Origin of the sequence: Azospirillum endophyticum, from assembly GCF_016595245.1 — a bacterium.
Classification (GTDB): domain Bacteria; phylum Pseudomonadota; class Alphaproteobacteria; order Azospirillales; family Azospirillaceae; genus Azospirillum; species Azospirillum endophyticum.
The window spans coordinates 1-50783 of the sequence record NZ_JAENHM010000020.1 but is presented as its reverse complement, the minus strand read 5'-3'; the positions used below and the strand labels follow the sequence as shown (position 1 = coordinate 50783).

The 50783-nt window shown below is 67.2% G+C and carries 46 protein-coding genes and 1 pseudogene; 29 read left to right on the top strand and 18 right to left on the bottom strand.

What is annotated here, in order from left to right:
- Positions 1-345 precede the first annotated feature (345 nt).
- The gene (locus JHL17_RS05790) at positions 346-1803 is read left to right on the top strand and encodes a P-loop ATPase, Sll1717 family (RefSeq protein ID WP_200191108.1); all 1458 of its coding nucleotides are present in this window, start codon (positions 346-348) and stop codon (positions 1801-1803) included.
- Positions 1804-1945: 142 nt separating this feature from the next.
- Here JHL17_RS05790 and JHL17_RS37575 read toward each other — a convergent pair whose 3' ends face one another.
- Positions 1946-3406, bottom strand: a complete 1461-nt coding sequence (locus JHL17_RS37575; RefSeq protein WP_200191107.1) for an ATP-binding protein — start codon at positions 3404-3406, stop codon at positions 1946-1948.
- Entirely contained in the window at positions 3396-4157 is a 762-nt protein-coding gene (locus JHL17_RS05780; protein WP_200191106.1) for a response regulator, read from the bottom strand. The genes JHL17_RS37575 and JHL17_RS05780 overlap by 11 nt, the downstream gene beginning before the upstream one ends.
- Positions 4158-4397: 240 nt before the next feature.
- Between JHL17_RS05780 and JHL17_RS05775 the strand changes: the two genes are divergently transcribed.
- From JHL17_RS05775 to JHL17_RS05765, 3 genes are all read left to right on the top strand, one after another.
- Positions 4398-5690: an ABC transporter substrate-binding protein gene (locus JHL17_RS05775; RefSeq protein WP_247893343.1), complete on the top strand. Its 1293-nt coding sequence runs from the start codon at positions 4398-4400 to the stop codon at positions 5688-5690.
- 621 nt (positions 5691-6311) lie between these two features.
- A complete protein-coding gene (locus tag JHL17_RS05770; RefSeq protein ID WP_200191105.1) occupies positions 6312-7757 on the top strand; it encodes an MptA/MptB family glycosyltransferase in 1446 nt (481 codons plus the stop codon).
- An 86-nt stretch (positions 7758-7843) separates the two neighbouring features.
- Positions 7844-8956 (top strand): hypothetical protein, encoded by a 1113-nt coding sequence (locus JHL17_RS05765; protein ID WP_200191104.1) that lies wholly within the window; start codon positions 7844-7846, stop codon positions 8954-8956.
- A 45-nt stretch (positions 8957-9001) separates the two neighbouring features.
- On the opposite strand, the gene JHL17_RS05760 is transcribed toward JHL17_RS05765, so the two are convergent.
- A complete protein-coding gene (locus JHL17_RS05760; RefSeq protein ID WP_200191103.1) occupies positions 9002-10078 on the bottom strand; it encodes an NAD(P)-dependent alcohol dehydrogenase in 1077 nt (358 codons plus the stop codon).
- A 277-nt stretch (positions 10079-10355) separates the two neighbouring features.
- Here JHL17_RS05760 and JHL17_RS05755 point away from each other — a divergent pair, with 277 nt between their 5' ends.
- The 4 genes from JHL17_RS05755 (at position 10356) to JHL17_RS05740 (ending at position 13434) form a co-directional block, all read left to right on the top strand.
- A complete protein-coding gene (locus JHL17_RS05755; RefSeq protein ID WP_200191102.1) occupies positions 10356-11762 on the top strand; it encodes an aminotransferase-like domain-containing protein in 1407 nt (468 codons plus the stop codon).
- 108 nt (positions 11763-11870) lie between these two features.
- On the top strand, positions 11871-12305 hold the full coding sequence (locus tag JHL17_RS05750) for a DUF983 domain-containing protein (RefSeq protein ID WP_200191101.1): 435 nt from the start codon (positions 11871-11873) through the stop codon (positions 12303-12305).
- A gap of 54 nt (positions 12306-12359) precedes the next feature.
- Positions 12360-12500, top strand: coding sequence for a hypothetical protein (locus JHL17_RS05745; RefSeq protein WP_200191100.1), 141 nt, complete (start codon positions 12360-12362; stop codon positions 12498-12500).
- 406 nt (positions 12501-12906) lie between these two features.
- Positions 12907-13434: a hypothetical protein gene (locus JHL17_RS05740; RefSeq protein ID WP_200191099.1), complete on the top strand. Its 528-nt coding sequence runs from the start codon at positions 12907-12909 to the stop codon at positions 13432-13434.
- Between the two features lie 143 nt (positions 13435-13577).
- Here JHL17_RS05740 and JHL17_RS05735 read toward each other — a convergent pair whose 3' ends face one another.
- Positions 13578-14630, bottom strand: coding sequence for a sensor histidine kinase (locus JHL17_RS05735; protein WP_200191098.1), 1053 nt, complete (start codon positions 14628-14630; stop codon positions 13578-13580).
- A 219-nt stretch (positions 14631-14849) separates the two neighbouring features.
- Between JHL17_RS05735 and JHL17_RS05730 the strand changes: the two genes are divergently transcribed.
- Together JHL17_RS05730 and JHL17_RS05725 are read left to right on the top strand one after the other, a co-directional pair.
- The gene (locus JHL17_RS05730; RefSeq protein ID WP_200191097.1) at positions 14850-16028 is read left to right on the top strand and encodes a PQQ-dependent sugar dehydrogenase; all 1179 of its coding nucleotides are present in this window, start codon (positions 14850-14852) and stop codon (positions 16026-16028) included.
- A gap of 19 nt (positions 16029-16047) precedes the next feature.
- Positions 16048-16524: a GNAT family N-acetyltransferase gene (locus tag JHL17_RS05725; protein ID WP_200191096.1), complete on the top strand. Its 477-nt coding sequence runs from the start codon at positions 16048-16050 to the stop codon at positions 16522-16524.
- Between the two features lie 16 nt (positions 16525-16540).
- Here the strand turns inward: JHL17_RS05725 and JHL17_RS05720 are convergent, their stop codons facing one another.
- Entirely contained in the window at positions 16541-17518 is a 978-nt protein-coding gene (locus JHL17_RS05720) for a quinone oxidoreductase family protein (RefSeq protein ID WP_200191095.1), read from the bottom strand.
- 126 nt (positions 17519-17644) lie between these two features.
- Here JHL17_RS05720 and JHL17_RS05715 point away from each other — a divergent pair, with 126 nt between their 5' ends.
- Entirely contained in the window at positions 17645-18523 is an 879-nt protein-coding gene (locus JHL17_RS05715) for a LysR family transcriptional regulator (RefSeq protein ID WP_200191094.1), read from the top strand.
- 390 nt (positions 18524-18913) lie between these two features.
- Here JHL17_RS05715 and JHL17_RS05710 read toward each other — a convergent pair whose 3' ends face one another.
- Together JHL17_RS05710 and pyp are read right to left on the bottom strand one after the other, a co-directional pair.
- A complete protein-coding gene (locus tag JHL17_RS05710; protein WP_200191093.1) occupies positions 18914-20146 on the bottom strand; it encodes an AMP-binding enzyme in 1233 nt (410 codons plus the stop codon).
- A gap of 10 nt (positions 20147-20156) precedes the next feature.
- Positions 20157-20546, bottom strand: a complete 390-nt coding sequence (gene pyp, locus JHL17_RS05705) for a photoactive yellow protein (protein WP_247893342.1) — start codon at positions 20544-20546, stop codon at positions 20157-20159.
- A gap of 455 nt (positions 20547-21001) precedes the next feature.
- Here pyp and JHL17_RS05700 point away from each other — a divergent pair, with 455 nt between their 5' ends.
- The 3 genes from JHL17_RS05700 (at position 21002) to JHL17_RS05690 (ending at position 24518) form a co-directional block, all read left to right on the top strand.
- Positions 21002-21202, top strand: a complete 201-nt coding sequence (locus JHL17_RS05700; RefSeq protein ID WP_200191092.1) for a hypothetical protein — start codon at positions 21002-21004, stop codon at positions 21200-21202.
- 270 nt (positions 21203-21472) lie between these two features.
- Positions 21473-24244 carry a bifunctional acetaldehyde-CoA/alcohol dehydrogenase gene (adhE, locus tag JHL17_RS05695; protein WP_425599584.1) on the top strand — a complete coding sequence of 924 codons (2772 nt, stop codon included), beginning with the start codon at positions 21473-21475 and terminating at the stop codon, positions 24242-24244.
- 28 nt (positions 24245-24272) lie between these two features.
- Entirely contained in the window at positions 24273-24518 is a 246-nt protein-coding gene (locus JHL17_RS05690) for a hypothetical protein (RefSeq protein WP_200191090.1), read from the top strand.
- 226 nt (positions 24519-24744) lie between these two features.
- Here the strand turns inward: JHL17_RS05690 and JHL17_RS05685 are convergent, their stop codons facing one another.
- On the bottom strand, positions 24745-26337 hold the full coding sequence (locus JHL17_RS05685) for a DHA2 family efflux MFS transporter permease subunit (RefSeq protein WP_200191089.1): 1593 nt from the start codon (positions 26335-26337) through the stop codon (positions 24745-24747).
- A complete protein-coding gene (locus JHL17_RS05680) occupies positions 26334-27479 on the bottom strand; it encodes an HlyD family secretion protein (RefSeq protein WP_200191088.1) in 1146 nt (381 codons plus the stop codon). The genes JHL17_RS05685 and JHL17_RS05680 overlap by 4 nt, the downstream gene beginning before the upstream one ends.
- 429 nt (positions 27480-27908) lie before the next feature.
- Between JHL17_RS05680 and JHL17_RS05675 the strand changes: the two genes are divergently transcribed.
- Together JHL17_RS05675 and JHL17_RS05670 are read left to right on the top strand one after the other, a co-directional pair.
- A complete protein-coding gene (locus JHL17_RS05675; protein WP_200191087.1) occupies positions 27909-28463 on the top strand; it encodes a GAF domain-containing protein in 555 nt (184 codons plus the stop codon).
- 81 nt (positions 28464-28544) lie between these two features.
- Complete coding sequence (locus JHL17_RS05670; RefSeq protein WP_247893340.1) at positions 28545-30434, top strand: putative bifunctional diguanylate cyclase/phosphodiesterase; 1890 nt, start codon at positions 28545-28547, stop codon at positions 30432-30434.
- Between the two features lies 1 nt (position 30435).
- Here the strand turns inward: JHL17_RS05670 and hglS are convergent, their stop codons facing one another.
- Both hglS and JHL17_RS05660 read right to left on the bottom strand, forming a co-directional pair.
- Positions 30436-31860: a 2-oxoadipate dioxygenase/decarboxylase HglS gene (gene hglS / locus JHL17_RS05665; protein ID WP_200191086.1), complete on the bottom strand. Its 1425-nt coding sequence runs from the start codon at positions 31858-31860 to the stop codon at positions 30436-30438.
- Positions 31861-31976: 116 nt separating this feature from the next.
- The gene (locus tag JHL17_RS05660) at positions 31977-32888 is read right to left on the bottom strand and encodes a LysR family transcriptional regulator (RefSeq protein WP_200191085.1); all 912 of its coding nucleotides are present in this window, start codon (positions 32886-32888) and stop codon (positions 31977-31979) included.
- 190 nt (positions 32889-33078) lie between these two features.
- Between JHL17_RS05660 and JHL17_RS05655 the strand changes: the two genes are divergently transcribed.
- The gene (locus JHL17_RS05655) at positions 33079-34374 is read left to right on the top strand and encodes an NAD(P)/FAD-dependent oxidoreductase (protein WP_200191084.1); all 1296 of its coding nucleotides are present in this window, start codon (positions 33079-33081) and stop codon (positions 34372-34374) included.
- A 256-nt stretch (positions 34375-34630) separates the two neighbouring features.
- On the opposite strand, the gene JHL17_RS05650 is transcribed toward JHL17_RS05655, so the two are convergent.
- The 6 genes from JHL17_RS05650 to JHL17_RS05625 all read right to left on the bottom strand — a co-directional run bounded on the left by JHL17_RS05650 (position 34631) and on the right by JHL17_RS05625 (position 39423).
- Positions 34631-35332, bottom strand: a complete 702-nt coding sequence (locus JHL17_RS05650; protein WP_200191083.1) for a CBS domain-containing protein — start codon at positions 35330-35332, stop codon at positions 34631-34633.
- A 275-nt stretch (positions 35333-35607) separates the two neighbouring features.
- On the bottom strand, positions 35608-36447 hold the full coding sequence (locus JHL17_RS05645; protein ID WP_200191082.1) for a cell wall hydrolase: 840 nt from the start codon (positions 36445-36447) through the stop codon (positions 35608-35610).
- A 242-nt stretch (positions 36448-36689) separates the two neighbouring features.
- Positions 36690-36884: a hypothetical protein gene (locus tag JHL17_RS05640; protein ID WP_200191081.1), complete on the bottom strand. Its 195-nt coding sequence runs from the start codon at positions 36882-36884 to the stop codon at positions 36690-36692.
- A gap of 59 nt (positions 36885-36943) precedes the next feature.
- Positions 36944-37945, bottom strand: coding sequence for an AAA family ATPase (locus tag JHL17_RS05635; RefSeq protein ID WP_200191080.1), 1002 nt, complete (start codon positions 37943-37945; stop codon positions 36944-36946).
- Between the two features lie 167 nt (positions 37946-38112).
- On the bottom strand, positions 38113-38319 hold the full coding sequence (locus tag JHL17_RS05630; RefSeq protein WP_200191079.1) for a hypothetical protein: 207 nt from the start codon (positions 38317-38319) through the stop codon (positions 38113-38115).
- Between the two features lie 303 nt (positions 38320-38622).
- A complete protein-coding gene (locus JHL17_RS05625) occupies positions 38623-39423 on the bottom strand; it encodes an IclR family transcriptional regulator (protein WP_200191078.1) in 801 nt (266 codons plus the stop codon).
- Between the two features lie 142 nt (positions 39424-39565).
- Between JHL17_RS05625 and JHL17_RS05620 the strand changes: the two genes are divergently transcribed.
- From JHL17_RS05620 to JHL17_RS05585, 8 genes are all read left to right on the top strand, one after another.
- A complete protein-coding gene (locus JHL17_RS05620; RefSeq protein WP_200191077.1) occupies positions 39566-41149 on the top strand; it encodes an ABC transporter substrate-binding protein in 1584 nt (527 codons plus the stop codon).
- Positions 41150-41359: 210 nt separating this feature from the next.
- Positions 41360-42301 carry an ABC transporter permease gene (locus JHL17_RS05615; protein ID WP_200191076.1) on the top strand — a complete coding sequence of 314 codons (942 nt, stop codon included), beginning with the start codon at positions 41360-41362 and terminating at the stop codon, positions 42299-42301.
- Between the two features lie 14 nt (positions 42302-42315).
- Positions 42316-43224, top strand: a complete 909-nt coding sequence (locus JHL17_RS05610) for an ABC transporter permease (protein WP_200191075.1) — start codon at positions 42316-42318, stop codon at positions 43222-43224.
- Position 43225: 1 nt separating this feature from the next.
- Positions 43226-44830 carry an N-acyl-D-amino-acid deacylase family protein gene (locus JHL17_RS05605; protein ID WP_200191074.1) on the top strand — a complete coding sequence of 535 codons (1605 nt, stop codon included), beginning with the start codon at positions 43226-43228 and terminating at the stop codon, positions 44828-44830.
- A gap of 40 nt (positions 44831-44870) precedes the next feature.
- Complete coding sequence (locus JHL17_RS05600; RefSeq protein ID WP_094304977.1) at positions 44871-45254, top strand: RidA family protein; 384 nt, start codon at positions 44871-44873, stop codon at positions 45252-45254.
- Positions 45255-45332: 78 nt separating this feature from the next.
- Positions 45333-46391, top strand: coding sequence for an alanine racemase (locus tag JHL17_RS05595; protein WP_200191073.1), 1059 nt, complete (start codon positions 45333-45335; stop codon positions 46389-46391).
- 233 nt (positions 46392-46624) lie between these two features.
- Positions 46625-47629 (top strand): ABC transporter ATP-binding protein, encoded by a 1005-nt coding sequence (locus tag JHL17_RS05590; RefSeq protein ID WP_200191072.1) that lies wholly within the window; start codon positions 46625-46627, stop codon positions 47627-47629.
- Positions 47626-48642 carry an ABC transporter ATP-binding protein gene (locus tag JHL17_RS05585; protein WP_200191071.1) on the top strand — a complete coding sequence of 339 codons (1017 nt, stop codon included), beginning with the start codon at positions 47626-47628 and terminating at the stop codon, positions 48640-48642. The genes JHL17_RS05590 and JHL17_RS05585 overlap by 4 nt, the downstream gene beginning before the upstream one ends.
- Before the next feature lie 67 nt (positions 48643-48709).
- Here the strand turns inward: JHL17_RS05585 and JHL17_RS05580 are convergent, their stop codons facing one another.
- Entirely contained in the window at positions 48710-49444 is a 735-nt protein-coding gene (locus tag JHL17_RS05580) for an SDR family NAD(P)-dependent oxidoreductase (RefSeq protein ID WP_200191070.1), read from the bottom strand.
- Between the two features lie 101 nt (positions 49445-49545).
- Between JHL17_RS05580 and JHL17_RS05575 the strand changes: the two genes are divergently transcribed.
- The 4 genes and pseudogenes from JHL17_RS05575 to JHL17_RS36800 all read left to right on the top strand — a co-directional run.
- Complete coding sequence (locus JHL17_RS05575; RefSeq protein ID WP_200191069.1) at positions 49546-49977, top strand: winged helix-turn-helix transcriptional regulator; 432 nt, start codon at positions 49546-49548, stop codon at positions 49975-49977.
- A gap of 13 nt (positions 49978-49990) precedes the next feature.
- Positions 49991-50230 carry an ABC transporter ATP-binding protein gene (locus tag JHL17_RS37965; protein WP_425599583.1) on the top strand — a complete coding sequence of 80 codons (240 nt, stop codon included), beginning with the start codon at positions 49991-49993 and terminating at the stop codon, positions 50228-50230.
- A 15-nt stretch (positions 50231-50245) separates the two neighbouring features.
- Positions 50246-50440, top strand: a pseudogene (locus tag JHL17_RS37960) (oligopeptide/dipeptide ABC transporter ATP-binding protein); the annotation flags it as partial.
- Between the two features lie 150 nt (positions 50441-50590).
- Positions 50591-50783, top strand: a 193-nt coding sequence (locus tag JHL17_RS36800) for a hypothetical protein (RefSeq protein WP_211113323.1), incomplete at its 3' end; no start/stop codon positions are given.

Genomic DNA, 50783 nt, shown 5'->3' with positions numbered 1-50783 from the left:
TTCGCCTGCCTCATGCTCGGAAAAGCTGTCGCCATCCTACAAGTCCCTAACAGCCTCTAGAGAAACAAAAAATATCTTTTATGCATAAAACTCAAGATATAACAAAAAATATATAATATATGTTATAATTTATTTACCACTATGCCGAATACAGTGGAAGTTATTTAAACTATAACATATTGCAATCGAAATGTATTTAGCTCAGCACACACCTAATCCGCCCCAAATAGGTTGAACTCGCTTTGAGTGCGCTCATTTTTAGCTTGCATTCTCCGCTCAGTTTCTCGTATAAGTCATTGATTTGGATGCTATAGAGCGCCAGAACAATTGACGCAGGGATTTCTAATGAGCATAGATGACACTGAGCATTCACTAGCCAACCTCGATTCATTTGGGGACGTCGCTGCCGAAGACGACGCAGTACTTGACTATTTTCTGTCCACTCGCGCCGTAGATGTTGTTGAAAACGGGCGATCTTTTCTGGTTCTTGGAAGGAAAGGAACTGGAAAAACCGCCATCGTACGGTATTTCACGGAAGGAAGAAGCACGACTATTTCAAAATCATTGAGCCTCCGTGGCTATCCTTGGAACATCCATGCTCAAAGGATCGATAGAGGCGCATCGGATATAGAAGCTTATGTGTCTTCTTGGCGTTTTTTGATAGCAGTTCAGCTTGCGTCCCTAGTTATCTCGGGAAACGTTTCAGGTCGCTGCGCTGGATTTCTGAAAAAATTCCTGGAAGACAATTACGGAGGAACTGAGCCTCAGCTCTCGGATGTGCTACGCCCGAGCCGCCTGACGCTAAGCAAGTTTTCCCTTCAACCTTCTGTAATGGGGAACCAGCTTGGAGGTGTAGACCTCGAAAGAAGCACTAAGGATCATCAACTAGGGTTGGAGCTTAATGCTCTATCCACATCGATTATTGATGCAGTTCTTGAACTAGCCGCTGATAATAACCTTGGTTCGTTAAACCTTCATTTTGATGAACTCGATCAAGGCCTTTCGAGGATTGACGATAAAAGAAGAAAGATGCTGATTGGACTAATTATAGCTTCCAGGGAGATTAGGAGAGAAAGCGGAAAGATCGGCGGGAAGATCAACCCTGTAGTCTATCTGAGAAGTGATATTTGGGATGAATTGCAGTTTTCCGATAAAAATAAAGTCAGCCAAACAGCGGCGTTCCATCTTGGTTGGGACAAAGTTAGCTTGATAGATCTAGTTAATGAACGCATTAAGGCAAAGCTTGGGGATAGTGCTGGATGGGAATCAATTGCTACGCCGGATTTAATGCGTGGATCGCAATCTAAATGGAATCATATATTAGCCCGCACTTTCTTGAGACCGAGAGATGTTATTCAATTCCTGAATATCGCGCTCTCCAAATCGAAAGCAAGAGACGAGCATCCAATTCGCTTTACAAACCAGGATATAGTCGACTCTCGAGACGAGTACTCAGCATACCTAAAACAGGAACTTGATGACGAGATTCGTCAACACTGGCCTCATTGGGATGAAGCTTTACAGGCATGCTCTGCGTTGAGCACTCTTACTTTTGATAAGGAAGATTTTAGAAGGGAGTACGATAAAAGAAAATCTACTAGCAATGCCGTTCCTACCGACGAAGCACTGCGATTACTTCATCGCTTTTCTGTGATTGGATATGAGCGACGTAGTGGTTATGGAGGATCTTCTTGGGCATTTCAATATACTGACCCTGAAGCTGGATGGGACAACACGGCAACAAAATTTAAGGTTCATCTAGGACTTAAAGAATACGCAAAACTTAGAGAAACTAGGCAGTAGAAGAAATTCTTTTTGGCAGCGCCTCCGAAAGCGGAAACATTTCCTTCGGAGGCGTTCTGCATTTTTCATAACATTTATATTATTTTCTTTGGGGTTATATTTTTAGATCTGCCCGCGAAATCATTTTTCATTATGGAGAGTCCTATAACATCCGCGGCAACGTCACCCTGACCCGCAGCCCACCGCCGGCACGGTTGCTCAGTTCGATCCGCCCCTGGTGGGCCTCGACGATCGACTTCACGATCGACAGGCCGAGCCCGCTGCCGCCGGTCTTGCGGTTGCGAGAACCCTCCAGCCGGACGAAGGGCTTGAAGACGGTGGCGATCTCCGCCTCCGGAATGCCCGGCCCCTCGTCGCAGACATCGACGACGATCTCGGCGGCATCGGCATCGACGGAGACGGTGGCGCGCTCGCCGTATTTGATGGCGTTGTCGATCAGGTTGGCGAAGGCACGGCGCAGGCTGGACGGCCGGCCGGCGAGGCGGAGCTGGCGCGGCTGGTCGAAGCGGTCGCTGCGCTCCACCCCGCCGCCGAAGATGGTGCGGACGGCGGCGAACTGGAGCGGCGGCGGCTCGTGGTAGGTCACAGGCGAGCCGGTGTCGGCATAGTCGTCGCACAGGCTCTGCAACAGGCTGGCGAAGGCGACCACCTCCACCGCCTCGCGCAGCACGTCGTCGCCGAGGAACTCCAGCGTCGCGGTGACCATCGCCGCCATCTCGTCGATGTCGGCCATCATCTTGGCGCGCAGCGCGTCGTCGTCGACATATTCGGCGCGCAGCCGCAGCCGCGTCGCCGGGGTGCGCAAATCGTGGCTGATCGCCGCCAGCAGATGGGTGCGCCCCTCCATCAGGTCGCGCAGGGCGTTGCGCGCCTGGTTGAAGGCGCGGGCCAGCGAAGCGACCTCCTCCGGCCCATCCTCCGGCAGGGGACGGGGGTGCAGGCGGTCGTGCGGGCGGGTCGCCTGCTCCGCCAGCGCTTCCAGCGGACGGACCAGCCGGCCGGGCAGCCAGAGCAGCAGGGCCAGCGCCAAGCCGAAGGCCGCCAGACCGGCCAGCACCATCTCGAACGGCGTGGTCCGCGGCCGCCAGAAGCGCGGGCTGGCGAATTCCAGCCAGCCGCCGCCGGCGAGCTGGACATAGACCCGCGCCTCGCGCAGCTGGGCCGCGGTGTCCTCCGCCACCAGGGACAGCGATTCGGCGAGCGTCTGGGCACGGGCGGAATGGAGCGACGACAGGGCGCGCGGGGCGGCGACGAAGACCGGGCGCTGCGTGTCGGCGACGCCGTCCAGCACCCAGCCGGCGGGCACGGCCGGCGTGCCGGGGCCCTGCCAGGACACCGACAGGTCGGGCAACCCGCCCAGCGCCAGCGCCGGGCCGGCGGCGATCCCGTCGAGAACCGCGTGGTCGGCCGCCTCCACCGCCGCGGCCATGGACGGTCCCAGCCGGTGGGCGGTCAGCAGTTCCCGTGCGCGGTCGTCGACAAGGCGCATGCCGACCAGCGCCCCGCCATGGGTCAGCGCCAGCAGCGCCACCATCGCCGCCAGGATGCGGTGGCGCAGGCGGGCAGCGCGCAGCCGGGCCGGCAGCAGACGCTCAAGGGCCACGGCCAGTCCCGGCGCCGGTCCCGGAAGCCACCGATTCGCCCTGGTCGGCGACCGCCGCGGTGAACTGATAGCCGATGCCGCGCACCGTCTTGATCAGCCCCGAACCGCCCGGCCCCTCCTCCAGCTTGCGGCGCAGGCGGCTGATCTGGATGTCGATGCTACGGTCGAAGGGGATGGAGGTGTCGCCGCGGTGCTTCTCCAGCAGTTCGGTGCGCTCCACCACCTGGGTGGCGCGTTCGAGCAGCGTGCCGAGCAGCGCATACTCGCCCTGGCTGAGATGCACCACCACCCGGTCGGGCGTGCGCAGCTCCCGCCGGCCCTGGTCGAGCGACCAGCCGGCGAAGCCCAGCACGCGCGGCCGTTCGCGCACCGGCTCGGGCCCGCCGCAGCGGCGCAGGATGGCGCGGATGCGGGCCAGCAACTCGCGCGCGCTGAACGGCTTCACCAGGTAATCGTCGGCTCCGACCTCCAGCCCGACGATGCGGTCGACCTCGCTGCCCATGGCGGTCAGCATGATGACCGGGGTTTCCGACTTGGCGCGCAGCGAGCGGCACAGGCTGGTGCCGTCCTCCCCCGGCAGCATGACGTCGAGCACGATGAGATCGACCGGCCATTGCGCCAGGACCCGCGCCATCTCGCAGCCGTCGCCGGCGGTGGAGACGCGGAAGCCGCTCCTCACCAAGAAATCATGCAGCATGTCCCGGATCTCGGGATCGTCGTCCACGACCAGGAGATGGCGCGCGCGCTCCATGGCTTCCCTTCCCTCTTCCGTTCCAGGCTTTCTTCTTGCTTGATGCCGAGTGTAGCCTCCCCGGCCGGTCCGGGTACAGTCCGCCGCCAAAGCCCGTTTGTAACGGTTGCGTAACAGCGGCATGGCCGTGAAAAGGCGTTGTTACCAAATAATCCGGGCGCCGAATTGCACGCGGGATAGAGTTCCTCCAGCGGTCTAAACCCATCAGGACCATCGAACGAAGCAAGGGAACAGGGGGAAATGTCCAAGATGCCGACGCTCAAGATGCCGTCTCTGCGCAATTCGATCCTCAGCATGACGGCGATGGCCACGGTGGTCGCCGGTACCCTGGTGACCGCGCCGGCCCGGGCCGAGCCGACGGTCGAGGTGCTGCATTACTGGACCTCCGGCGGCGAATCGAAGGCCGCGGGCGCGCTGCGCCAGGATTTCGAGGCGGCGGGCGGCAAGTGGATCGACGCGCCGGTGGCCGGCGGCGGCGGCGACGCGGCCAGCACCGTCCTGCGCTCCCGCGTGCTGGCCGGCGACCCGCCGAACGCCGTGCAGCTGAAGGGTCCGAACATCAAGGACTGGGCGGCGCAGGGCAAGCTGGCGACGCTGGACGAGGTCGCCAAGGCGGAGAACTGGGACGCCATCCTGCCGCCGCAGATCCGCGACGTGGTGACCTACAAGGGCCATTACTACGCGGTTCCGGTGAACATCCACCGCGTCAACTGGATGTGGGTCAATCCGAAGGTCATGGAGAAGGCCGGCGTCGCCATCCCGAAGACCTGGGACGAGTTCAACGCCGCCGCCGACAAGCTGAAGGCCGCCGGCATCATCCCGCTGGCCCATGGCGGCCAGCCCTGGCAGGAAGGCGCGCTGTTCGAGGACGTCACCCTCGGACTCGGCGGTCCCGACTTCTACCGCAAGGCGCTGGTCGAGCTGGACGCCAAGGCGCTGACCAGCGACACCATGGTCAAGGTCTTCGACCAGATGCGCAAGCTGCGCGGCTATGTCGACGACGGCTTCCCCGGCCGCGAATGGAACCTCGCCGCCGGCCTGCTGATGAATGGCCAGGCCGCCATGCAGATCATGGGCGACTGGGAGAAGGGCGAGCTGACCGCCGCCGGCAAGGTGCCGGGCAAGGATTTCGTCTGCGCCCATGTGCCGGGCCAGTTCGGCTACATCGTCAATTCCGACAGCTTCGTCATGTTCAGCTCGGCCAACGCCGACCGCGCCGCCGGCCAGAAGCTGCTGGCCAAGCTGATCCTGGGCAAGAAGTTCCAGGAGACCTTCAACGTGCTGAAGGGCTCCATCCCCGCCCGCCAGGACATGGCGCGCGACAGCTTCGACGAATGCGCCGTGAAGTCGATGGACGACCTGAAGACCGCCATCGACACCAACAGCGCCGTTCCCTCGATGGCGCACGAGATGGCGGTGCCCGGCGCCGTCCGCGGCGCCTTCCTGGACGTCGTCACCGCCCATTTCAACTCCACCATGACCTCGCAGGAGGCGGTGAAGCGTCTGGCCGAAGCCGTCGATCTGGCGAAGTAGCCGCCGGTTTCCGCTGGGCGTCGTCTCTCCTTCCCTGGTGTTGCGCGTGACCTCGAAGCCCCCCTCCCGGTCCGGGTGGGGGGCTTTCTTCTGTCGGTCCGCGAGATCGGGGAGCCCTGCGGACCTGCCGGCCGAGGAGCATGGGTGCGGACACCCATCCGGTCGCCATGGCGTCCCGGCAGGCGCCCCGCCCACCCCCGCCGGGACCCGGATGGGTCCGGCCGATCGCCATTCGCCGGTTTCGCAAGGCCGGCCTCTCCAACCGCGCGGCATCGGGGAAGGCCGACGCGCGGAACCGGGCGGATGGCGGCTGCCGGATGGAGGAGTCGCGGCATTAGTACCGAAGCAAAAGCCCGGGGAACTCTTTGGAAGTTTATCGGTTCCGCATGATTTCCCTAAAGTCTATCCGGAGTTTTTGTCGGAAAAACCTCGGTGGACGGCATGTCGATGCGGGTCGAGCCCAAATCCCTCTTCACCGTCGCCTCACCGCGCGACCGCCTGGGTGCCGAAGCGATCAAGATCATCGATCGGTTCGGATTGGCAACGACCCTATGTTTATTATCATATTCCATACTGAGTTATTTCCTCGCCGCTTCGAATGCGCATTACGGGGAAGTCGGGTTGCCCAACCAGGCCGCCTTCTTCGACCGTCTCGCCGCTTCCATCGCCGACTTCTCTGCCCCGCTGGCCCACGCGCTGACGGCCGGCAACGTCTTCACCCATGACGGCCTGTATTTCCTGGGCTATTGCCTGCCGCTGGCCCTTCCGGTCGCCATGGCGGCATGGCTGTTCCGCCGGCTGTCCGATTTCGGCGGCCCGATCACCAAAGCGATGACGGACCGGCTCTTCCTGTGGCCTGTCCTCTTCACCGCCGCCTGCCTGCCGTCCGTTCCGGTGATGACGCAGGACATCTGGTTTTCCGCCCTGTGGGGCGAGGAGATCGTCCGGGGGCTCAATCCCTATTATGTGCCCTTCACCCCGGAGCAGGCCGCCGCCTTTCCCTTCGACGAGGTGCCGGCGATGATGACCTACGGCCCGCTGTGGGCGGTCGTCTCGGCCGGGCTGATGGCGCTCAGCGGCGGGACTGTCTGGCTGACCGGACTTCTGTTCAAGCTGCTCCTGGCGGGCGCCTGGATCGGCGGGCTCGCCATCATTCGCCGGATCGGCCGGACCCATGACGAGGCGACCGCCGCCGCCGGGCTGGTCGCCTTCGGCTGGCTGCCCATCGGCCACATCTATTCGGCCGGCGAAGCCCACAACGACATGGCGATGGTCGTCTTCATGCTGCTGTGGCTGATGCGCCTTCCCGCCGGCGACCGCGCCGGCCCGCTGGCGCTGGCGGCCTCGGCCGCCTGCAAATACACCAGCGCCGCCCTGGTCGTGGTCGATTTCCTGTACAGGTTCCGCAAATCCGGCCGCGCGGATCGCCACCCGCATCTCAAGGGCAGGATCATCGCCTATGTCCTGCGCGGGGTTCCGGCCGCCCTGTTCTTCCTCGCCGTCCTGTTCCTCTTCTTCCGCTCTCCCACCTTTTTCGACGGAGTCCGCGGCATGTCCGGCTGGCAGTGGCTTCAGCCGGCCGACGTCGTCCGGGTGGCGGAGCGGATGACGGGGATGGATTTGGCGCCCCTGCGCTGGCTGGTCCGCGGTGCTTTCGCCGCCTTCGCCCTGTGGACCCTGACGATGCTGTACCGGCGCCCCACCCTGGAGAATGTCTGGAAGGCCGCCACCGCGGTGATGGCGGCGGTGGTGTTCGGCCTGTCGACCCACCTGTGGCCCTGGTTCATGCTGTGGCCGCTGGCGCTGGCCGCCCTCGTTCCCTCCTGGTGGTTCTCGCGCTGGATCTTCGGAGTCGCGGCGCTGGCCCCCTTCGCGGTCGTCCCCTTCTGGCGCTACGAGGACGGTTACGACCCCTTCTACACCAAGACGCTCATGGCCCTGCCCCTCTATCTGGGGGCGACCGTCCTGATGGTCTGGATGCTCGACCGCAAGGACCGCGCGGCGGTCGCCGCCTGGACGGCGGCGCTGGCCGGACGCCTGCGCATCGCCCGTCCGCACCGGTCGTGAAGGAGCGCCGGATGGCCGCCAGCCCCGCCGAAACCCTCTCCGTGACAGGCAGGATCACGGCGCCGCCTCTCCTCGGGAGTGACCATATGCTGATGCCGACACCGCGGCCGGCCAGGGACAGAAGCCTGGACGTCATCCGCGTCACCGCCCTGGTGTTCATGGTGGCGGCCCATTGGGGCCGGACGATGCCGGACACCTATCGCCTCGTCAACATCCTGCAATTCGTCTTCGAATTGGCGCCGGTGATGTTCTTCTTCGCCTTCGGGATGACGCTCGACAACTTCCTGAGAAAGCCGCTGGCCCGGCGGATCGAAGGCCACCTGAAGCTGTTCATCCTGGCGGCCATCCACGGCCTGTATCAGGAGAAAAACCCGTTCACCAGCGACTTCTTCATGTTCCTCTTCGCCGCCCGGCTGCTGTTCGACATCCATGCCCGGGTCGGCACCGCCAACCGGGTGCTGATCGCCCTCTTCCTCGTCGCGCTGTGCGGCGCCTGGGTCGTCCTGCCGCTCCCCTATGTCTACGGCCTGTTCGTCTCGCCCTTCCCGGGCTGGTTCCCCGTCTTTCCCTGGATCCTCTTCGTCGCGGCCGGGCGGATGTTCGCCCACCACCGGCAGGCTCCCCGCACCGCCGTCATCGTCCTGCTGGGGCTGGCGGTGGCGCTGGCCGACATCCTGATCCTCGGGCGCACGCTGTCGAAATGGCCGCTGTCGCCCGATTACGCCCTGCTGTTCGGCAGCGCAACCGCCCTGGCGTTCCTCGCCCTCGACCGCATCCGCTGGCCGGCCTTCCTGTCCTGGCGGACGGTGGAACTGCTGTCCGGCAATCTGCTGCTGGCGACGGCCCTGCACTACATCGCCGTCGCCGCGGTGAAGGCGGCGCATGGCACGCTGTCGCCGGCCTTGGCCGGATCGGTTCCCGCCGTCTACCTGCCGGCGGCCTTCACCCTGGAATATGTCGCGATGGCCGGCATCGCCCTCCTCATCCTGATCGTGCTGGTCCGCGCGACTTTGGCTGCCGGTGACTGGCTGGACGGCCGCGGCATCCTCGGCATCGCCGACGCCCTGCTGCCGACGATCGCGGTGACCGGAATCGGCCTCTATGCCGCCATGCTCCACCTCAACAACGACCTGCGCGACGCCGGACTGCCCTTCCTCTGCGCGGTGGCCTTCCTGATGGTCTACAAGCGGGCCTCATAGAAGGGCGGGCATCGCCAGACCCCGGCGCTGCGGCCGTCGTCCCCGTCACTGCGGCGTGATCGCCACCTTCAGCACGCCGTCACGCTGCTGGCCGAACAGCTCATAGGCCTCCTCGATCCGCTCCAGCGGGAAGCGGTGGGTGACCAGCGGCTTCAGGTCGACGCGATGCGAGGCGACGACCGCCATCAGCCGGCGCATCCGCTCCTTGCCGCCGGGGCAGAGCGAGGTGACGATGGTGTGGTCGCCCAGCCCCGCGGCGAACGGCCCCAGCGGCAGGCGCAGGTCGCCGGAATAGACGCCCAGGCTGGACAGCGTGCCGCCGGGCCGCAGGACGCGCAGCGCCGCCTCGAAGGTCGCCTGGGTGCCCAGCGCCTCGATGGCGACATCGACGCCGCGGCCTCCGGTCAGCCGCATGATCTCCTCCACCGGATCGACGCGACGGAAATCCACCGCATGGTCGGCGCCCATCCGCCGCGCCATCTCCAGCCGGGCCGGCACGGTGTCGACGCCGATGATGGTGGTGGCGCCCTTCAGCTTGGCGCCGGCGGTGGCGCAGAGGCCGATCGGGCCTTGCGCGAACACCGCCACCGTATCGCCGATGCGGATGCCGCCGCGCTCCGCCCCGGCGAAGCCGGTGGACATGATGTCGGGGCACATCAGCACCTCCTCGTCCGTCAACCCGTCGGGGACGGGGGCGAGGTTGGTCATCGCGTCGGGCACCAGCAGATAATCGGCCTGGGCGCCGTCGATGCTGTTGCCGAAGCGCCAGCCGCCCAACGGCTTCCAGCCATGGAGCGTGCCGGCACCGTCCTGCGAATGGCAGCCGCACAGGCAGGCGTTGCTGTGGCCGCTGGGGGTGATGGCGCCGGCGATCACCCGCTGGCCCTCGCGGTAGCCGGCGACGGCCGAGCCCAGCTTCTCGATGACGCCGACCGGCTCGTGACCGATGGTCAGGCCGCGCTCGACCGGATATTCGCCCTTCAGGATGTGGATGTCGGTGCCGCAGATCGTCGTCGTGGTGATCCGGATCAGCGCGTCGAGCGGCCCGACGTCGGGGACCGGCTTGTCGTCCAGCACGATGCGGCCCGGTTCGACGAACACCGCCGCTTTCATCATGACCATGGCGTCCTCCCGTGATGGTGGTCGCCGGTCGCGGAGCTGTTCGGCGCCGCCGCAGATGGCCCCCGGCCGGCGCTTGGCTTCACACCGGCCAGCTTGGCGCGGCGGCGGGAAGGCCGCGTTGATGCAGATTAAGCGGCGGTTTCCAGACTGCGGCGGGTCGATTGGCGACGATGAAGACGACGAACGCCGCGAACCGTCGGGTGAGCGCGTATATTTCCTTTGATCGCATACAATTCAGACCATACAATACCGCATTGTATGCATGTGAGGTTGAAGGATGTCGCGCTCCGCTGACGATCTGGTTTGGCTGCCGACGATCGATCGCTCGGCAGGCCCGTTGTACCGCTCCATCGCCGATACCCTGGAAGCGGACATTCGGGCAGGGCGCGTCATACAGGGCACTCGCCTACCGCCGCAGCGTCTCCTTGCCGGGAAGCTGGGCATCGATTTCACGACCGTTACGCGCGCCTATGCCGAGGCGGCCAGGCGCGGTCTGGTGGAAGGGCGCGTCGGCCAGGGCACTTTCGTGTGCGCAAACCGCGCCGCGCCGCCGATGTCGCCCATCCCCCGGCAGGCGGCGCGTCCCGCCGATCTCCAGATGAACGCGCCGCCTCTGCCCATGGGGCCGGGCCTGCAGGACGACCTGCGGCGCGACATGGGCGCCTTCGCAGCGGAGTTGGACCTGGATCTGCTGCTCCGCTACCAGCAGGTCGGCGGCGGCCAGGCCGACCGTCAGGCCGGCGCACGTTGGCTCGAAGGCCGCCTGGACGTGCCCCCGGAGCGGGTGCTGGTCTGCGCGGGCGCACAAGGCGCCTTGCTGGCCTTGCTCGGCGTCCTGTGCGAGCCCGGCGACGTGGTGTGCTGCGAGTCCCTGACCTATCCGGGCTTCCGCAGCTTGGCGGCGCATCTGCGGCTGCGGCTCGCGCCACTGGCCATGGACGGCGAAGGCCTGCTGCCCGAGGCCTTCGAGGAGGCCTGCCGGACCCATCGCCCCAAGGCGCTCTATTGCACCCCGACCTTGCACAATCCCACCACGGCGACGCTGCCGCTGGAACGGCGCAAGGCGGTGGTGGCCATCGCGCGCCGGTATGACGTGCGCATCATCGAGGATGACGCCTACGGCGCCCTGGCACCCGATGCGCCGCCTGCTCTGGCGGCGCTGGCGCCCGAGTCCGTCTTCCACGTCTCCGGCCTGGCCAAATCCGTCTCGCCGGCACTCCGCATCGCCTATCTCGCCGTGGCCGAGCCCCGCCAGATGTCCCGGCTGGCCGCGGCCATGCGGGCCACGACGGGCATGGCCTCGCCGCTGACCACGGCGCTGGCGACACGCTGGATCGACAATGGCACGGCGGCGGGCATCGTCGCGGGCATCCGGCAGGAGACGGCGGCGCGGCACGCGATCGCGAGCGAAACGCTGCCGCCAGGGGACATCTTGGCCAGCCCTTGCGCATTCCACCTCTGGCTGAGGCTTCCCGGCGAGTGGACCCGCGGCGACTTCGTCATGCGCCTGCGTGGGACGGGGATCGGCGTCGTCGGCAGCGACGCCTTTGCCGTGTCGACGCCGCCGGAGGCGGTCCGCGTCGCGCTCGGCGCTCCGACGGACCGCCAGGATCTGCGCGAGGCGTTGCGGCAATTGGCCGACCTTCTGTCCGAGGCACCGGCCATGTCTTCCATGGTTGTATGAATCGCAACGGCGTATTGCATGCATTGAGGTTGACATTGTAGGTCTTTCTGGAGCATACGATTAGGCAATGCATGCATTGCCTGCCATTGCCTCCCGAAGGAACATGCGATGTCATCCGAACAGGAGTGGCCGCCTCTTCCCCCTCTCAGCACCGGCCCGCGTGGCCGTTGCCCACGCTGCGGCCGGGGTCATCAGTTCAGCGGCTTCCTGAAGCTGCGTTCCCAGTGCGAGGTCTGCGGTCTGGATTACTCCTACGCCGATCCGGCCGACGGCCCCGCCTTCTTCGTCATCTGCTTTGCCTGCATCCCCACCGTCATCCTGGCGCTCTGGATCGAGGTGAAGTTCGAGCCCCCTTATTGGGTGCACCTCGTCACGACCCTGCCGTTCCTGTTGCTGACCTGTATTCCGCCCTTGCGGCCGTTGAAGGGGTGGCTGGTAGCCAGCCAGTACTTCTACAAGGCCGAGGAAGCCCGTTTCGATACGGCCGCGCCAATCCCGCCGCTTGCGGCCTTGCCCGAAGACAAAGACCCGCGCTCGGCCTGACCGGCATCAGGTTCCGCTGACGATAGGCCGTGTCGTATCTTGGAGATGTTCGAAATGTACGATTGGTTCCCTCTGGTCTTCTTTCCTTTCAAGATCATCGTGCTGGGCACGGGCATGTTCTTCGCCGTCAAGTGGCATCACGATCAAGCGAAGAAGGAGCGGGCGAAGAAGAGCAACGAAACCAGCAGACCGTAAGCGCCCGCCGCCCCCGCTTGAGCCGCTCCGCAACCGTCGGTCCCATGTCCGCCTCTCCGTGCCGAAGGCACGGAAAACCGACGGCAGATCAGCGGCTGTCCGGAGGACGGTCATTGAACGAGGGTTCTGAAAAACCGTTTCCACCGGGTAGGCGGATCAGGCGCCGCATCGGACCCGATCCGGTGGCACCGAGTCGGCCCGCGCCCACGCCACGCAGGGACGGCGCGGACTACATTGGAATGACATCAGGGAACGACGACGTTCGCACTCCTAATGGTTGTTGTGATCACGCATAATTTCTTCGTTGCGGATGTATTATTATAAGAAATTCTATTTTTATGAGGTGACTCGATGTCGGGAAGACCCTAAACGGGATTCGTCCGCATCTTGAAAATGAGGCCATTCAATGAAGTCGTTCGCACGCGTCGCCGTATTTCCGGTCGTCACCCTGCTGTCCATCGGCGTGGCCAATGCGCAGCCGAAGCCCGCGGTCCTGTCGGCCCTGCCGCCGCAGAATTTCGCCTTCTGCCTGAACACCGACGCCACCGTCGTCATTTCCGACACGGTCGCCACCGAAGTCGGCGTCGTGATCACCAATGTCGGCAACGGCCTGACCAACACGTCCGGCTCGGTGGTCGTCGCGGCCAACAATTTCTACGGCAAGGGCGCCGGCAGCGAGTGGCGGTCGGCGATGGGGCAGTTCAGCCTCGCCGGCGGCAACTGTTATAATATCGCGTCGATGAACAAGACCACCTCGCCCAGCGGCACCGCCTGGACCTGCGCCCTGACCAGCGGCGCCGCCTCCGGCGCCGGAGCCACGATCACCGGCGTGATCTCGACGCAGACGCAGGTGACGCCGATCGCGTCAGGCTACGTGATGGCGGGCGTCAGTGCGACGCTCAACAACGCGCCCAGCGTGAACTGCCCGTACTGATCGGCACCGCCGCGGTACGGCGCCCGCCGGATGTCACGGCCGTCCGCCATCCCCGGTGGGCGGCCGTCTCCGTCAGTCGGCATTTTGCCACCGGGCCGGCTATCGCTTGGCGCGTCACCTGAGAAACGCGCGGCGCCATGGCCTCATGTCCGGCGATCGGATTCACGCTCCGAACCGTGTCCGATCCCATGCGATCCGCTCTTGGCCGCCTCCCTGCAGCAGGGAAAGCGCAGGGTGGCCTTCACCCCATGCTGCGGCCGTGGCTCGATGTCGAGGCTTCCGCGCAACTGCAGGGCAAGCTGACGCATGATCCTGCCGCCCAGGCCGGTTCCCTGCGGCCGGTCCGACAGGATGCCCGTCCCGTCGTCGCAGACGCGCAGAACGCACTCCGTCTCCTCCTTGCGGAAACTGAGGTCGATGCGGCCCGGGCGGCCATCGGGAAAGGCGTATTTCAGCGCGTTGGTGACCAGTTCGTTGGCGATGGTGCCGACCGCCACGGCGACGCCCATGTCGAGGTCGGCGTCGTCCACCTCGGCGCCGACCGCGACCGGCCGCCCTCCGACGACGCCGAGCCGGATGTCCTCCACCAGGCTCTCCAGGAAATCCCTGGCATTGACGATGTTGACGCCTTCGACCCGGCGCAGGCGGACATAGACGCGGGCCAGCACGCCGATCCGCTCGATGGTGCCGTTGACGATATCCTGCCCGCTCTCCGAATTGCGGGCGGCGAGCGTCAACTGGGCGCAGATTTGCTGAAGGTCGTTGCGGATCCGGTGATGGATCTCGTGCAGCATCAGATCCTTTTCCACATTGGCGGCGGCAAGCTGTTCGGAGGACAGGCGCAGCCGCTCGTTCGCCCGGCGCAGGGCATGGGCGCCGGCGGCGATGCCGAAGCCGAGGCCCATATAGATGAGGAAGGCCAGCCGGTCGCCCGGCTCTTCGATCCACAGCATCCCTTCCGGCTTCATGAAGAACCAGGCCGAACACAGCCCTGACAAGGCCACCGCCAGATAGCCCGACCCGCGGTCGAGCAGCAGCGAGATGACGGAGATGGTCGGGATGAAGACGAGGAACGGGTATCTGAACAGCAGCGGGTCGAGCGCGTAGCGCAGCAGCGCCGTCAGCCCGACCAGCAGCAGCGTGATCCCATACCGTGCCCAGGCGGAGCGCGGCAGATCGGACGACAAGCGGCGCAAGACCCTATCCATACCCCGTGCCCTGCTCCGAACGACGCAATGGAACGGTAACAGCCAGAAGCCGGATTCGGACTACCGGGGTATGCGCACGATGATGTGACGAAATTCGGCGATGCCCCTTTCCAGCCCGGCGGCATCGGAGTCTTTCGAAGGGGCCGGCCTTGGCCGCCGGCCCGGCACCCCCACCTAGAAGGCCAGCTCTTCAACCGGAGGATCGTGATGCGCAGCACCCTGACCCTGTCGACCGCCGCTCCTGTCGCCGCCCTGCTCGCCGCTGTCGCCACCGCGCCCGCCCCTGCCCTGGCGCAGTCGCAGCCGGGGGGCGGCCAAGCGGCGAAGACCGTCCGGACCAGCATTGGGCCGGTGGCGGTCAGCCGCGTCGCCGAGGGTCTGGAGCGGCCGTGGGGCATCGATTTCCTCCCCGACGGCCGGGCGCTGGTGACGGAAAAGCCGGGTCGGCTGCGCATCCTGGCGCGCGACGGGTCGCTCTCCTCCCCGCTGGCCGGAACGCCGAAGGTCTTCAACCAGGGCCAGGGCGGGCTGATGGACGTGGCGGCCGATCCGGATTTCGCCCGCAACCGCACCATTTACCTTGCCTATGCCGAGCCGGGAGACGGCAGCGGGGGTGGCGGCACCGCCGGGACGGCATTGGGGCGCGGGAGGCTGACCGACCGCGGCATCGAGGATTTCAAGGTCATCTTCCGCCAGTCGCCCAAGGTGGACGGCGGCAACCATTTCGGCACCCGCATCGCCTTCGCCCCCGACGGCCACATCTTCCTGACGCTGGGCGAGCGCTACAAGTTCGATCCGGCGCAGAAGCGCGACAACACCCTTGGCAAGGTGGTCCGGCTGAACCGCGACGGCTCGGTACCGAAGGACAATCCCTTCGCCGGAGAGGGGGCGACCGCCGGCGCCCTCTGGTCCTACGGCCACCGCAACATCGAGGCGGCGGCCATCGACCCGCGCACGGGCTCGCTGTGGATCGCCGAGATGGGGCCGATGGGCGGCGACGAGCTGAACCGGCCGGAGGCCGGCAGGAATTACGGCTGGCCGCTGGTCAGCTGGGGCAAGCATTACGACGGCCGCGACATCCCCGACCCGCCGACCCGCAAGGAGTTCACCGACGCGGTGATCCACTGGACGCCGGTGATCTCGCCCTCCGGCATGGTCTTCTACACCGGCGGGCTGTTCCGCGAATGGCAGGGCAGCGCCCTGATCGGCGGCCTGAGCGCCAAGGGGCTGGTGCGCGTCGCCATCGACGGGACCGCAGCGAAGGAGGTGGAGCGCATTCCGCTCGACGCGCGCATCCGCGATGTGGCACAGGGGCCGGACGACGCCCTCTACGTCATCACCGATGCCGGCGACGGCGCGGTCCTGCGGCTGGCGCCGGCGCAATGACCGCCGAAAGATGGGATGGATGAGGATCAGGGACTACCGGTCGTCGGACGCGCCGCTGCTGGCGGAACTCTACGCCCGCTCCGTCCGCGGCATCGGGCCGCGCTTCTACGGCCCGGAGCAGGTGGAGGCCTGGGCCGCCCAGGCGCCGACGGTGGAACGGGTGCGGGAGGCCTATGGCGACGGGCGCGTCGCCCTGGTCGCGGTGGACGACGCCGACACGCCGATGGCCTTCAGCGACGTCGAATCGGACGGCCACATCAACTTCCTCTATTGCGCGCCGGAAGCCGCCGGCCAGGGGGTGATGTCGGCGCTGGTCGACGTGCTGGAGGCGCGCGCCCGCGCGCTCGGCCATCCCCGCCTGCATGTGGAGGCGAGCGAAGCCGCCCGCCCCTTCCTCCTGCGCCGCGGCTTCACCCTGCTCGAACGGCGGGACCTGCGGATCGGCGACGTGCCGATCCACAACTATGCGATGGAGAAGTGGCTGGCGCCGCGATAGGCGGCCCCGGCGAGCGTCACGCCGGCGTCAGCACCAGGGCACCGCTGGTGCCGCGGCCCTCCAGCGCGCGATGGGCCTCCGCCGCTTCCTCCAACGGCAGGCAGGTCACCGGACCGGCGCTCAGTCCGCCGGCGGCGCGGGCCAGCACCTCCCCGGCCGCCTTGCGGTAGGTGGCGGGATCGGCCATGTAGCCGAACACGCTGGGCCGGGCGAGGCAGAGCGAGCGGCGCGGCCCAAGTTCGGACAGGTCGATCGGCGAGACCGGGCCGCCGGCCTGCCCGACGCTGGCGAGCATGCCGAAGGGCCGCACCGCGTCGAAGCTCCGCCGCAGGGTGTCGCCGCCGATGCCGTCCACCGCGACATCGACGCCGCGCCCGCCGGTCAGGTCGCGCACCGCCGCGACGAAATCCTCCTCCCGGTAGAGGATGGCGTGGTCGAGCCCGTGGACGCGGGCGGTCTCCGCCTTGGCGGCGCTGCCGACGGTGCCGATGACGGTGGCGCCCAGGCTCTTCGCCCATTGGGTCAGCAGCAGGCCCAGCCCGCCGGCGGCGGCATGCACCAGGATCGTTCCGCCCGGCCCGAGCGGACAGACCCGGTTGAGCAGCATATGGACGGTGATGCCGCGCAGCAGCAGCGATGCGGCGGTCACCGCCTCCACGCCGTCGGGCAGGCGCACCGCGCGCTCGGCGGCCAGCAGCCGCGCCTCGGCATAGCCGCCGGCCGGCAACCCGGCCCAGGCGACGCGGTCGCCGACGGCGAGGCCGTCGACATCCGGCCCGACCGCCTCCACCACCCCCGCCCCCTCGACGCCGAGCGTCGCGGGATAGGCCGGCAGCGGATAGAGGCCGCTGCGGTGATAGATGTCGACGAAATTGACCCCGGCGGCATCATGGCGCAGGCGGATCTCTCCCGCCCCCGGAGCCGGCAGGTCGAGGCGGGCGGGCCGCAGAACCTCGATGCCACCGGGTCCGGTCATCTGGATGGAGCGGATCATATCGGCTGTCCTCGTCGATCGTTGTGATGGACGGAGGCTAATCCGTGGCCCAGCGCACGGACATTCGGCAAGATCGCCCAGGATATGGGTGTTTCTGCGCAGAATGCCGTGACGGGGGAAACCGGGATGAATTGGGACGACCTGCGCGTTTTCCTGGCGCTGGCGGACAGCGGCAGCCTGTCGGCGACGGCGAGGATGCTGGGGGTGGATCACTCCACCGTCGCCCGCCGGGTGGCGGCATTGGAAGCCGACCTTGGGGTGCGCCTGTTCGACCGGCTGCCGCGGGGCTACGCCCCGACCGCGGAGGGGGAGGAGTTCGCGGCGCTGGCCCGCCGGGTGGAGGACGGGGTGCTGGCGGTGGAGCGCCATGCCCGCGGCCAGCCGGGCGAGCCGGCCGGCACCGTTCGCCTGTCGGCGCCGCCGGCCTTCGCCAGCCATTTCCTGGCTCCGCGGCTGGCGGGCCTGCGGCGGATTCTGCCGAAGCTGGTGGTGGAACTGGTGGGCGACGCCCGCGCGGTCAGCCTGACCCGGCGGGAAGCCGACCTCGCCCTGCGCCTGCGGCGGCCGGAGGACGACGGGCTGATCGCGCGCCGCATCGGCGCCATGGGCTATGGCCTGTATGCGACACCGGGCTATCTCGCCGGCCGCGACGAAGCCGGTTGGGAGTTCATCGGCTATGATGACAGCCTCGACCATGTGCCGCAGCAGCGCTGGCTGCGGCAGCTGGCCGGCCGCCGCCCCTTCGTCTTCCGCGCCAACGACCTGATGAGCCTGCGCGGTGCGGCGACGGCCGGCATCGGCATCGCCGCGATCCCGCATTTTCTCGGCCGGTCGCCGGACTCCGGCCTGATCCCCGTCAGGCCGGCGGCGCTTCTTCAGCCGCCCGAGCCGCGCGAGTTGTGGCTGCTGGTGCATGGCGATCTCAGGCGGTCGGCCCGGGTGCGGGCGGTGATGGACGCCCTGGTGTCGATCATCGCCGCCGAGCGGTCGCTGCTGGAGGATTGAGCCCCCCTGCGGCGGTGCCGCAAATTCTTCCCAAATGTCTTCCCCGCGAAATTTTTCCGCGAAGCGTGGCCGCGGCGGAAAAATCGATGGAACAGATCCGCAGGTTGTTTCGTTTATTAGGCAGCAACGGAGAGCAGTGCTCTTACAACTTGTCCCTCGGAATATGGAGGTCTCGCATGCCTATCCTGCTTTGGCTTCTGGGTGTCCCCGGAATTATCGTGATCCTGCTCTGGATGACCGGCATCATCGGCTTCTGAGCTTCCGCATCCGATCCCCCGTATCCGTCCCGAGACCGCCGACGAAGAGGCGGCCTCGGATCGGATGCTTTTGCCGGACCGGCGCTCCAGCTTGGACCACCGGCAGCGGAGATCGCCCAGTCTATTGCCACGTCTATCGCCCCTGCGATGCCAACGGCCAGTCGCAGGGCTTTCCCATCGCGTTCACCGGCAAGGCCGGCCCGATGGCCAGGGCACGCGGGCGTTGCGGAGCGGGAAGCGTCGCATCGATCCAAACGGTCAGCCGCCGGCACAATTCCTCCCAGGGCAGCGCATCGCGCGCGGGGACGACGAAGGCCTTGAGGCGCGTCCCCTCCTCCGGCCGCATCAGCCTTACGGCGGCGGTTTCGACATCGGGGTGGCCGGCCAGATGCGCCTGCACCGCCGCCAGCGACACATTCACCCCACCGACCTGCACCACGGTGTCGAGGCGACCGCTCGGGCGGAAGCCTTCCTCGTCGTGACTCAAGCGATCCTGGAGCGTGGCGGACAGAGTGGTCCCATCGGCCAGACGCCGGCTCACCCGGCCTCCGTCGCCGAAACGCCACCAGGAAAAAGGCCGGAAGGCTGCATCGGGACTCTCGCGCCAGCCGAGCCCGGCGGTTTCCGACGACCCGAACACCTCCACCAGCCGTGCCAATCCGATCCTGCGCATGCCGCGCGCCGTGTCGGGCGGACAGGGCGCGGTGGAACTGGTGCCCGTCACCCCGTCCGCCAGGGTGGCGCCGGACCGCAGCAAGGCTCCCCACCAATCGGGATGCGCGACGACGATGTCGCCGGGCCCCAACCCCGCCGCAAGTCCGCCGGGCGAGGTGCCGCGTCCATCCACCACCGGCACGCCCAGACGGTCCGGCAGCAGCACCGTGAACAGGAAACCATAGATATGGTGGGCGGGGACGACGCTGACGACACGCCGCGGTGCATGCGCCGCGCCGGACAGCAGGGCGGCCAGCGCGTCGGCCTCCTCCTCCAAAGCGGGCAAGGGATGCTCGCAGCGCTTCCCCTCGCCGGTGCTGCCCGAGGTTCTGAAGCTCAGGGCACCGTCGAAGCGGCCGAGCGCCGCTTCACAGATGTCGAGCCATTCCCCGACCGTCCGCCGCGCCAGCAGGTAATCCTCGATGCCGCTGCGATGGAGGTGCAGGGCTTCGTTGAGGACCGAGGCGAGGTGCAGGACGTCGAGGGAGTCGGCACCCACCCCCTCGGGTCCGAGCGGCAGCGTCTCCGGCCAGCGATGCTGTCCGGCCGGCACCGGACCGCCCGGCCGGAGCCGGGCGAATTCGCCCGCCAGCAGATCGCAGACGACGCGGCTCAGAGCATCGCGATTTCGCCACCACCGATGGATCGTCATGGCGATCCGCTCACAGGCGCTTGACGAAGACCCAGTAGCTGTCGCCGATCAACGCCTTCTTCATGTGCACCTTCACCTTGGTCGGCTTCATCTGATAGTTGAAGGTGTATTCGATCATCGTGTTCAGGTCCTTGGACCGGACTCCCTTGTCGAACACGCCCTTGAAGGCCGGCGTGTTGGTGCAGGGGGCGATCTCGGTGAAAAAATTCTTGCCGACGACGGCTTTCGGATCACGGCCGGTGATGGCGCCTTCGGCGGAATTGTACTGGAGGATACGGCCGGTGGCATCGAGCTGCACGGCGCCGAACGCCAGACGGTCGATCTCGGACGCGCTCATCCTGCCGAGCGTGTTTTCGATGTCGGAGGTGCCGAACTCGACGAGTTGCATGGTTCCGGTCATGGTGGGGAAGTCTCCGTATCCAGGACGACACGCGCCGCGCCGGGGGCGCAGCGGGTGAAAGACGATGCCATTCAGTGGCGATCGCTTATTAATGGAAGGTGAATTCGAAGAAGGTATTTCCGCCACCCAAGCCTCCCGGGTGGCGCCGTTATCAATAGAGGTAGTTATCGAAACCTTCGATGTCTAGAAGAACTCAAAATCATAGAAGGAAAATCATTGTGCTGTATGACGGCATATACGCTAGATTTTATGGAATATTCGGCCAACCCTGATTGACATTCGTGGTGTTTTCGGAAAGCACAGGAAGCGCGGTCCGAATTTCATTGCCCTCGGGCGCCTGCCCATCCGATCCGACGGCCCGATCCGCGGCTGTCCAGCCACCGGACACGGCGCAAATCCTGCCATCTGCGGGAGCGACTGCACATTTGGCGAGATGGGGCCGAAGGCGCCTGATCATGGTGTTCGCCGTCATCGCCTTCAGCCACATGGTCATTCAACGTCTTCGAACCGTCGGCAGCCACCGCCGTCAGGCAGCCACCGCCATCGGCCTGTTCGGGCTCGGCTCCGATACCGCACTCGCCGAAGTGGTCGGCATGCTGGTCGAAGTGCGCGTGATGCGGTCGATATTCCACATTATCAAGGCAGCCAAGCCGTAATATGAAGAGCGGCATGGAGCATAAACTTTACCCGCTCATGGGCATTTCACGCATAATCTGCCACAACTTCTCAAGACAAACCACAATGTAGCTAAACTACATTGATCTGATTTGAATTTACATTGCGGCCTCCGGGGAGGCTGAACGGAATGGCAGCAAGACATGCCCCTCGCTCCCGACGTTTCGTCTGATCCAGATCAAATCTGAGGGCAGGTGGTATGACCACTCTTGCGAGGCGTCCAGGGTGGATGTAGGTTTCCTACATACCGCATGAAACCGCAAGATCCGGGTGACCCGGGCCGGGAAACCGGCCGCATGGCGACACCCGGCGGGAGACGCCCGATCATGGCCACGCCCATCAAGACCCTGTCCGACCTGAACGCCCTGATCGCCCGGGTGAAGGCGGCGCAGGCGCGCTTCGCCGACTATCCGCAGGAGAAGGTCGACCTGATCTTCCGCAGCGCGGCGCTCGCCGCCGCCAACGCCCGCATTCCGCTCGCCAAGATGGCGGTCGCGGAAACCGGCATGGGCGTCATGGAAGACAAGGTCATCAAGAACCACTTCGCCGCCGAATACATCTACAACAAGTACAAGGACGAGAAGACCTGCGGCGTGCTGTCGGAAGACCATGACGCCGGCATCCTCACCATCGCCGAGCCGGTCGGGCTGATCTGCGGCATCGTCCCCACCACCAACCCGACCTCCACCGCCATCTTCAAGGCGCTGATCGCGCTGAAGACCCGCAACGGGCTGGTCATCTCCCCCCATCCCCGCGCCCGCAAGTCCACCTGCGAGGCCGCCCGCCTGGTGCTGGCCGCCGCGGTCGAGGCCGGTGCGCCCGACGACATCATCGGCTGGATCGACGAGCCCTCGCTGGAGCTGTCCAACGCCGTCATGCACCACCCTGACATCAACCTGATCCTCGCCACCGGCGGGCCGGGCATGGTCAAGGCCGCCTATTCGTCGGGCAAGCCGGCCATCGGCGTCGGCGCCGGCAACACCCCGGCGGTCATCGACGAGTTCGCCGACATCAAGCGCGCCGTCGCCTCCATCCTGATGTCCAAGACCTTCGACAACGGCGTGGTCTGCGCGTCCGAACAGTCGGCGGTGGTGGTCGATGCCGTCTATGACGCCGTGCGCGACCGCTTCGCCAATCACGGCGGCTACATCCTGTCGCCGCGCGAGGCGGATGCCGTGCGCAAGGTACTGTTGACCGACGGCCACCTGAACGCCGACATCGTCGGCCAGCCGGCCCACGCCATCGCCGCCATGGCCGGTCTCAACGTCCCGCTCGCCACCAAGGTGCTGATCGCCGAGGTCACCGATGTCGACGAGGCCGAACCCTTCGCCCACGAGAAGCTGTCGCCGACCCTGGCGCTGTATCGCGCGAAGGACTTCCTCGATGCCTGCGACAAGGCGGCCGCGCTGGTGGCGCTCGGCGGCATCGGCCACACCTCCGCCCTCTACACCGACCAGGACCAGCAGGGCGACCGCATCCGCCATTTCGGCGACAAGATGAAGACCGCCCGCATCCTGATCAACACGCCGTCCTCCCATGGCGGCATCGGCGACCTCTACAACTTCCGCCTCGCCCCCTCGCTGACGCTGGGCTGCGGATCGTGGGGCGGCAACTCGATCTCCGAAAATGTCGGGCCGCAGCACCTGATCAACAAGAAGACGGTGGCCAAAAGGGCCGAGAACATGCTGTGGCACAAGCTGCCCAAGTCGATCTACTTCCGCCGCGGCTGCCTGCCCTTCGCGCTGGAGGAACTGCGCGGCAAGAAGCGCTGCCTGATCGTCACCGACCGCTTCCTGTTCGAGAACGGCCATGTCAACGACAGCGTCCGCGTGCTGAAGTCGCTGGGGCTGGAGGTGGAGACCTTCTTCGAGGTCAGCGCCGACCCGACGCTGGCGGTGGTGCGCAAGGGGGTGGCGCTGGCCAACGCCTTCCAGCCCGACGTGATCCTGGCGCTGGGCGGCGGCTCGCCGATGGATGCCGCCAAGATCATCTGGGTGATGTACGAGGCGCCGGAGGTGGCGTTCGAGGATCTGGCGCTGCGCTTCATGGACATCCGCAAGCGCATCTACACCTTCCCCAAGCTGGGCGTGAAGGCGCAGCTGGTGGCGGTGCCGACCACGTCCGGCACCGGGTCGGAGGTGACGCCCTTCGCAGTGGTGACCGACGAGCGCACCGGCACGAAATACCCGATCGCCGACTATGAACTGACGCCGACGCTGGCGATCATCGACGCCAATCTCGTCATGGACATGCCGAAGGGCCTGACCGCGGCGGGCGGCATCGACGCGGTGACCCATGCGCTGGAGGCCTATGTCTCGGTGGTGGCGAGCGAGTATTCGGACGGCCAGGCCCTGCAGGCGCTGAAGCTGCTGAAGGAGCATCTGCCCTCGGCCTACCGCAACGGGGCGCAGGATCCGAAGGCGCGGGAGCTGGTGCACAACGCCGCGACGCTGGCCGGCATCGCCTTCGCCAACGCCTTCCTCGGGGTGTGCCATTCGATGGCGCACAAGCTGGGGGCGGAGTTCCATATTCCGCACGGCATCGCCAACGCCCTGCTGATCGCCAACGTGATCCGCTACAACGCGGCCGACATCCCGACCAAGCAGACGGCGTTCAGCCAATACGACCGGCCGAAGGGCGTGGCGCGCTATGCGCAGATCGCCCGGCACCTGGAACTGGGCGGCAGCCGCGACCATGAGCGGGTCGAAAAGCTGATCGGCTGGGTCGAGGAGATGAAGCGGGCACTGGACATCCCGGCCTCGATCCAGGCGGCGGGCGTGCCGGAGGCGGCGTTCCTCGCCAGGGTGGACGCGCTGGCCGAGGCCGCCTTCGACGACCAGTGCACCGGCGCCAACCCGCGCTATCCGCTGGTCGCCGAGATCAGGCAGCTCCTGCTCGACAGCTATTACGGCCGCGCCTATGTCGAACCGTCGGCCCAGGATGCCGTGCCGGTCGAGGCCAAGCCCTCCGCCAAATCATCGGACAAGTCGGCCGCCCGCAAGGATGCGGCGCTCGCCAAGTGACGAAACCCTCCATGCCGGGAGAAAAACCATGAGCAAAGCGATCATGTGGGCCGAGAGCGACGCCCGCGGCTTCGAAACCGAATGCCTGTTCAACGAGGACAGCCGCAGCTACGAGGTTCTGGTCAGTGCCAAGGGCCTCGGCATCGACCGGGCGGAGAGCTTCCCGGTGGTCGAGGACCCCGGGCTGGGCATGAGCCCCGCCGACCTGGACCGCTCGATCCGCATGGCCGACCGGCTGGTGTCGGAGATGGACCGGTCGCTGGGCGATTATTGAGCGATACCGTCACGCCGAACCGCCGCCCGCAGCGTCCCCATGCTGCGGGCGGTTCCGTCTGTTCTCATACCAGAGCCGAAAAGTTTCGACTTTTCGGCTCTGGTACGGCCGCGACGGCGGCCGCGCGGGCACATGCCCGCGAAGCCAAGGCCCGCGGAAGCGGGCCGCCCGGCGTCTGAGGGGCTGGAAAGTGCCGACCAGAGGTCGGAACTTTCCGGCATGGGTATCAATGCTTCACCCGCCGCAGGATCAGGGCCAGCGGCACCGCCGAGGCCGAGATCAGCATCAGCGCGAAGAACACGTCGATATAGGCCCAATAGGCGGTCTGGAGCTGCACCTGCTGGCCGATGAAGGCGATCGCCCGCTCCCGCGCCGCCGCCTCGCCGCCGACCGTCGAGAAATAGCCCGTCGCCTGTTCTAGCGTTCGCTGATAGGCCGGGTTCGACGGGACGACATGCTCGATCAGCCGGGTGTGATGGAACTGTTCGCGGAAGGCCAGCACGTTCTGGGCGATCGACACGCCGATCGACCCGCCGACATTGCGTGCGACGTTGATCAGGGCGGATGCCTGGTCGGTCTTGTCGCGCGGGATGCCGTCATAGGAGGCCGTGGTGATCGGGATGAAGATCAGCGGCAGGCCGATGCCGATGTAGATGCGCGACCAGGCGAAGAACCAGAAGGTGGACTCCGGGTTCAGCCGCGTCAGGTCCCACATCGCCAGCGCCACGATGGAGGCGCCGGTGGCGATCAGGTATTTCGGCTGGATCACGCCCGACAGCCGGCCGACCACCAGCATCATCACCATGGTCACCATGCCGCCCGGCGACAGGGCGAGGCCGGCCCAGGTGGCGGTGAAGCCGTAATATTGCTGCAGCAGCTCCGGCAGGAACTGGGTGGTCGCGATCAGGATGGCGCCGGTCGCCAGCATCACCAGGAAGCAGGAGCCGAACTGCCGCGTCGCCACCATCCGCAGGTCGAGGATCGGGTTCGCCCGCGTCATCTCCCACGGAATCATCAGGCAGAAGGCGGCGACGCAGATGATCATGAAGGTGATGATGAAGCCCGACGCGAACCAGTCGTCGGTCTGGCCGCGGTCCAGCACCACCTCGAGCGAGCCGAGGAAGGTCGCCACCAGCAGGAAGCCGATCCCGTCCATGCGGATGCCCCGGCGCTTCAGCTTCTCCCGCTCCTCGATGGCGGATTTCGGCTCCTGCACCAGGACGCTGACCAGCGCGAAGGCGATCAGCCCGACCGGACCGTTGATCAGGAAGCACCAGTGCCAGGACAGATTGTCCGACAGCCAGCCGCCCAGCGTCGGCCCGACCACCGGCGCCACCACCACGGCGATGCCGAAGATGGCGAAGGCCTGTCCGCGCTTGGCCGGCGGAAAGCTGTCGGCCAGGATCGACTGCGAGATCGGCACCATGCCGCCGCCGGCGAAGCCCTGGAGCACGCGGAAGAGCAGCAGCGATTCGAGGTTCCAGGCGAAGCCGCAGGCCAGCGAGCTGGCGGTGAACAGCCCCAGGCAGGCCAGATAGAAGCGCTTGCGGCCATAGCGCTTGGCGATGAAGCTGCTGGCCGTCAGCACGATGGCGTTCGCCACGAGATACGAGGTGACGACCCAGGACGCCTCGTCGGCGCTGACCGCCAGCGTGCCGGAGATGTAGCGCAAGGCGACGTTGGCGATGGTGGTGTCGAGCACCTCCATGAAGGTGGCGATCGAGACCACCACGGCGATCACCCACGGATTGCGGCCGCCGGCGGCACTCTGCGACGCGTCGAAGCGGCCGGCATCCGCGCCCTCCGCGGCGGCACTCATCGCACCGTCACCCGCGGCACCACCGACATGCCGGGACCGATGGACAGGCCGTCGGGCCATTGGTCGACGACGATCTTCACCGGAATGCGCTGCACCACCTTCACATAGTTGCCGGTGGCGTTCTCCGCCGGCAGCAGGGAAAAGGCGGTGCCGGATCCCGGCTGCACGCTGTCGACATGGCCGGTGATCTTGCGTCCGGGATAGGCGTCGATTTGGATGTCCACCGGCTGGCCCGGCCGCATGTCGGTGATCTGGGTCTCCTTGAAGTTGGCGGTGACCCAGATGTCGTCGGGCACGAAGATGGCAAGGCCCTGGCCGGCCTGGGCGAACTGGCCGACCGCCCCGCTGAGCTGAACCACGCGGCCCGGCTGCGCCGCGGTGATGGTGGTGTAGGACAGGTTCAACTGGGCCTGGGCCAGCTGCGCCTTGGCCCGCGCCAGATCGGCGACCGCGCTGGTCCGCTGGGCCTGGAGCGCCCCGACCTGCCGTTCGGCGGCGATCACCGCGGCGTTGGCGCTGGTCAGCTTGCCCTGCTGTTCCTGCAGGTTGGCGGTGGACTGCTGCGCCTGCTGCACCGTCCCGGCGCCGCGGCTCTGCAGGTCGCGGTAACGCGCCGCATCCTCCTTGGCGAAGCCGACGGCAGCCTCGGCCTGCGAGACCTCCGCCTTGGCCTGGTCGATCTGGGCGCGCTGGGCGTCGATCTGGGCGTCGTAGCCGGTGATCGCCGCCTGGGCGGAGTCGATCTGCGCCTGCGCCTGCTCCAGCGAAGTCTGGTAGTCACGGGGATCGATGCGGAACAGCAGGTCGCCGGCATTCACATGCCGGTTGTCGCCGACTGCAACCTCCGTCACATAGCCGGGCACCTTCGGCGCCACCGGGAACTGGCGGGTGTCGATGAAGGCGTCGTCGGTCGATTCATAGGGATGGATGTTGCGCTGCCAGTAGATGTAGCCGGCGACCGCCAGCAGGGCGACCACCGCCAGCCCGGCGAGGATCGCCAGCGGATGACGCCGGATGAAACCGGGCTTCTTGTCGTCCGCCTCCGCAGTCCGCCGCTCTTCGCGTTCGCTGCGGCCGGCCTGTGTGTCGGTATCCTGGCCGGTGAGATCGACGACGTCCCTGCGCTGCTGGCCGTCCGGCATGGTGTGACGCTCCTGACCGAAATGCCGGGCGATCAGCAAAGGCCCGGTCGTTGTCGCGCGGGAGCGGCCCCGCTCCCCAGCGCGAAACACCGCAAACCCCTGTTGCGTTGCACCGGAGCGGCAGAAAGCTGCCCCATGCGTCCGCAGAACAGCCATGCCACAGGTCGATGGAGGCTTGGCAGGCGCGGGAAACGATGGGGGACCAAAGAAACGGTTGCGCAGAATTCAATAGAAATTACTAATATATCTGTGTCCACCGAAATAATATTCGATCCGACAGATCCATATTCGGGACCGTGCGTAAAAGGATTATGCTCACTCACAAGTCACGGCAAACATGATTTCAATGGATCCGGCAGATTATTTCTTAATGAAAGATTCATCTCGTCGCCGGGCCGCCGGCCTCCACCCGACCTCGGAGTTTGGATCATGACGCTTGTGAACGAGACCATCACGGGCGGGACAGCTCCGCAGGCCGCCCCCGTCTTCATCCGCAAGGCTGCGGTCCCGCTCGACGACGAGGCGGCAAGGCTGGAGGCGCTGCGGCGCACCGGGCTGCTCGACAGCGTGCCCGAACCCGCCTTCGACGATCTGGTGTCCTGGGCCTGCGACCATTTCCGGGTCCCCATCGCGCTGGTGTCGCTGATGGACGCCGAACGCCAATGGTTCAAGGCGCACCGCGGCCTGCCGGTACAGGAAACCCCGCGCGACATCGCGTTCTGCCGCTTCACCATCCGCCAGAGCCTGCCGATGGTGGTGGAGGATGCCGCCAGCGACCCGCGCTTCCAGGACAATCCGCTGGTGCTCGGCGATCCCAACATCCGCTTCTATGCCGGGGCGCCGATCATCAACCGGCAGGGGCTGGCGCTTGGCTCGGTCTGCCTGATCGACACGGTGCCGCGCGGCTTCGGCACGGTCGACCGCATCGTGCTGGCCCAACTCACCGTCACGGCGCTTGTGGCGATCGAGCAGAGACAAAGATAGGGACTGCCGGTTGTTTCCATGCTGCGATGCACCATTCTCATTGGCTCTCGCGTGGAATTGCCGGCAGGATCGGCGCTGGAAATGCTTGAAGACGATCGTGCCTGGAACAGGATGAAGCCCTACATGACGCCTGCGTCGGCCCTGCCGCCGATCCCGGACCGCGAGGAAGACCGGCTCGCGGCGCTCCGGCGCTACGAGCTGCTCGACACCCCGGCGGAGCCCGCCTTCGACCAGATCACCCGCCTGGCCGCCAAGCTGCTGAAGGTTCCGGTCGCGCTGATCTCGCTGGTCGATCGCGACCGCCAGTGGTTCAAGTCGCGGATCGGGCTGCCGGTGCAGGAGACGCCGCGCGCGCATGCCTTCTGCGCCCACGCGCTGGAGTCCGACGCCATCCTGGTGGTCGGCGACGCCCGGCGGGACGAACGCTTCGCCGGCAACCCGCTGGTCACCGGCGATCCCAACATCCGCTTCTATGCCGGGGCGCCGCTGCGCACGGCCGACGGGCTGGCGCTCGGCACCATCTGCGTGATCGACGACCAGCCGCGCGCCGCCCTGACGCCGGAGGAGGAGGAGGCGCTGCGCGATCTGTCGGCGATGACGATGGCGCATATCGAGGCGCGGCGCGCCGTCGGTTACCTGCATCCGGTCACGTCGCTGTCGAACCGCTTCCGCTTCCTGGCCGATCTCGACGCCATGATCGCCAATCGGGAAGGCAATGCGGCGGCCGGGGATGATGCGCCGACGGTGGCGGTGGTGATCGACACCGCCGCATCCGAACAATATGCCCAGCTGACCCGGGTGCTGGGCCAGGTCTGCGCCGATGCGTTCGAGGTCGATTGCGCCCGCCGCCTCGCCGGCTGCCTGCCGGAGCGCGCGCGGCTCTACCACCTGTCGCCGGCCCGCTTCGCCTGCATCCTGTTCGGCCGGCCCGATCGCGAAGAGAGGGATGACGATCTGGAGGCCACGCTCGACCGCATCAGCGCGGCGATCCGCAGCCCGTTCCAGTATCAGGGCGTGCCGATCGCGTCCTCCACCGGCATCGGCTTCGTCCGCCTGCCCGACAGCGCCGCGGGAAGCGTCGAGCTGCTGCGCGCGGCCAGCAGCGCCGCCCACCAGTCGCTGGAGGAGCAGAAGCCCTGGTGCACCTATGACGAGGAGCAGGACCGCGCCGCCCACCGCGCCTTCCTGCTGCTGCGCAGTCTGACCGAGGCGATGGCCGCGCAGGACCAGCTGCACATCGCCTATCAGCCCAAGGTCGATCTGCGCACCGACCGCTGCATCGGAGCGGAAGCGCTTCTGCGCTGGACCCATCCGGAGCTGGGGCCGGTCTCGCCGGCGGAATTCGTGCCGCTGGCGGAGCGGACGGCCCTGGTGCGCCCCTTGACCGAATGGGTGATCGGGGCGGTGCTGCGGCAGGTGGCGCAGTGGCACCGGCAGGGAATCGCGCTGCCGGTGTCGATCAACATCTCGATGCTGGATCTGGGAACCGGCGATTTCGCCGACCGGGTGGAGTCCATGCTCGACCGCCATGGGGTGCGGGCGGACTGGATCGATTTCGAGGTGACCGAAAGCGCCCTGATGACCGACCGGGCGGAGGTCGACCGCCAGCTCCACCGGCTGCGCCGCCTGGGCATCGCCGTCGAGATCGACGATTTCGGCACCGGGCAGAGCGCCCTGTCCTACCTGAAGGACATCCCGGCGACGGCGGTCAAGATCGACCAGCGCTTCATCCGCTCGATCGCCACGGAGCGCAGCGACCAGATCATGGTCCGTTCGACCATCGACCTCGCCCATGACCTCGGCTACCTCGTCATCGCCGAGGGGGTGGAAACCCAGGAGGCCTATGACTGGCTGCGCCTGCATGGCTGCGACATCGGCCAGGGCTATCTGATGTCCCGGCCGTTGCCGCCCGCGGCCTTCGAGGCGTGGCTGGCGGCGGGCGCCTTCCGGCCCGCCGCCCTGCCGGCGTGAGTTACCTTGCCGCGCCGCAGCCGGCGATGGAGGCCCGTTCGACCTCCGCATAGAGGTCGAACGGGTTCAGCACCGGGGCGCCGAGATCGGCTTCGAAGCGCTGCTGGTTCGGGCTGGCGGTGAAGTCCTGCTGCGAATCGTCGCCCAGGTTGGACTGGAAGATGCCGGCGGCGCTGACCGGCAGGAAATCCTCGTAGACGACGGGATCGAAGCGGACGAGGCCGCTCTCGACCAGCGTTTCCAGATCCGTGCCCGGCGCCGGGGGAGTGCCGCGGCCGGCCTCGGTCAGGGAGTAGGCGAAGTAGCCCAGTCCCTGGCGGCGGATGTCGTCCCAACTGTCGGGGAAGGGGGCGAAGACCTCCTGGAGGGCCGCCATGTACTGCGCGGCGTTGGAGCCATCGGCGGCCGGGGCGACGAGGCGGCGGGAGTCCTGCAACAGCGTGTCGTAGAGCGCCCGCCCCTTCGGCGTCAGGGCGATGCCGCGCTGTTCGATCTCGCCGAAACGGGCGGTGTGGACGCCGGAGCGCCAGCCGCCGCCAGCGCCATCGACATCGCCGTCGCGGAAATCGACCGGCTCGCTCAGCGCCTTGAAGGAGGTCTGGCGCAGCAGGATCGGACAGCGGCGGGTCGGCGGGCCTTCGACCACCGCCTTGGGCGAAATGCCCTTTTCCGGCATCAGCCGCTGCACCGCGTCGATGTCGAGGGTGCGCGGCGTCAGGTGGTTGATGTGCGGCCCCTTGAAGGACACCACGTCGGCGATCAGCCGGTGGGCGTCGTGCAGACGGTGGTAAAGGTCCAGCGGCACGTTGGCCCGGCTGTGCCAGCGGAAGGTTTCCAGCGCCTCGGCGACGAAGTGCCCGGCATCCCCCTCATCCAGCCCGCCTTCGGCTTCGGCCTTCCCGATCAGGGCGAGGCAGCCGGGGGTGAAGATGCTGCGGGCGGCCAGCACCTGCTCCGCCTCCCGCCGCAAGGCGGCATCGGCGATCAGGTCGAGCCGCAGCAACGAGGTGAAGACCCGGAAGGGGTTGCGGCCCAGCGCCTCGTCCGTCACCGGCCGGAAGGCGGTGGAGTGGACGGGGACGCCGGCCTCCGACAGGTCGTAATAGCCGACCGGCTGCATGCCCATCACCGCGAACAGGCGGCGCATGGTCGACAGCTCATTCGCGGTGCCGAGGCGGATGGCGCCGTGGCGCTCCTCGGTGATGCGGTCGAGGCCGCCGGCGGATTCCAGGCGGCGGCGCTCCGCCGGGTCGGCCGCCAGCACCGCTTCGTTGACCTCCGATACCAGCTCCATGAGCGTCTGATAGGCCGGCACCTCCGTCCGATACATCTCCGACATGGCGGTGGAGAACAGGGTGCGGATCGCATCGGGGCTGATGACATCCGGGCTGGTGGCATCGGCACTGAGGATCGTCAGGACGCTCATTCCAAATCTCGCTCGCATTGGCTTGCCGGACCTGCACGGTCCCTTCCAAGCCTCAGCTATAGCAACGATCTCCGGCGCTGGATTGCGATTGTTTTTCCCGACTTCATGACGAAAGCTCATGACCCCGTCGACGAACGGGTGTCCGCCGTCTCCGCCAGGATCCAGTCGCGGAAGGCGGCGAGCGGCGGGTAGCCCGCCCGTTCCGCCGGCCAGACGAGATAATAGGCGTTCTCGCTCTCCATCGGCAGATCGAGCGCCGGCACCAGATCCCCCGAGCGCAATTCCTCCTCGATCAGGAACAGCGGCAGCAGGGCGACGCCCAGCCCGGCGGCGGCCGCCCGGGATGCCGTGGCGAACTGGTCGAACAGCATGCCGTGCACGCCGTCGGCGGGCGTGTCGTGCAGGGTCAGCCAGCGTTCCCACGCATCGGGACGGCTGGTCAGATGCAGCAGCGGGGCGAGGCGCAGGTCGGCGGGCCGCTGGAAATCGAAGCGGTCGCGCAAGTCGCGGCTGCAGGCCGGGATGACGGTTTCCCGGCGCAGCAGGGCCATCTCCCCGCCCGGCCAGTCCGGCCGGCCGAAATGGATCGCCGCGTCGACCGGGTCCAGCCGGAAATCGAAGGGCGCCGTGCGCGTCACCAGATTGATGGTGATGCCGGGATTGCCGGCCAGGAAACCGGGCAGCCGCGGCGCCAGCCAGCGGGCGCCGAAGGTCGGCAGCACGGCGATGCTGAGCGTGCCGCCGAAGGGATTGGCACGCAGGTTCAGCGACGCGGTGCTGATCCGGCGCAGGGCGTCGCGGACCTCGCGCACGTAATACTCCCCGCCCGCGGTCAGGCGGATGGTCTGGCGTTCGCGGTGGAACAGCTCGACCTCCAGCAGGTCCTCCAGCGCCTTGATCTGGCGGCTGACCGCGCTCTGGGTCAGCGACAGTTCCCTGGCCGCCGCGGTGATGCTGCCGGTACGCGCCGCCGCCTCGAACGCCGAGAGCAGGGCCAGGGAAGGCAGGAAGCGGCGCGGGCTCTGCATCTCATTCTCATGCGGAATGACTGGTTGAGCAAACATCACTTGGCCGAAGGGGGTAGGAAAGTCAATCATTCCAGGTGTTCGTGGGCTTGGCGGTCCCGTTTGCCCATGGGTGCGGCGGAGACGGTGTTTCCTGCTGGGAATGACGGGCACGCGAAAGCAAGAGCAACCGACGCGAAAAGGACCCTGGGGAATGCTGAACGATCCGCGCTCGCATGGGCTTTGGGAACGCAGCGCGCCGCCGGCACCGCCGACCGCCGCGCTGGCCGGCGCGGTCGGGGCCGACGTGGTGATCGTCGGCGCCGGCTATACCGGCCTGTCGGCGGCCCTGCATCTGGCCGAAAGCGGCGTCGACGCCGTGGTGGTCGAGGCGGTGGAGATCGGCTTCGGCGGGGCCGGGCGCAATGTCGGGCTGGTCAATGCCGGCATGTGGGTGATGCCGGACGAACTGGTCAGCACGCTGGGGCCGGTCTACGGCGAGCGGTTGATCGAGTTGCTGGGCAACGCGCCGCGCGCCGTCTTCGACCTGATCACCAAGCATGGCATCGCCTGCGAGGACGAGCGCAGCGGCACGCTCCATTGCGGCGTCGGCCCGGCGGGCCTGCGCGAACTGGAACAGCGGGCGGCGATCTGGCAGAAGCGCGGCGCGCCGGTAAGGCTGCTGGACGCAAGGGAAACCGCGGAGAAGGTCGGGACCCGGGCCTATACCGGCTCGCTGCTCGATCTCCGCGCCGGCACCATCCAGCCGCTGGCCTATGCCCGCGGGCTGGCAACGGCGGCGATCGCGGCGGGTGCCCGTATCTTCACCGGCAGCCCGGTACGGTCGGCGAGCCGGACCGGGGACAAGTGGGAGGTGAAGACGCCGGAGGGTTCGGTCACCGCCGACTGGGTGGTGGTCGCCACCGACGCCTACAGCATCGGCCCCTGGGTGCAGCTGCGCACCGAGCAGGTCCATCTACCCTACTTCAATCTGGCGACGGAGCCGCTGTCCGACGCCCTGCGCGAGGCCATCCTGCCGGAGCGTCAGGGGGTGTGGGACACCAAGTCGGTGCTGAGTTCCTACCGCTTCGACCGGCAGGGCCGGCTGGTGTTCGGCAGCGTCGGCGCGCTGCGCGGCACCGGCACCGCGGTGCACCGGGCCTGGGCGCAGCGGTCGCTCGCCGCGCTGTTCCCGCAGCTGGGCGCGGTGCGGTTCGAGGCGGAATGGTACGGCCAGATCGGCATGACCAAGGACAACCTGCCGCGCTTCCACCGGCTGGACCGCAACGTCGTCGGCTTCAGCGGCTACAACGGCCGCGGCATCGCCCCCGGCACCGTGCTCGGCCGCTGCCTGGCCGAGCACGTCACCGGCAAGCTGCCGGAGGCGGAGATGCCGCTTCCCGCCACCGCGCCGGAAACGGTGACCGGCCGGGCAGTGCGGGAGGCCGCCTATGAATACGGCGCGCAGGCGACCCACCTGGTGGGGGCGAGGCTGCCGGGGCGGATCTGATCACACACGCCACTGGTCGATCCAAGGCTGTCGCACGTCATTCCCTCTCCCGCCCCGGGAGAGGGAGGGGACCCGCGCCGTCAGGCGTGGGGAGGGTGAGGGGTGACCCAAGAAACCGGAAGCGCATGGTTCCTTGCACCACCCCTCACCCTTCCCATGCTGCGCATGGGCCCCTTCCCTCTCCCGGGACGGGAGAGGGTGATTATCGCCGAATGCGATAGATAATCGATCACACCAGCCCGACCGTATTTCCCTCTTAAAGACCCCAGGCGCCGCTTTCCGCCGGGTCGACGACCTGGATGTTGTTCTCCACCGACTTCACGCCGGGAACGCCTTCCGCCGCGACGCGCAGGGCGTCGCGCTGGGAGGCGCTGCTGACGAAGCCCCAGAGCTGGACGACGCCGTTGCGGACGACGATGGCGTCATGCGACCGCGAGTCCCAGGACAGCTCCTTGACCGCCGCGGCGACCCGGTCCTTCAGGGCGCGGTCGTCCGGGGCGGCAGCCGGAGTTTCCGGCGAGACGCTGGCCAGCGCGCGCAGCAGGTTGGCCCGGCTGATGATGCCGACCAGCGCACCGTGGCTCACCACCGGCACGCGCTTGATCCGGCGGGTCTCCATCAGGCGCACGACATCTTCCGGCGAGGCGTTCCCGTCCACCGTGGCGACATGGCCGGTCATCACGTCGGCGACCTTGCGGGCATGGGACTTGACGAAGTCCTCCGCCGGCAGGGTGCCGCCGGACAGCAGGCCGAGCCACCAGGAGCGGTGACGCTCGGTTCCCAGCTCCACCCGGCGCAGCAGATCGCCTTCGCTGATGATCCCCACCACCTTGCCGGCGGCATCGACCACCGGCATGCCGCTGATGTTGTGCTCCAGCATCGTCCGCGCCGCATCGGCGACGGTTGCGTCCGGGCCGATGGTGATGACCCGCGGCGTCATCAGATCGATAGCCTTCATCGTTCCTCTCCCCTTGCAGTCGTTGGCCTTGATGTCGTTCGACCAAGGAAACCTAAGAGGTCGGAAGTCGAGGACAATTGATCTGGAGCAATTCTGCGACAGGCTTTCCGTATGATGGAAAATATGGAAGGTACACCCACAATTTCAGGGTGACGGCCGACGGTTCGGTATTTTCGATCGGAGATGAGGGAGCCAAACACTCTGCGGAACTTCTTCCCATCCTCCAGGATTCATGAAATTCCTTTCATCTTCGCCAGGGATGGGCTGATGCCGCCTCATTCCCCGACCTCCGCCACCTGGGTGGTGGTGCGCTCCTCGGGCGGCGCCGGATAACGGTAGAAGGAATGGCCGCCGATGGACGTGGTCAGCAGCCGTGCCTCCGCCCAGTCCGGCTTCTGGCGGCGGAGCGCCGCCTGGGTCGGCGGGCTGTAGAACAGCGAGGCGCGCGCGGTCGGATCGGGCAGATCGTCGTCGTTCAGATTCCAGGCCAGTCCCCGCGCGATGCGCAGCGCCTCCTGGTCGGCGGCGAGGCGGGGCTTCGGCCAGGACGGCATGCCGCCCGCCCGGATCACCGTGGCCTGCCGGCGGATCGCCGCCAGGATGCGCCGCGCCTCGACGCGCGGGTCGGCCGCCAGCTTGGCCTGTTCGGCCGCCGTCTGCTTCGGCTTGGTTCCGGGCTTCACCACTTTGCCCTTCTGCCGGTTCTTGGGCTCGACGGGCTCCGCCGCGAAAGGTTCGAACTGGCCGGCGGCGACGACGACGCGGCAGGGCAGCGACGGCTGGTCCGCCGAAGCGGCACGGTTGGCGACCACCCACATCACGGCCGCCATGGCGTCCGCTCCCTCCCCGCGCGCCTCGGCCCAGCCGGCCAACGCCAGGCAACGGCGCTCCCGTTCGGCCTGCCAGGGGGTCAGCATGTAGACCGACGTGCCGATCATCACCGGCTGCTTCTCGCCGCTCCGTTTCGGCAGTCCTCCCTTCCCATCGCCGACGAACCGCGCGCATGCCGTATCGCCCGGCCGGCAGACCGCGTCGCCGGCATCGATGACCTGAGCGCCCGCGGCGGCGGGCAGAACGGAGATCGCGAGCGTCACGACAGGAAGAAGGTTGCGCATCACGGTCTCTCCTGAATTGGAAGGGACTACCTTCTACAGGAGCGCGGACGGCAAGTTCCCTTTCCCGTCCACTTCTCAGACAGCTTAAGCCTGGGGGCGGAGGATGTACGCCCTTCGGGTTCCGAAGGACGGTGCCGGACAGCAGAACGGGCTGGAAGCCGTCGGAACCCTCCGGCTTCCAGCCCGTATGATGGTCGAACTGCCCGTTGAATCGAGACTTGGCAGCAGAGAGGCGAACGGCCTCAGCCCTTCCGCCGGCTGCCGTCCGGCTTGCCGCCGTCGCCGGTCCACTCGTCGGTCAGATACTCCTGGGAGCGGCTGATCTCCTCGACCTCGGCACGGGAGGGCGGTTTCGGCACCTGGGCCTGACCGGAACGGCGGTCTTCCATCGGGTGGCCTTGCGTCGGGCCATCCTTGGATTCGGGAGTGGGGGACATGGGGGCTTCATCCTCGTCAGCCGGAAACACTCCCAGCAAACAAGGGCGAGACCGCAACGTCACGCCCGCCGGCGTTGCGGCTCGTGGACGAGGTCGATCCAGGCCGCATACATCTCCCTGGCATTGCGCGGCTTGGCATCGGCCTTGAGCCGGTCATAGGCCTCCTGCGCTGCCTCGGCGGTCGGGAAGGCGCCCTGGCCGACGCCCCAGGCCACGGCTTCCGCCGGGCCGTAGAAGGTCAGCACGCCGTCGGACGTTCCGGTCGCGGCGGCGTCCGCGGTCGCTTCCCAGCTGGAGCCGCCACGCCTGGCGGCCGGCGCGCCTACCGACATGGTTGTGGCCGGCACGGTTGCGGCCGGCCCGGCTGCACCGGCCGTGGGCCGGATGCCGCCGTCATGGCCGTAGATCGCCGCCTCGATGCGCTCCGGCACGCCCTTCCAATGGCCCTCGTCGTCCCAGACGATCATGCCGGACGGTCCTTCGCGCGACCATTCGACCAGCACGCCCCGGCGGCCATCCTCGCGCACGATGCGCAGGGCGGCGTTGAGCGAGCGGTAGAGCCGCTCGCGCTCGGTTTCCGGCAGGGTTTCGCGGATCTGGGCCTTGCCGTTGAGCTGCGCATCCTCGAGATGCCAGATCCACAGGACGTGGCTGCCATGCGCGGTCACCGCGTCCTGCAGCAGGCGCATCTTCTCGGCCTTGTCGACCCAGGCCTGGTTCTTGTTCCTGTTGCGGTCGGCCGCGTTGTCGAGCATGGCGCGGGCGATCGACACGCCGATCAGCGAGGTCACGCTGTCGATGGCGATGGTCCGGATGTCCGATCCCGGCATATGCGCATCCAGCAGATCCTGGATGCGCTCGACGGACCGGTGGTCGGCGGCCTCCTCGCTCAGCTCATACAGCTCGCCGCCCTTCAGCTCATGCCGGCGCCCGTCGGCGTCGATCATCAGCGTCGGCTGCTGCATGGCGAGGATGAAGGTCGATTTGCCGTCGCCGTAATACCCCTTCAACGCCCAACGGCGGGGAGGCAACGCCGTTTGGCTGACACGCTTGAACGCCATGGAAGATCCTCGGAACGGTGGACCGGCCGGCTCACCCGAACAGGCCGGCACGGCATGCTTGCTTGGATCATAGCAAGATGTTCCGGTTTTGTACTGGATCTTTTATATGGCGAAGCTCACGCTATACTTGAGTCCCATACTTGAACCCTATTGGACCGACGACGCGCTCAGTGGGAAGCGTCGGCGACGGAGACCGGCATCGTCCTGACCATTTCCAGCGCGACGGCGGCAGTGGCTTCGTCGGCGGCCAGGATGGCGTTCGCGTTCACATGGGAAATCAGGGCGAACACGGCGAGCAGGGCAAAGCAGACGATGGTGCGGACGATGGCGAACTTGGCGGCGAAGATGGCGGATTCGACATCATAGCTGGGCATGACGATCTTCCTTCGAGGTCGGTTTTGAATTCCGGCGGCCGGCGTCGCGGCCTGTCGAGGAAGATATTGACACGATCCCGCATGCGCGAAAGCAGAGACATCGCATCTCTGTTCTCGCCATTTCGCATTGCAGCATAGCGCTGTGAAAGACACCGCAAGGGCCAGTTCTTAATGCGGATTGACGTTTCGCAGCGCTCTATCGGAAGAATTGGGGCTTTCGCAGCGCTATTACTGCTCGCTGTCTGGCCTCATTTAAAACATGTGGTGCGGCCTCGTCAAATGACAAGGATTGGGAAGGCCGGATCAGCGACCCGGCGACAGCCGCTCCGCGCTGGCCTTCAGCGTGTCGATCATCACCTGCTGCGCCTCTTCGGTGGTGTCGGCCGGGACGACGAAGCAGATGGTGGCGATGCAGCGTCCGGCCGGATCGCGGACCGGGGCGGCGAGGCAGGTGGTGAAGCGGTCGACCAGCGCGGTGGTGCGGACATAGCCCTGGGTGCGGGCGCGGTGCATGTCCTCCAGGAACTCGTCCTCGGCGATGCGGCGGCCGTCGGGCAACAGGAAGTCGTCGGCCGGGATGAAGCGCCGGATCTCGTCGGCGTCCATGTGGTCGACCAGCAGCCGGCCCGACGCCGTCCACGGGATCGGTACCTTGATGCCGATCTCCGAACTGATGCGGAACATGCGGCGGCCGGGTTCATTCAGCACGACCAGATATTTGTCGCCGTCCAGCGTGCAGAACTGCGCCGTCTCCCCCACCAGCTCGGCGATGTGGGCGACCTCCACCCGTGCCTTGCGGATCAGGTCGACGCTGTCGAGATAGTCGCTGCCGTAATAATGCATCGCCGGCCCGAAATAGACCGTGCCGTCGCCGTCGCGCAGCTCCAGCCAGCGCGCCTCGACCAGCGTGTTGACCAGCTCGTACATGGTGGAGCGCGGGGTGCCGGTGTCGCGCGCGATGTCGGCGATGCGCGTCGGGGCGCGCCGGTCGTGCAGATGCTCCATCAGCGCGATGACGCGGTCGATGCCGCGGGCCCGGCCTGTCGGTTTCTCCGCCATCTGCTTTTCAGCCGCCAGCTTTTCAGCCACTCCGCCGCCCTTCATCAACCCGCACTCCCTGTCGTCCCGCAACCGATTAGCACGCGGATTTTCGGCTTGCCAGCGCTGTTTGTCCGATATACCGTTCACTTGTCTGGAATACAAGACCGACGTCCGATATTTCGGACAAACGGTCCGGGAGGCACAAATGACTGGGATCACGCGACGTCTTTTCAACACCGCCCTCGGTTCGGCAGTCGCCGTCGGCGGGCTTTCCACCGGCTTCTCCGCCGGTATTCTCGGAAGCTGGACGACCCCGGCGCAGGCGCAGGGCGCCGCCTCGGTCGTCACGGTCGCCACCATCGGCGAGCCGCCGACGCTGGACCCGGTCGGCACCACGTCCGACCTCGTCAGCATCATCACCCAGCACATGTTCGAGACGCTGTTCACCTTCGACGGCGACTGGAAGCTGGCCCCCCTGGTGGCGTCAGCCCTGCCGCAGGTCTCGGCGGACGGCAAGACCTACACGATCCCGCTGCGCAGCGGCGTCACCTTCCATGACGGCAGCACCGTCACGGCCGACGACGTGGTCGCCTCGCTGGACCATTGGACCAAGGCCTCGCCGCGCGGCAAGACCGTCGCCCCGCTGGTGGAGAGCATCGCCGCCAAGGGCGCCGATGCCGTCGTCATCGCGCTGAAGGAGCCCTTCGCGCCGCTGATTTCCCTGCTGGCGATGAACAACGGCGCCGCCGCCATCGTGCCGAAGTCGGTGATCGACGGGCCGGGCGCGCTGAAGTCGCTGGTCGGCACCGGCCCCTACAAGCTGCTGGAGCACAAGCCCGACCAGTATATCCGGCTGGTCCGCCATGACGGCTACGTCTCGCCCGCCGGCACGCCCAGCGGCTATGCCGGCAGCCGCAAGGCCAACATCGGCGAGGTCCGCTTCGTCCCGGTGCCGAACGCCGCCACCCGGGTGTCGGGCGTGCTGGCCGGCCAGTACCAGTTCGCCGACAGCCTGCCGGCGGAAACCCTGCCGCGCATCAAGGGGGCCGCCGGCGTCAAGCCGGTGATCGTCAAGCCCTTCGGCTTCCCGCTGATGATCATGAACACCAAGACCGGCGTCATGGCGAACCAGAAGCTGCGCCAAGCGGTCCTGGCGGCGCTGGAGCCGAACGACATGCTGCTGGCGGGTCTGGGCGATCCCGAATTCGTCCAGGCGGAGGGGTCGATCTACGCCCAGGGCACGCCGTTCTACGACGAGACGAGCGCCAAGCCCTACAGCGACCATGCGGCCGGCAAGGCGGCGGACCTGCTGAAGGCCGCCGGCTACAAGGGCGAGCCGATCCGCATCATGACCTCGGTGCAGTACGAGTTCCTGTACAAGATGAGCATGGTGGCCCAGGCCCAGCTCGAAATCGCCGGCTTCAAGGTCGACCTCCAGGTGCTGGACTGGGCGACTCTGCTGCAGCGCCGTGGCGACGACAAGGGCTGGGACGCCTTCTTCACCTATCACACCTTCGTGCCGGAACCGTCGCTGATCACCGTGCTGAACCCGAGCTATCCCGGCTGGTGGGACAGCCCGGCCAAGCGCGAGGCGCTGGCCGCGTTCAACCGCGAGATGGACCCGGCGGCCCGCAAGGCGAAATGGGTGACCTTGCAGACGCTGTTCTACAGCGAGGTGCCGAGCGTCAAGGTCGGCGAGTTCTACAACCTCGCCGCCAGCAGCGACAAGCTGACCGGCTACACCCCGACGCCCTGGCCGTTCTTCTGGAACACCGACCTGAAGGGCTGAGGGGCGATTGGATAATTCCCTCTCCCGTCCCGGGAGAGGGAAGGGGCCCATGCGGAGCATGGGAAGGGTGAGGGGTTATCCAAGGAACCATGCGGTTCAGGATGCTCGCCCTACCCCTCACCCTCCCCACGCCTGAGGGCGCGGGTCCCCTCCCTCTCCCGGGACGGGAGAGGGGAATTCTGTGCTTTTCCTCGGTCCGGGACCGCAACCATGCTCGTCTACGTCGTCCGCCGGTTCGCCGGCATGATGATCGTCATGCTGCTCGTCGCCATGGTGGTCTTCCTGATCGCCCGCGTCGTGCCGGGCGATCCCGCCGCCGTCATGCTGGGGTCCGCCGCCACGCCGGAGGACATCGCGGCGCTGCGCGGCCGGCTCGGGCTCGACGAGCCGCTGCTGACGCAGTTCCTGCTCTATCTCGGGCAGATCGTCCGCTTCGACCTCGGCGAGTCCATCTTCCTCAACCGCCCGGTATCGCAGGCGCTGGCCGAACGGTCGGAGCTGACCGCCCTGCTGACCATGATGTCGGTGGGAATCGCCATGCTGATCGGCGTGCCGATCGGCATCCTGTCGGCGGCCAAGCGCGGCGGGCTGATCGACCAGACCTCCGTCGGGCTCGCCATGCTGGCGGCCAGCGTGCCCAGCTTCTGGATCGGGCTGACGCTGATCAAGTATCTGGCGGTCGACCATGCCTGGTTCCCGGTCGCCGGCTACGGCCCGCCCGACGCCGACCTGATGGAGCGGATGCGCCATCTGGTGCTGCCGGCCATCGCGCTCGGCATTCCCAATTCGGCGCTGATCCTGCGCTTCACCCGCACCAGCATGCTGGACGTGATGAGCCACGACTATGTCCGCACCGCCCGGGCCAAGGGGCTGCCGCCGCTGGTCGTCGTGCTGAAGCATGCGCTGCGCAACGCGATGATCCCGATCCTGACGGTGATCGGCCTGACCACCGCGGTGATGATCGCCGGCGCCATCGTGACGGAGACCGTGTTCGGCCTGCCCGGCGTCGGCAACCTGATCGTCTCGGCCGTGCTGCGCCGCGACTATCCGGTGATCCAGGGCGCCCTGCTGGTGGTGTCCGCCATCTATGTGCTGATCAACCTGACGGTCGACCTGCTCTATGCCGTGGTCGATCCGCGGGTCCGTTATTGAGAGGGAGGGTTTCCATGGCAAGCGTCCCCGCCGGTCACGGCACCGTTCCCCTTCCCTCTTCCGCCGGGCCGCAGCGCAGCCGGTCGCCGCTCGCCCTGCTGATGCGCCAGCTGTTCCGCCGCCGGCTGGTGGTGCTGTCCTTCCTGATCATGCTGGCGATCCTGGCGGTGGCGCTGCTGGCGCCCTGGATCACCCCCTTCAACCCGACGAAGATGGACATCCTCGGCCGGCTGAAACCGCCGACCGCCGCCCATTGGTTCGGCACCGACGAATACGGCCGCGACGTGCTGTCCCGCGTGATGCTGGGCGCCCGGCTGTCGCTGCTGGTCGGCCTGCTGGTCGTGGTGGTGGCGACTGTGCTCGGCACGCTGCTGGGGCTGGCCGCCGGCTATGTCCGGCCGCTCGACGGCGTGCTGATGCGGCTGACCGACGCGCTGATGGCCTTCCCCGACATCCTGCTCGCCATCGCCTTCATGGCGGCGCTGGGGCCGTCGCTCTACAACGTCGTGCTGGCGCTCGGCATCGTCTACACCCCGCGCGTCGCCCGCGTGGTGCGCGCCGCCTGCCTGGTGGTGCGCGAGATGCCCTATATCGAGGCGGCGACGGCGCTGGGCGCGTCGACCCCGCGCATCGTCTTCCTGCACATCCTGCCCAACCTGATCTCGCCGATCCTGGTGCAGGCCACCTTCATCTTCGCCTACGCCATCCTGACCGAGGCCGCCCTGTCCTTCCTCGGCGTCGGCGTGCCGCCGACCACGCCGACCTGGGGCAACATGATCGCCGGCGCCCAGCAGTATTTCCAGCAGGCCGACTGGCTGATCCTGTTCCCCGGCTGCGCCATCGTCCTGACCGTGCTGTCGCTCCAGGTCGTCGGCGACGGGCTGCGCGACGCGCTCGACCCCCGGCTCCAGAAGGCCAAATGAGATGAGCGATTCTCTTCTTATCAAGGGCGCCCGCGTCATCGACGGCACCGGCGCCCCCTGGTTCCCCGCCGACGTGCTGGTGGAGCGCGGACGCATCGCCGCCATCGGCCCGATGCTGGACGCGCCGGACGCCGAGCCGCTGGAGGCGCAGGGGCGCTTCCTTGCCCCCGGCTTCATCGACGCCCATTGCCACGACGATTTGATCCAGCTGCGTCAGCCCGGCCGGCCGGAGAAGGTGGCGCAGGGCGTCAGCACCGTGGTGGTCGGCAACTGCTCCTTCGGCCTCTACCCGCAGAGCCCGGACAGCGGCGGCCCCTTGCGCGAGCATTTCGGCAACCTGCTGGGCACGGTGACGACCCAGGAAACCTTCACCGATTTCGCCGGCTACCGGGCGGCGCTCGACGGGCGCGGCACCGCCATCAACCTCGTCTCGCTGGTCGGTCACGCGGCGTTGCGCCTCGCCGTCATGGGCTGGCAGAACCGCGCCGCCACGACGGAAGAGCGCGAGGCGATGGCGGCCCTGCTGGCCGAGCAGCTTCGCCAGGGCGCGCACGGCCTGTCGCTCGGCCTCGTCTATCCGCCCAGCGCCTGGGCCGACCGCGCCGAGCTGGTGCGGCTGGCCGAGGTGGTGGCGGAGCATGGCGCCCTGCTGACCGCCCATGTCCGCTCCTATGAGGGCGGGCTGATCGCCTCGGTGGACGAGTTCCTCGACCTGCTGAAGGCCGGCGGGGCGAGCGGCCTGCTCTCCCACCTGCAAGCGGCGGGAAAGCCCTATTGGGGCAGCCTGCCGCGGGCGGTGGAGCGGCTGGAGATCGCCCGCAAGGGCGGCACCGACGTCAGCTTCGACATGTACCCCTATCCGGCCGGCTCCAGCACCATCCTGCAACTGCTGCCGCCCTCGGCGCTGGCGGGAGGGGTGGAGGCGCTGCTGGCGCGGATGGCCGACGCCGACGGTCTGGCGGCGTTGCGCCGCGCGGTGGAGGGCGGCGAGGCGCCGGGCGACGCCGGCTGGGAATCCAAGATCCGCCTGATCGGCTGGGAGAATGTCCGGATCGGCGGCGTCGGCGAAGCGGACCTGCGTCCGCTGGAAGGGCTGTCGCTGACCGAGATCGCCGAGACGGCGAAGGAATCCCCCTTCGACACGCTGGTCCGCCTGATCCGCGCCGACCGCGGCCGCACCAACATCGTCATGTTCCAGCTGGCCGAGGCCGATCTGGAAACCGCGCTGTCGCACCCGCTGCACATGCTGGGGTCCGACGGGCTGCCGCGCGAGACCGGCAAGCCGCACCCGCGCGCCTTCGGCAGCTTCCCGCGCTATCTCGCCCGCGCCATCAGCGGCGAAGGTGGGCTGGGGCTGGAGGATGCCGTGCGCCACATGACCGCCGTCCCGGCGCAGCGCTTCGGCCTGTCCGACCGCGGGCTGGTCCGGCCGGGCATGGTTGCCGATTTGACCCTGTTCACCGCCGACGTGGCCGACCGCGCGACCTTCCAGGACCCGACGCAGCCGCCGCACGGCATCACCGACCTGCTCGTCGCCGGACAGTTCGTCCTGCGCGACGGCGGCCACACCGGCGCCCGTCCGGGCAAGGCCCTGACCCGCGCCTGACCTTTCAAGACAGTGCCGTTTCAAAACCAGTGAGGACCCGATGACCAACCGCAAGCCGATCTTCGCCGAGAAGGGGGCCAAGCCCGCCGGCCAGTACAGCCACGCCATCGTCGCGAACGGCTTCGTCTATGTGTCGGGCCAGGGGCCGCACCATCCGGAGACCGGCGCGCTGCCCGAGGATTTCGCCGGCGAAGTGCGCCAGACCCTGCGCAACCTGGAAATCATCCTGAAGGCCGCCGGTACCGACCTCGCCCATGTGGTGAAGGTCAACAGCTATCTCAGCGATCTCGGCCGCTTCCAGGAATACAACGCGCTCTATTCGGAGTTCTTCCCGACCGAGCCGCCGGCCCGCACCACCATCGGCTGCCAGCTGAACAACATCCAGGTCGAAATCGACTGCATCGCGGTCCTGCCGCAAGCGTAACATCCCGAGTACACGGCCGATCCCCGGCTTCACCGCCGGGGTCGGCCCTTTCCCTCTTGTCGCCTTTGGAGCGGTCCCATGCGCGTCGACGAACTCGACACCCCCGTCCCCGTCATCGACCTCGACCGGGTCGAGCATAACCTGACCAAGATGCAGGAATACTGCGACCGGCACGGGTTGGCGCTGCGTCCGCACATCAAGACCCACAAGCTTCCCCAATTCGCCCTGCGCCAGATCGAGCTGGGCGCCGTCGGCATCACCTGCCAGAAGATCAGCGAAGCGATGGTGATGGCCGAGGCCGGCTGCGCCGACATCCTGCTGACCTATCCCATCGTCGGCGCCGCCAAGGTGGCACCGCTGGCCGAGCTGGCCGGCAAGACCAAGCTGACGGTGGCGCTCGACAACGCCGTCGCCCTCGACACCGTGGCGGCGGCCGCCGCGCAGGCCGGCGTCGAGATCGGCATCCTGGTGGAGTTCGACAGCGGCGACGGCCGCTGCGGCGTGCAGACGCCTGACGAGGTGCTGACGCTGGCCCGCCGCGCCGCCGGCAACGGCCTGACCCGTTTCCGCGGCCTGATGACCTACCCGCGCGGCCCCCGCACCGTGCCCTTCGTCGCCGAGACCCGCGCCCTGCTGGACGGCGCCGGCATCGCGGTGGAGACGGTGTCGGTCGGCGGCACCCCCGGCTGCTGGGACACCCACGAGCTTCCCGGCGTGACGGAGCTGCGCGTCGGCACCTACATCTATCACGACCGCGCCACCGTCGGCGCCGGGGTGGCGACGCTGGACGAATGCGCCGTGCATGTCTACGCCACCGTGGTCAGCCGCCCCACATCCGACCGCGCCGTTCTCGATTGCGGCAGCAAGACGCTGTCGAGCGACCGCGTAGCCCCGTCGGTCGGCGAAGGCTACGGCCTGATCCTCGACTATCCCGACGCGGTGATCGTCCGCGTCAACGAGGAGCATGCGGTGGTCGACCTCAGCCGGAGCGCAGCGAAGCCTGAGATCGGCGACCGCGTCCGCATCCTGCCCAACCATGTCTGCGTGGTGACCAACCTGCACGACCGCATGGCGATCAGCCGCAACGGCGAGGTCACCGGCGACTGGCCGGTGCCGGCCCGCGGCTGCACCCGCTGATCCGCCCCTCGGGGTCGCATTCTATTCCCTCTCCCGCCCCGGGAGAGGGAAGGGGCCCATGCGGAGCATGGGAAGGGTGAGGGGTTGGGCACGAAGCCATGCGCTTTGGGGCCATGCGGTTCCGGCTTCTCGGACCACCCCTCACCCTCCCCGCCTTCGGCGGGTCCCCTCCCTCTCCCGGGGCGGGAGAGGGCGATCACCGCACCCGCTGCCCCCCTTACCGGGATCCCGTCATGGACGCTGACCTCACGCTCGACATCCGCAACCTGCAAACCCACTTCACCGCCGATTCCGGCGTGTCGAAGGCGGTGGACGGCGTGTCCTTCGCCGTGCGCCGCAACGAGACGCTGGCCGTCGTCGGCGAATCCGGCAGCGGCAAGTCGGTGACCAGCCTGTCGGCGATGCGGCTGATCCCGACGCCGCCGGGCATCATCGCCGGCGGCGAGATCCTGTTCCGCGGTCGCGACGGCCAGGTGCGCGACCTCGCCCGTATCAGCGAGCGGGCGATGCGCAGCGTCCGCGGCAACGAGATCGGCATGATCTTCCAAGAGCCGATGACCTCGCTGAACCCGGTCTACACCGTCGGCGACCAGATCGGCGAGGCGCTGCGCTACCACCAGGGCCTCGACCGCTGGGCGGCGCGGGCCGAGGCGCTCGCCATGCTGAAGAAGGTCGGCATCCCGGCGGCGGAGCGGCGGCTGGACGAGTACCCGCACCAGATGTCGGGCGGCATGCGCCAGCGCGTGATGATCGCCATGGCGCTGGCCTGCCGCCCCACCCTGCTGATCGCCGACGAGCCGACCACGGCGCTGGACGTGACCATCCAGGCGCAGATCCTCGACCTGATGCGGCGGCTCCAGGAGGAGACCGGCACCTCGATCCTGTTCATCACCCACAATCTGGGCGTGGTGGCGGAGGTGGCGCACCGGGTGGTGGTGATGTATGCCGGCCGCATCGTCGAGGAGGGCGACGTGCGCTCCCTGCTGAAATCGCCCAAGCACCCCTACACCCGCGGGCTGCTGGCCTGCATGCCGCATCTGGGTCAGCGCCGCGGCGACGGCGGCCGGCTCTACGCCATCCCCGGCAGCGTGCCGAGCCCGGTGAACCGCCCGGCCGGCTGCACCTTCGCCCCGCGCTGCGCGCTGGCCGAACCCGCCTGCCTCGCCGCCGAACCCGTGCTGGAGCCGGTCGGCCCCGACCATTCCGCCCGCTGCCGCCGCTGGAGGGACGTGCAATGAGCACCGATACCGTCACCGAACAGCCCCTGCTGAGCGTCCGCAATCTGGAGAAGCGCTTTCCGGTGCGCGGCGGGCTGCTGCAACGGCCGGTCGGCTGGGTGAAGGCGGTGGACGATTTGTCCTTCGACCTGAAGCGCGGCGAGGTGCTGGGGCTGGTCGGCGAGTCCGGCTCCGGCAAGACCACCGCCGGGCGCAGCATCCTGCGGCTGATCGAGCCGACCGCCGGCTCCATCCGCTTCGCCGGACAGGAGATCACCGGTCTGGCGACGGCGGAGATGCGGGCGCAGCGCCGCCGCATGCAGATCGTCTTTCAGGACCCCTATGCCAGCCTCGACCCGCGCCAGCGCGTGCGCGACGTGATCGGCGAGGCGCTGGTGATCCACAACATCGGCAGCCGCGCCGACCGCCGCGACCGGATCGCCGCCCTGCTGGAGAAGGTCGGCCTAAGCGCCGACGCCATGGACCGCTTCCCGCATGAATTCTCCGGCGGCCAGCGCCAGCGCATCGGCATCGCCCGCGCCCTGGCGGTGGAACCCGACTTCATCGTGGCGGACGAGCCGGTGTCGGCCCTCGACGTCTCGGTGCAGGCGCAGGTGGTGAATTTGCTGGGCGACCTGCAGCGCGAGCTGGGGCTGGCGGTGCTGTTCATCGCCCATGACCTGGCGGTGGTGCGCTACATCAGCGACCGGGTGGCGGTGATGTATCTCGGCCGCCTGATGGAGATCGCGCCGAGCGATTCCCTCTACGAGCGTCCGCGCCATCCCTACACCATGGCCCTGCTGTCCGCCGCCCCCGACCCGGACCCCGACGCGCCGAAGTCGCGGATGCTGCTGGACGGCGACGTGCCGAGCCCGATGAACCCGCCGTCGGGCTGCGTCTTCCGCACCCGCTGCCCCTTCGCCCTGCCGGCCTGTGCAGAGCCGGAAGCCCGGGCGCTGCGCGAGGTGGCGCCGGGGCATTCGGTGGCGTGCATTCGGGATGATGTGGCTCCGGCGATGGCGACCGGGGCCTGAGTGGGATTGAGGGCTTCGAACCCGGTCATCGAAGCCCCCACGTCCGGATCGTCGGACGCTCAAGCCGTCAGACCTGCGCCAGCCCGCCGTCGACGAAGACTTCGCCGCCGGTCATGAAGCTGCTGTCGGCGGAGGCCAGGAACGCCGCCACCGCGCCGGCTTCCGAAGGGTCGCCGATGCGGCCGATGGGCGTGGTGCTGCCGAGTGCGTCCATGGCTTCCTCGCCCACGACCTCCAGCGCCAGCTCCGTCCTGGTCGGACCGGGCGACAGCACGTTGACGCGGATCCCGGTCCCGCGCAGGTCCAGCGCCCAACTGCGCGCCAGATTGCGGATCGCGGCCTTGGTCGCGCTGTAGATGCTGAATTGCGGCGTCCCCATCACTCCCGCGCTCGACCCGGTCAGGATGATCGAGGACCCCGCCTTCATCAGCGGCAGGGCCTTCTGCACCGTGAAGACCAGCCCCTTCACATTGACATCGAAGATCTGGTCGTAATGCTCGGGCGTGATCTGCCCGAGCGGCGCGAACGACCCCGTTCCGGCATTGGCGAACAGGATGTCGAGCCCACCCCGTTCCGCCTTCACCGTGTCGTACAGCCGGTCGAGGTCGGACAGGTCGGTGACCGATCCCCTGACCGCCCGCGCCGAAGCCCCCAGCCGCGCCACGGCGGCGTCGAGCGCCTCCTGCCTGCGGCCGAAGAGGTAGACGAACGCCCCTTCGTCGACGAAGCGCTGGGCGGCGCCCAGGCCGATGCCGCTGCCGCCACCGGTCACCACCGCGGTCTTGCCCTGTAGCCTGCTCATGATGTGCTCCCTGGTTGAGATTGCACTGAGCTGGCGAGCCACCCACCTATGGACAAGTATGCACCTTTTTGTAAGTGCCCCAGAAAATGGCGGTTCGGAAAATGACGACCAGTTCTTCGACTCCATCCCAGCCGCAGCAGAACCCGCCGGCGGAGGGGACCTGCACCCCGACCCTGCCCGGCTTCACCTGCGGTCTGGACGCGACCCTGCGGATCATCGCCGGCAAGTGGAAGCCGCTGATCCTGTATTTCCTGGCGCAAGGCGGTCCCTACCGCTATGGCGAACTCCGCCGGGCGATCCGCGACGTCAGCGACAAGATGCTGATCCAGCAGCTCAAGGAACTGGAAAGCGACGGGCTGGTGAAGCGGACCGACTACAAGGAAATCCCCCCGCGGGTGGACTACAGCCTGACCCCGCTGGGTCACAGCTTGGCCGAGGCGCTGGTGCCGCTCTGTTCCTGGGGCACGGAACACATGGACGAGGTCAGCCGGGTCTTTGCCAAGCGGGAGGGCTGGGGCGCGAAGGGGCGGTGAGCCCGACTTCATCGTGGCGAGCGAGCCGGTGTCGGCGCTCGACGTCTCGGTCCAGGCGCAGGTGGTGAACCTACTGGGCGATTTGCAGCGCGAGCTGGGGCTGGCGGTGCTGTTCATCGCCCATGATCTGGCGGTGGTGAATTACATCAGCGACCGGGTGGCGGTGATAGATCTCGGCCGCCTGATGGAGATCGCGCCAAGCGATGGGCTCTACGAGCGTCCGCGCCACCCCTACACCATGGCCCTGCTGTAGGCCGCCCCCGATCGGACCCCGGCACGCGGAAGGCGCATGCTGCTGGACGGCTACGTGCCGAGCCCGATGAATCCGCCGTCCGGCTGCGTCTTCCGGACGCGCTGTCCTTTCGCCCCGCCGGCTTGTGTAGAGCCGACGGGGCGGGAGTTGCGAGAGGCGGCGCCGGGGCATTCGGTGGCGTACATCCGGGATGATGTGAGGGTGGGGTAAAAGTCGGCTTTGCCTCAAATACTGATGCTATGCCGAAGACGAACGACGCAGCTATTCGGGGTGCGCGCCATGTTGTCAAACAGGAATCTACGGCGGTTGCAGACACGCTCAAGAGGTGTATAAATTAGCTATCAATTCGTCGAGACGGATATGGCTGAGCTCACAACGGAACTCCAGGCGCTAGTCGATAGCCCCCAAGAAAGCCTTAATATTGAGGTCAAGCGCTGGCTCGACCTAGGTGACAAGGCTGGCGCCGCCACCATCGCGAAAGCCGCCATCGCCCCAGGGCTCCGAAGCCGGGTTAACAGCGGTTTACGAACGTCGAAGTTTCTGATTCGGTGGA

Bases quoted from the DNA above. Each gene is read 5' to 3' on its own strand.
- JHL17_RS05790 (WP_200191108.1), top strand. From the start codon at position 346: ATGAGCATAGATGACACTGAGCATTCACTAGCCAACCTCGATTCATTT.
- JHL17_RS05780 (WP_200191106.1), bottom strand. From the start codon at position 4,157: ATGGAGCGCGCGCGCCATCTCCTGGTCGTGGACGACGATCCCGAGATC.
- JHL17_RS05775 (WP_247893343.1), top strand. From the start codon at position 4,398: ATGTCCAAGATGCCGACGCTCAAGATGCCGTCTCTGCGCAATTCGATC.
- JHL17_RS05765 (WP_200191104.1), top strand. From the start codon at position 7,844: ATGCTGATGCCGACACCGCGGCCGGCCAGGGACAGAAGCCTGGACGTC.
- JHL17_RS05760 (WP_200191103.1), bottom strand. From the start codon at position 10,078: ATGGTCATGATGAAAGCGGCGGTGTTCGTCGAACCGGGCCGCATCGTG.
- JHL17_RS05755 (WP_200191102.1), top strand. From the start codon at position 10,356: ATGTCGCGCTCCGCTGACGATCTGGTTTGGCTGCCGACGATCGATCGC.
- JHL17_RS05750 (WP_200191101.1), top strand. From the start codon at position 11,871: ATGTCATCCGAACAGGAGTGGCCGCCTCTTCCCCCTCTCAGCACCGGC.
- JHL17_RS05745 (WP_200191100.1), top strand. From the start codon at position 12,360: ATGTACGATTGGTTCCCTCTGGTCTTCTTTCCTTTCAAGATCATCGTG.
- JHL17_RS05740 (WP_200191099.1), top strand. From the start codon at position 12,907: ATGAAGTCGTTCGCACGCGTCGCCGTATTTCCGGTCGTCACCCTGCTG.
- JHL17_RS05730 (WP_200191097.1), top strand. From the start codon at position 14,850: ATGCGCAGCACCCTGACCCTGTCGACCGCCGCTCCTGTCGCCGCCCTG.
- JHL17_RS05725 (WP_200191096.1), top strand. From the start codon at position 16,048: ATGAGGATCAGGGACTACCGGTCGTCGGACGCGCCGCTGCTGGCGGAA.
- JHL17_RS05720 (WP_200191095.1), bottom strand. From the start codon at position 17,518: ATGATCCGCTCCATCCAGATGACCGGACCCGGTGGCATCGAGGTTCTG.
- JHL17_RS05715 (WP_200191094.1), top strand. From the start codon at position 17,645: ATGAATTGGGACGACCTGCGCGTTTTCCTGGCGCTGGCGGACAGCGGC.
- JHL17_RS05710 (WP_200191093.1), bottom strand. From the start codon at position 20,146: ATGACGATCCATCGGTGGTGGCGAAATCGCGATGCTCTGAGCCGCGTC.
- pyp (WP_247893342.1), bottom strand. From the start codon at position 20,546: ATGACCGGAACCATGCAACTCGTCGAGTTCGGCACCTCCGACATCGAA.
- JHL17_RS05700 (WP_200191092.1), top strand. From the start codon at position 21,002: ATGGTGTTCGCCGTCATCGCCTTCAGCCACATGGTCATTCAACGTCTT.
- adhE (WP_425599584.1), top strand. From the start codon at position 21,473: ATGAAACCGCAAGATCCGGGTGACCCGGGCCGGGAAACCGGCCGCATG.
- JHL17_RS05690 (WP_200191090.1), top strand. From the start codon at position 24,273: ATGAGCAAAGCGATCATGTGGGCCGAGAGCGACGCCCGCGGCTTCGAA.
- JHL17_RS05685 (WP_200191089.1), bottom strand. From the start codon at position 26,337: ATGAGTGCCGCCGCGGAGGGCGCGGATGCCGGCCGCTTCGACGCGTCG.
- JHL17_RS05680 (WP_200191088.1), bottom strand. From the start codon at position 27,479: ATGCCGGACGGCCAGCAGCGCAGGGACGTCGTCGATCTCACCGGCCAG.
- JHL17_RS05675 (WP_200191087.1), top strand. From the start codon at position 27,909: ATGACGCTTGTGAACGAGACCATCACGGGCGGGACAGCTCCGCAGGCC.
- JHL17_RS05670 (WP_247893340.1), top strand. From the start codon at position 28,545: ATGCTTGAAGACGATCGTGCCTGGAACAGGATGAAGCCCTACATGACG.
- hglS (WP_200191086.1), bottom strand. From the start codon at position 31,860: ATGAGCGTCCTGACGATCCTCAGTGCCGATGCCACCAGCCCGGATGTC.
- JHL17_RS05660 (WP_200191085.1), bottom strand. From the start codon at position 32,888: ATGCAGAGCCCGCGCCGCTTCCTGCCTTCCCTGGCCCTGCTCTCGGCG.
- JHL17_RS05655 (WP_200191084.1), top strand. From the start codon at position 33,079: ATGCTGAACGATCCGCGCTCGCATGGGCTTTGGGAACGCAGCGCGCCG.
- JHL17_RS05650 (WP_200191083.1), bottom strand. From the start codon at position 35,332: ATGAAGGCTATCGATCTGATGACGCCGCGGGTCATCACCATCGGCCCG.
- JHL17_RS05645 (WP_200191082.1), bottom strand. From the start codon at position 36,447: ATGCGCAACCTTCTTCCTGTCGTGACGCTCGCGATCTCCGTTCTGCCC.
- JHL17_RS05640 (WP_200191081.1), bottom strand. From the start codon at position 36,884: ATGTCCCCCACTCCCGAATCCAAGGATGGCCCGACGCAAGGCCACCCG.
- JHL17_RS05635 (WP_200191080.1), bottom strand. From the start codon at position 37,945: ATGGCGTTCAAGCGTGTCAGCCAAACGGCGTTGCCTCCCCGCCGTTGG.
- JHL17_RS05630 (WP_200191079.1), bottom strand. From the start codon at position 38,319: ATGCCCAGCTATGATGTCGAATCCGCCATCTTCGCCGCCAAGTTCGCC.
- JHL17_RS05625 (WP_200191078.1), bottom strand. From the start codon at position 39,423: ATGAAGGGCGGCGGAGTGGCTGAAAAGCTGGCGGCTGAAAAGCAGATG.
- JHL17_RS05620 (WP_200191077.1), top strand. From the start codon at position 39,566: ATGACTGGGATCACGCGACGTCTTTTCAACACCGCCCTCGGTTCGGCA.
- JHL17_RS05615 (WP_200191076.1), top strand. From the start codon at position 41,360: ATGCTCGTCTACGTCGTCCGCCGGTTCGCCGGCATGATGATCGTCATG.
- JHL17_RS05610 (WP_200191075.1), top strand. From the start codon at position 42,316: ATGGCAAGCGTCCCCGCCGGTCACGGCACCGTTCCCCTTCCCTCTTCC.
- JHL17_RS05605 (WP_200191074.1), top strand. From the start codon at position 43,226: ATGAGCGATTCTCTTCTTATCAAGGGCGCCCGCGTCATCGACGGCACC.
- JHL17_RS05600 (WP_094304977.1), top strand. From the start codon at position 44,871: ATGACCAACCGCAAGCCGATCTTCGCCGAGAAGGGGGCCAAGCCCGCC.
- JHL17_RS05595 (WP_200191073.1), top strand. From the start codon at position 45,333: ATGCGCGTCGACGAACTCGACACCCCCGTCCCCGTCATCGACCTCGAC.
- JHL17_RS05590 (WP_200191072.1), top strand. From the start codon at position 46,625: ATGGACGCTGACCTCACGCTCGACATCCGCAACCTGCAAACCCACTTC.
- JHL17_RS05585 (WP_200191071.1), top strand. From the start codon at position 47,626: ATGAGCACCGATACCGTCACCGAACAGCCCCTGCTGAGCGTCCGCAAT.
- JHL17_RS05580 (WP_200191070.1), bottom strand. From the start codon at position 49,444: ATGAGCAGGCTACAGGGCAAGACCGCGGTGGTGACCGGTGGCGGCAGC.
- JHL17_RS05575 (WP_200191069.1), top strand. From the start codon at position 49,546: ATGACGACCAGTTCTTCGACTCCATCCCAGCCGCAGCAGAACCCGCCG.